Below are 57,671 nucleotides of genomic sequence, written 5' to 3' on the forward strand. Positions count from 1 at the left end.
CGACGGCCGCCGCGGCAAGCAGGCGCGGATGGCGGGCCGGGTCGCGTGCACCTTCTTCGCGGTGCTGGCACTGGTCGTCACCGGTGGCGGCTGGAGCTACCTGCGTGCCACCAACAACAGCTTCACCCAGGTCTCGGCACTCGACGGCGCCACCGAGGACGTGCTCGACGGCGACATGCAGCTCGGTGACGAGAACTATCTGATCGTCGGCACCGACACCAGGGCGGGCGTCAACGCCGACCTGGGCGCGGGCACCACCGACGACGCCGAGGGCGCGCGCGCCGACACGGTCATGCTGGTGCACATCCCGAAGAACCGTTCGCGTGTCGTCGTTGTCTCCTTCCCCCGTGACCTCGACGTCACCCGGCCGCAGTGCGCGGGCTGGGACAACGAGAAGGCCGCCTACACCGATCAGAAGTTCCCCTTGGCGATGGGCGACAAGCTCAATGCCGTCTACGCGCTCGGCGGCCCCCGCTGCCTGGTCGACGTGGTGCGCAAGATGTCGGGTCTGAGTATCGGCCACTTCATCGGCATCGACTTCGCCGGATTCCAGGCGATGGTCGACCAGGTCGACGGCGTCGAGGTCTGCTCCACCAAGCCGATCATCGACGGCGTACTCGGCACGGTCCTCGAGACTTCGGGCAAGCAGCGCGTCAACGGTGAGACCGCACTCAACTACGTGCGCGCACGCCATGTCGTCGGCGAGGAGCGCAGCGACTACGACCGGATCCACCGGCAACAGCAGTTCCTGGCCGCCCTGCTCCGCGGGGCGTTGTCGAGCAAGGTGCTGCTCGACCCGGGCAAGCTGCAAGGCTTCGTCGAAGCGTTCCGGCAGCACACGTTCGTCGACGGCGTCGGCACCCAGGACCTGATGCTGCTCGGCCGATCGCTGCAGAAGGTCAATGCCGGTGCGGTGACGTTCATTACCGCGCCGACCGCAGGGACCACCTCGTACGGCAACGAGATTCCGCGCGAGTCCGATATCAAGGCGATCTTCCGCGCGATCATCGACGACCAGCCGCTGCCCGGGGAAGAGACCGCCCCGCCGGTCACGAGCTCGGCCGAACCGCCGCCGACGCAGGCGCCCAAGGTGCAGGCCGTCAGCCCGGGGTCGGTGTCGGTTCGGGTATCCAACGGAACCGGCCGCACCGGCGTCGCACAGCAGGCCGCCAACAAGCTCAGCACGATGGGTTTCGGGATCTACAGCGTCGGGAACTACCCCGACGGCAGCGAGTCGACGGTGGTGCACTACTCGATGGGCAACGAGGCGGCGGCCGCGACTGTGGCCAGTTCGATCCCCGGCGCGGTCATCGAACGCGACGACACCCTGGACGGGATCGTCGAGGTCATCCTGGGCTCGAGCTTCGCCGGACAGGTCCGTACCCCCACCGCGGTCGGTACCGAAATCCCCAACGTGGAGACCGGCAAAGCGATCGCGGCCGCACCGGTGGCCCTCCCGTCCGACCTCGAGCACATGAACGCGGCCGACACCAGCTGCGACTGACCCGCCACGCAGTCATCCGCCACCACCCCAGCGTCGGGTGCCGGGCGTCTGATCAGGTCGCTGCGGGCAAGATCCATTCCCCCATCGAGCGCTGCCCACTTCGTCGTGACATTTTGTGGTGTATGTCACACCAAGGAACCGGGTGGCTTTCCCTCGCGTCCAAGTGTGTAGATCAACCGAACACCATTGGCGCGGAAGGGAATTGAGTCTCCGACTCAATCGGGCCGTGCTGTCGACTGTGGGGAGAAAACTATGAAGAAGACGATTTCGGCCGCCCTCGTTATCGGGGCAGCCGCTGTGGGGATCACGACCCTGTTCCCAGGAGTCGCGGCCGCAGTCGAAATGGACGGACTCTACGCGTCCTCGGACGAATGCTGGGCCGCGATCCGGGCCAAGACCCAAAACGGCACCTACGACGCCCCGCCGTTCACGTACTACTGCGCGCAAACGCCGAGTGGATACTGGATCATCACCCGCTAGTTCGGACGGCGACGGGTTCCCGGGCGGCCTCAGCGGAGGCTGTCGGCCGGCCGGGTGACCTACCCGCGGTCCGAAAGAGAACCGCAGCGCCGCATGGGGGCCGATCCGCTGCCGACGAGACCTTTACGTAGCAAACCCCGCTGAGCTGGCACGACACTGCCACACGGCATTAACCCGCCGTTGGGTGACAGCGCCGAGGGTACCCACTAGGGTCTGCAATCATGCGTGTCATCTACAACGAGCAAATGGCCGATCTCGCCAATCTTCTGGGCGAGATGGCCGGTCTCGCTGGCCAGGCGATGGAACAGGCCACCCAGTCGCTGCTGCAGGCCGACCTCGCCCTGGCCGAGCAGGTCATCGGTGAGCAGGACCGGATCTCGGTGATGATCACCGAGGCCGAGGAGAAGGCCTTCGCCCTGCTCGCGCTGCAGGCCCCCGTCGCGGGCGACCTGCGCCAGGTGGTGAGCGCCATCCAGATCGTCGCCGACGTCAACCGGATGGGCGCGCTGGCACTGCACGTGGCCAAGGTGACCCGGCGTCGCCATCCCAACCACGCCCTGCCCGAGTCGGTCAACGGCTACTTCGCCGAGATGGGCCGGATCGCGGTCAACATGGGCGCGGGCGCCAAGGAGGTGCTCGAGACCCGCGATCCCGAGCGCGCCGCCCAGCTCAACCAGGATGACGAGGCGATGGACGATCTCCACCGCCACCTGTTCACCCTGCTGATGGACCGGGAGTGGAAGTACGGCGTCGCCTCGGCCGTCGACGTCACCCTGCTCGGCCGCTACTACGAGCGCTTCGCCGACCACGCCGTCGAGATCGGCCGCCGCGTCATCTTCCTGGTGACCGGCGTCCTGCCCGGCGACGAGGATCTCGAAAGCTAGGACACGGCAACGAGAAAGCCCCCGCACTCCGATCGGAGGCGGGGGCTTTCTCGTGGTGGTGTCTAGCCGAAGCGGCCGGAGATGTAGTCCTCCGTGGCGCGCTGGGTGGGGTTGGAGAAGATCTTCTCGGTGTCGTCGATCTCGATCAGCTTGCCGGGCTTGCCCTGGGCCTCGAGGTTGAAGAAGCCGGTCTGGTCACTCACCCGCGCGGCCTGCTGCATGTTGTGGGTGACGATGACGATGGTGAATTCCTTCTTCAGCTCGGTGATCAGGTCCTCGATCGCCAGGGTGGAGATCGGGTCCAGTGCCGAACAGGGCTCGTCCATCAGCAGCACGTCGGGCGAGACCGCGATCGCGCGGGCGATGCACAGACGCTGCTGCTGACCACCGGAGAGGCCGCCGCCCGGCTTGTCGAGCCGGTCCTTGACCTCGTTCCAGAGGTTGGCGCCGCGCAGCGAGCGCTCGGCGACCTCGTCGAGTTCCTTCTTGTTGCGCACGCCCTGCAGCTTCAGACCCGCCACCACGTTGTCGCGAATGGACATGGTGGGGAACGGGTTCGGGCGCTGGAACACCATGCCGATGGTGCGGCGCACGCCGACCGGGTCGATGTTGGCGCCGTAGATGTCCTCGCCGTCGAGCAGCACCGCGCCCTCGACGCGGGCGTTCGGGGTCACCTCGTGCATCCGGTTCAGCGAACGCAGCACGGTCGACTTGCCACAACCGGAGGGACCGATGAAGGCGGTTACGCTGCGGGGCAGCACGGTCAGCTCCACGCTCGACACAGCGTGGAAGGCGCCGTAGTAGATGTTGAGATCTTTGACGTCGATCCGCTTGGCCATCTGAGTTATCCGTTCGCTTCTATCGGTTCCGGGTGAGCAGCTTGTTGACGCCTGCGGCGGCCAGGTACAGCGCCGCGATCATCAGGATGAGCGTGAGCGCCGCACCCCAGACACGTTCGCGACCGGCGGCCTCCGGGTTGGCCAGCTCTTGGTAGATCAGCAGCGGCAACGAGGCCATGTTGCCGTCGAAGATGTTCTGGTTGATCGACTTGCTGTAGCCGACCAGCACGAGCACCGGCGCGGTCTCACCCATGACGCGAGCCAGGGCCAGCAGGATGCCGGAGATCATGCCGGGCGCCGCGGTGGGGATGACGATCCGCAGGATGGTCTTCCACTTCGGCACACCGAGCGCGTAGGACGCCTCACGCAGCTCGTCGGGCACCAGCTTGAGCATTTCCTCGGTGCTGCGCACGACGACCGGCAGCATCAGCAGCACCAGCGCCAGCGAGACGGCGAAGGAGCTCTGCGGCATGCCGAAGGTGGCGATCCAGAGCGCGAAGATGAACAGCGCGGCGACGATCGAGGGCACACCGGCGAGAATGTCGACCATGAAGGTGGTGACCTTGGCGAGTCGGCCGCGACCGTATTCGACCAGGTAGACCGCGGCCATGATGCCCAGCGGCACCGCGATGATCGAGGCCACCGCGGACTGCACGATGGTGCCGTAGATCGCGTGGTAGACACCGCCGCCGGTCTGATCCGGCAGGATGCCCTTCTGCGAGTTCATCCACCAATCGGCGGACAGGATCGCGGTGATGCCCTTGGTGACCACCAGGCCGAGCACCCACACCAGCGGGATCAGCGCGATCACGAAGCACAGCGTGACCAGGCCGGTCGCGATGTTGTTCTTGATCCGCCTGCCGGTGCTGACGTGGCGGAACGTGGGCGCTTTGACCGGCTTGTCGAGGGTCGTTGTGCTGGTCATCAGCCGTTCACCTTTCCGCCGGAAGCGAGGCGGGCCAGCGCGTTGACGACGAAGGTCAGCGCGAAGAGGACGAAGCCGGCGGCGATGTAGGCGCCGGTCGGCAGCGGCGAGCTGAACTCCGAGGCCGCGGAGGCGATCTTGGAGGCGAAGGTGTAGCCGCCGTCGAACAGCGACCACTCACCGGCCTGGCTCGCGGTGCGCAGCACGACCAGGACCGCGATGGTCTCGCCGAGCGCGCGGCCGAGGCCGAGCATGGAACCGGCGATCACGCCGCTGCGGCCGTAGGGCAGCACGGTCATCCGCACGACTTCCCACTTGGTGGCGCCGAGCGCCTGCGCGGCCTCGATGTGAGCGCGCGGGGTCAGCGCGAACACCTCGCGGGCGACGGAGGTGATGATCGGCAGGATCATCACCGCGAGCACGACACCGGCGGTGAAGATGGTGCCACCGCCGCCGATCGAGACGTTGCCGTCGGAGAACAGGAAGAACCAGCCCAGCTTGTCGTTGAGGAACTGCTGGACCGGCGCGATCTGCGGCGCCAGCACCAGGAAGCCCCAGAGACCGAACACGATGGACGGCACCGCGGCGAGCAGGTCGATCAGCATCGTGAACGGCCTGCCGAGTCGCGACGGCGCGTAGTGCGTCAGGAACAGCGCGATACCGACGCCGATCGGCACCGCGACGATGAGCGCGAAGACCGAGCTCAGCACCGTCACCATGAACAGATCGCGGATGCCGAAGCGCAGGTGGTTGGCATCGTTGGTGGCGAACTCGGTGCTGGTGAAGAAGTTGACTTCGTCGGCCCTGACCGAGGGCACCGCGCGGATCAGCAGGAACAGGGCGATCAGCGCGATGGCCGCGACGATGGTCGCACCAGCTGCGGTGGCCAGCCACCGGAAGATCGTCTCGGCGTTCAGACGGCCTACGCGACCCGACTCAGGGGCCTTGTCGATTTTCGGTTCGGTCGGCATATTCGCAGTATCTCCGGCCGCCCGTGGGCCCGTCGAATTCGACGAGCCCACGGCGGTCACCTCAGGGTGCATGGTCATGGCCAGGAAGCGATCAGGAGATGGCGTTGATCGCGGTGGTCAGCTTGGTCTTGAAGGCGTCCGGCAGCGGCACGTAGCCCGCGTCGGCCAGACCGGCCTGACCGTTGGTGACGACCGAGGTCAGGAACGCCTTGACGGCCTTGCTGGTGTCGGCGTCGGCGTACTTCGAGCACACGATCTCGTAGGTCGCCATCATGATCGGGTAGGAGCCCGCGGCGGTCGGCTTGTAGAACGAGCTGGTGTCGAGCACCAGGTCGTTGCCCTCGCCCTTGATCTTCACGCCGTCGATCGACTTACCGGCCGACTCGGCCGACAGCTTGACCGGGTCCTTGGAGGCCGAGGTGATGATCTGCGCGATCGACAGGCTCTGCGCCTTGGCGAAGGACCACTCGTTGTAGGTGATCGAGTTCTTGGTGTTCTTGATCGCGGCCGAGGTGCCCTCGTTGCCCTTGGCGCCTTCGCCGACACCGCCGTTGAAGGTCTTGCCGCCACCCTTGCCCCACGCGCCGTCGGAGGCCGCGTCGAGGTAGAGCTGGAAGTTGTCGGTGGTGCCCGACTCGTCGGAGCGGAAGATCACGGCGATCTTCTCCGAGGGCAGCTTGGCGTTGGGGTTGAGCGCCTTGATCTCGGGGGCATCCCAGGTGGCGACGGAGCCGTTGAACACCTTGGCGGCGGTCGGGCCGTCGAGGACCAGGTCGGTCACGCCGTCGATGTTGTAGGTGATGGCGATCGGGCCGAAGACGGTCGGCAGGTTCCACGCCGGGGCGCCGCACCGCTCCTGCGCCTTGGCCGGCTCTTCCTTCTTCGAGCTCAGCGGCGAGTCGGAGCCACCGAAATCGGTCTGGCTGCCGAGGAACTCGTTCACGCCCGCGCCGGAGCCGCTGGAGGTGTAGTTCAGGGTGTAGCCGTCGCAGTTGGCCTCGTAGGCCGCGACGAAACGCTCCATGGCGTTCTTCTGCGAGGAAGCGCCCGACGCCTTGAGCGCCTTCTTGCCACCGCAGGCAACGCTGGTGTTGGCATCGGTACCGGCACCGTTGGTGTTCTCATCGCTGCCACAGGCGGCCAGGGTCATGGCGCCCACGGCGAAGACGCCGACCAGGGCACTGGTGCGCTTGAAGTTCACTTTTCCTCCGACATTGCTGACGACTCGCTCGGTCCCTCACCGGCCCGGGCGAGTTGGGCGGTGCGGATCGCGGGAAACGCGCGCACCAGGCGACGACTGTGCCGCCCAGAAGTAACCTAAGGTCGCCCGGTTGACAGTTGGCCCGACGTGGGTTAACGCAAAATGAACAGCCCGGCGCGATTAGGGCGAGGAATGTGACGTTTGCCCCAGTTTTACTCGCGCGTACCCGGTCAGCCGCGCACTATTCAGCGGCGCCGAAGAATTCACCGCGACTGTGAGGTGCCTCGCAGTCGGTCAGACGACCGAGTAGGCGACGTCGATATGCGCCGGCGCGAACCCGAGGCGGGTGTAGGTGTGCACGGCGGCGGTGTTGTCGGCCTCGGTGTAGAGCAGCACCTCGGCCAGCCCTTCCGCGCGCAGGTGCCGCAGCCCGGCCAGAGTCAGCAGTCGGCCCAGGCCACGCCCCTGTGCGGCCGGATCGATGCCGACGACATAGACCTCGCCCGCCGGGGCGGCGTCGGGATGCACCTTGGTCCAGTGGAAGCCGAGCAGGCGGTCCGGGTCGGCGGCGTCGAAGGCCAGGAACAGCCCGGCCGGGTCGAACCAGGATTCGGCGCGGCGGGCGGCGATGTCGCGCTCGGTCCAGCCGCCCTGTTCGGGGTGCCAGGCGAAGGCGGCGTTGTTGACGCGCAGCAGTTCGGCGTCGTCGGCGGGGCCGGTGTAGGTGCGCAGGACCAGCCCGTCCGGCACCACCAGTTCCGGTAGCTCCGGCGTTGCCAGCGAGCGACGCATCTGCCACAGCTCCCGGGCGGTGGCCAGTCCGAGACCGGCGGCGAGCGCCTTGGCGGCGGGCAGGTCGCCGTGCGCCCATACCCGCGCGCCGGGGCCTCCCTCGGCCAGCGCGGCACGCACGAGTTCGGTGCCGACGCCGGCGCCGCGAGCGACCGGGTCGACCGCGACCTCGGCCATCGCGGGGTGTTCGTCATGTGCCGCAACGAGATTGGCGTAGCCGACGATCTCGCCCGCGCGTTCGGCCAGCAGATGCCTGGTCGCCGGATCGGCCTCGGCGAGAGAAAGCACCGCCTGTTCCGACACCGGTGCGACGCCATCGGCGGCCTTCGCCCTGGCCAGCAGATCGCGCACCAGCGGCGCGCTCCCCGGCTCGACCCGTTCGGTCCAGGTCAGGGTTGCTGTGTGCGGCATCGACGTCCTCCTCGCTGTGCGCGACGGGCCGATGCCGCGCCGCGCCGTCCTGGCGCTGCTCGGCGCGACTACTGCGCGGTGCCGTTGAGCGGGGCCAGTGAGTCGTCGCCGTCGATGTCCTCGTCCGGGAAACTCACCACCTCGCCCTTGGCCGCGGGGGTCCTGGCCGGGCGCACCGCCTTGTAGCCGACATTGCGCACGGTGCCGATCAGCGATTCGTACTCGCTGCCCAACTTGGCGCGCAGGCGCCGCACGTGCACGTCGACGGTGCGGGTGCCGCCGAAGAAGTCGTAGCCCCACACCTCCTGCAGCAGCTGGGCCCGGGTGAAGACCCGGCCCGCGTGCTGGGCGAGGTACTTGAGCAGTTCGAATTCCTTGTAGGTGAGGTCGAGCGGGCGACCACGCAGCCGCGCGGTGTAGGTGCCCTCGTCGATCACCAGCTCACCCAGGGTGATCTTGCCCGTGTTCTCGGGGCTGGCCACCCCACCGTTGCGGCCGACCAGCAGCCGCAGCCGCGCGTCCAGCTCGGCGGGACCGGTGCCGGGCAGCAGGATGTCGTCCAGGCCCCAGTCCGCGTTGACGGCCACCAGACCGCCCTCGGTCAGCACCGCGACGACCGGCACCGAGGATCCGGTGCTGCCGAGCAGCCTGCACAGTCCACGGGCCGCGGCGAGGTCGGTTCTGGCGTCGACCAGCGCGACATCCGCGCTGCCCGCCTCCAGCAGGGACGACACCTCGGTCGGCGCGGGCCGCACGTTGTGCGCCAGCAGCGACAACGACGGCAACACCGCATCGGGGTTGGGGTCGGAGGTCAGTAGGAGCAGCTCCACCGGGCTCTCCTCCTATCTCGTGGCTCCGCGGACGACAGCAGCCGCGTAGCTACGTCGCCGAAACACAGGTAAGTCGTCTGCAACATTAGCGCGTGCGCGGCCATGACCTCGCAACATGGTGGCCGCGAGGTAACGCGTCGGCGCGCGCTTCGCCCGAACCGTAGCGCCGGATAGGCTGGCTCGCATGCGCAAGCTGATCATCGGGCTGCTGTGCCTGGCCGGGGTGGCGGTGGTGATCGATTTCGGCGCCGCCGCCTACACCGAGTACCACGTGTCGCGGCAACTGCGGGCCGGAGCCGATCTGTCGGCCGACCCCGAAGTGACCATCAAGGGATTCCCCTTCATCGCCCAGGCGGTGTCGGGGCGCTACGACGACGTCCTCGTCCGCGCCCGCAGCATGCGCCCCGATATTCCGGGCGAGATCGCTCTGGAGGCCAATCTCTACGGACTGCACGCCTCGGCGAGCGAGCTGCTCGACGGCACGGCGCGCGCGGTACAGGTCGACCGGGTCGAGGCCCAGATGGCGATCGAGCCGACCGAGCTCGGCCGCCTGTTCGGCATCCCCGATCTGCAGGTCCTCGGCCCGCCCGCCGACAAGGCCGACGGTACCGGCGGTTCGGGCGGTTCCGGCCTGACCACCGCGGGCGCCCATGTGCTCAAGGGCACACTTCCGGTGGCGGCCAACGGCCGCGTGCTCGCGCCGGGCGTCACCCCGGGCAACAACACGACTCGGGTCGAAGTACAGGTCGAAGCCGATCTGATGCTGGACGGGGACAAGATCCGCATCCAGGCCACCCGCTTCTACAAGGACCGCTCCGCCACCGCGGATACGCCGGTCTCGACCACCAAGACCGACATCCTCGACGTCGACAAGCCCGCGGTGCTCGAGCGCTTCAGCCGTACCATCGATACCAAGGAATTGCCGTTCGGCATCGCCCCCACCGAAGTGGAGGCCAAGGGTGGTCAGATCATCGTCTACGGTGTCGGCCGCTCCCTGACCATCGACCTGGACCGATTGCTACAACCATGATCGAACTAGCCATCCTCGCCGCCGTCGTGCTGGCCGCTGTCGCGGTCGGCCTGCTGCTGCGGCGCAACCAGGGCCGGGTCCGCCCGGCCACCCTCGACCCGGAGACCGCCCAGCGCGCTCGCCTGCTGGACGCGGCGGGCGTCACCGGGGCGACCCCCGCGGTGCTGCACTTCTCGGCCGACTGGTGTGGCCCCTGCGATGCGGTTCGCCGCGTGGTCGCCGGCGTGACCGCCGACCTGTCCGATTCTCCGAACGCCCCGCGCGACATCGAGATCGACATCGACGCCGACCCCGCGCTGGCAAGGGAACTCAACGTCCTGTCGCTGCCGACGACCTTCGTCTTCGACGCCGAGGGCAAGGAGCGTTTTCGCATCTCAGGCGTGCCGAAGGCGGGCGATCTGCGCACCGCGCTGGAACCGCTGACAGTGTGATCTGGCCCCCTGTTCCGGGGGGCCGGGACATTTCCCGACGAGACCGGGTAAACTACTCCCCGTGCAATCCGACCACGAGCTGATGCTCACCCGACGCCGCACAGTTGATCTGTGTCGGCTCGGTGGTTGTTGCTGCCTGTGCCGCTGAACGGTCGGCTTCTCTCCCGAGATTCCTGACGCCGACCTCTGTCCGCCGCGCGAGTGATCGACACGATCCCCCGGCGAACTGCAGTTCCCACTGACTCAACTCAGCGCAGGAGTTCGCACGATGACCACTTCCCTTGAATCCCCACCTCGCGTCGATGTTCGCGGGCCGCGCTTCGTGGCCTGGATCACCACCGGCGTGCTGGTGCTGGTGCTCGTCACCGCCGCCTTCTCGACCACCGCCGCCGCGATCCTGATCGGCCTGCAGGCCGTGGTGTTCGCGATCGGCGCCTCCGGCGGCCCCGCCAAGCACCCCTACGGCCGGATCTACGCCGCGCTGATCGCGCCGCGCAACGGTCCGACCACCGAGACCGAGCCCGTGCCGCCGCTGCGTTTCGCGCAGCTGCTCGGCTTCGCGTTCGCCGGTCTCTCCCTGCTGGGCTTCGTGCTCGGCTCCCCGATCGTCGGCGCGGTATTCGCCGGCTTCGCTCTGTTCGCGGCGTTCCTGAACGCGGCGTTCGGGGTTTGCCTGGGCTGCCAGATCTACCCGCTGGTGGCCCGCTTCCGCCGGTCCACTGCATCGTCCGGCGAAACTGGCTGGCCCTCCGTGGTTACGCAGGCTGCCTCCTCCGGGCCTGACGCCAGTTCCGCCGGCCCGGCATCGAACTGAACCCCTGCAAGTCATCTCTGAAAGGAACAACATGGCTCGCTCCGATGTCCTGGTCTCCGTTGACTGGGCCGAAGAGAACCTCAACGCCCCCGGCGTCGTCTTCGTCGAGGTCGACGAGGACACCTCCGCCTACGAGGGTGGCCACATCGAGGGCGCCGTCCGGCTGGACTGGAAGACCGACCTGCAGGATCAGGTTCGTCGCGACTTCGTGAACCAGGAGCAGTTCTCCGACCTGCTCTCCGCGCGCGGCATCGCCAACGACGACACCGTCGTCCTGTACGGCGGCAACAACAACTGGTTCGCGGCGTACGCCTACTGGTACTTCAAGCTGTACGGCCACAACGACGTCAAGCTGCTCGACGGCGGCCGCAAGAAGTGGGAGCTCGACGGTCGCCCGCTCTCGCGTGACGCGGTCTCGCGCCCGGCCACCCAGTACAAGGCCGCCGCCCCCGACACCTCGATCCGCGCGTTCCGCGACGAGGTCATCGCCGCCATCGGCACCAAGAACCTGGTCGACGTGCGTTCGCCCGACGAGTTCTCCGGCAAGATCCTGGCTCCCGCGCACCTGCCGCAGGAGCAGAGCCAGCGTCCCGGCCACATCCCCGGCGCGATCAACGTGCCGTGGAGCAAGGCGGCCAACGAGGACGGCACCTTCCGTTCCGACGCCGAGCTCGCCGAGCTGTACAAGGACGCGGGCCTGGACGGCGAGAAGGAGACCATCGCCTACTGCCGCATCGGTGAGCGCTCCTCGCACACCTGGTTCGTGCTGCAGGAGCTGCTCGGCCACCAGAACGTCAAGAACTACGACGGCAGCTGGACCGAATACGGTTCGCTCGTCGGTGCACCTATCGAGTTGGGAGCGTAAATCTATGTGTGCAGCACCTACCCAGGGTCAGGCCATCCCGGCCGGCGTCGACGTGGAGAAGGAGACGGTCATCACCGGCCGTGTCCTGAGCGCCGACGGTCAGCCGGTGGGCGGCGCGTTCGTGCGTCTGCTCGACGGCAACGGTGACTTCACCGCCGAGGTGGTGGCCTCCGGCACCGGTGACTTCCGCTTCTTCGCCGCGCCGGGTTCGTGGACCCTGCGCGCGCTGTCCTCGTCGGGCAACGGCTCGGCCGAGGTCCGCCCCGAGGGCGCGGGCATCCACTCGGTGGACGTCGAGGTCGCGAAGTAAGAACCTCACAACGGCCCTGGTAGTTCCTGTGCGGGAACTACCAGGGCCGTTTTCGTGTCCGCTCACCGGACTCGCTAGACTCCGATTCGTGGTCCTCTTCTTCGAGATTCTCCTCATCGCCGTGTCGATCCTCATCGGCTGGTTCGGCCTGTACGTCTTCTACCGGCTCTTCACCGAGTCATGAGCGTCAGCGGCCGGAGGCGGCAGCGCAGCGTAACCACGCAGGCCGCCGCTCAGGACTCCATGGGAGCAGCGTCATGAGCGGGCTCGCGAGCGAAGGTTCCGATCCGGCCGAGCGAGCGAGCACAGAGCAAGGCGCTCCGGCCGAGCGTCGCAGCGGTGACGAGGCAGTCAACGTCGCCGCCGAACGGGCGAAAGAGACCGGCGTCCGGAACATTTCGGTCCTGCCGGGTCTTCCCCTGCCCGAGGACACCGCGAATCTGCGCGAGGGTCCCGATCTGAACCACGCCATGCTGGCGTTGCTGCCGCTGGTCGGCGTGTGGCGCGGCGAGGGCGAGGGCAACCACTCCGCCGACGGCGACTACCGCTTCGGCCAGCAGATCGTCGTCTCGCACGACGGCGGCGACTACCTGGTCTGGGAGTCGCAGACCTGGAAGCTCGACGGCGAGGGCAACTTCGAACGCCCCGATCTGCGTGAGAGCGGCTTCTGGCGCGTCGGCACCGAAGGTGACGACGAGATGCTCGAACTCCTGCTCACCCACAGCAACGGCATCGTCGAGCTGTTCTACGGCACCGCCCGCACCCAGTCCTCCTGGGAGCTGGCCACCGATGTGGTGATCCGCAGCCAGTCCGGCGCGGTCGTCGGCGGCGCCAAGCGCCTCTACGGCATCGTCGACGGCGGCGACCTGGCCTATGTGGAGGAACGAGTCGACGCCGACGGCGCCCTCGAGCCCCGGCTCTCGGCCCGCTTGCAGCGCTACATCGGCTGACAGATCTCAAATGGAGCGACCCCCGAGCCATTCCGCCGCGTTCGAGAACACGGCGGTCCCGGTTGGATAGGCCGGGGGCTCGGGGGCCGGGTGACTGCCTGGGATTCGCTCAGCGCACCGCTGGGGAATCTCCCGCAGTGGAGCTGCTAGCGGGCAGCCACCTCACGCATCCGATGAACATACATTCTTCAGACCACCTCCTCTCTTGTGTACCGATGAATCTATCGGTGCGGCGCGAGGTCGGCAATTGATTTTCTCGCGGCTCTGAGCTGGGCGGATGCCGGTCAGCGCGCGGGGTGGACGACGTGGCAGGCGCCGGTCGCGTCGACGGTGACGACCGTGTCGGCCCGGTGGTAAGCCGGGAGCTGGTGGGTGACGACGACGACCGTCCGATCCGGGGCGACCAGTCCGCTGTCCGCGTCGAGCAGGTCCAGCAGCAGCTGTTCCCCCTCGGCGGCGGCCAGGTGTTCGGTGGGCTCGTCGAGCAGCAGGGTGCGTGCCGGGGCGACCAGCGCGCGGGCGAGCAGCAGGTGGCGGCGCTGGCCGCCCGAGACCGTGGCCGCCCCGGCCGTGAGCCCGGTGTGTACCCCCTCTGGCAGCGATGCCAGCCAGGGACCGAGTCCGACGGCGCGCAACGCGGCCTCGGCGTCGGTCTCCGTCAGATCACCCTTGGCGACACGCAGGTTCTCCAGGATCGAGGTGCCGAACAGGTGGGCGTCCTCGGCGAAGAAGGTGACGCCCTCGCGCGGGGTGTCGAACAGGCCGGCCCACGCCATGAGCAAGGTCGTCTTGCCCGCCCCGCTCGGCCCGACGACGACGATCCGACGGCCCTCCGGCAGCGGAATCCACGACGAGGACAATTCCTCGACGGCTCCTCGCTGCGAGTCCGCTTCGGTGCGGGCCACGGCGCTGTGCCCGGCCGTGCCGGTCGCCTCGGCCGCGTGGGACGTCGTCGCGGTGCGGGCGGGTGAGAGCGGTGCGTCGGTGATCGTGGCCCTCTCGGCGGCACGGAGGCGGCGGAGGGCGGCGCGGGAGGTGGTCAGGGTGGTCGCGGCGGTGGGGAGGGCGCCGACGGCTTCGAAGGCCGAGAGAGGGACGAGGACCAGGATGGTGAGGGCCATCGGGGTCATGCCGCCGGGGAGTCCGCCGGTGGGCCCGTAGGCCGCGATGCCGACCAGCAGGGCGCCGAGCGCGCTGACGCCGATCGACAGCGGAGTGGCCGCGGCCGCCCACGCGCTGTGCGCCGCCGCGGTGTCCTCCGCCCGCACCGCGCGCTCGATCGCCGTGTCCGCCTGCGCGAGTGCGGCATCGAGCTTGCCCGCCACCCGCAGTTCGGCGGCGTGGTCGAGCACGGTGACCGCCTCCGCCGTGAACGCCGCGCGATCGGCCCGCACCGCCTGCTCGGCCTCCCGCGCCGCCACCCCCGCGAGCCACGGTGCGAGCATCCCCGAAACAGCAAGGGCGACAGCCAGAATCCCCGCCGCGGGCACGGAGATGAACGCGATCAGCACCACCGCCGCGATCGACAACACCACCGCGACGGCGACCGGGACCAGCACCCGCACCACGACCGCACCGAGATCATCGATATCGGCACCGATCCGCACGAGCAGATCACCCCGTCGCATCTCCCGCAGATCCCCGCCCCCACCCGAAATCGCACCCCGATCGCCGCTCCCGCCCGCAGACTCCCCCAAGTCGCCACTCCGGTCCGAGGGTTCTGTCAGATCGCCTGCGCGCTCCCATTGATCACGGCCTGTGCCCGCTGTCGCCCGCAGGTCGGTCCGTCGGCCCGACCCCGTCATCTCCGGACGATCGGCCGATGCCCCACCCCACCACCAGAGATCCGCGTGGGCGAGTGTGCGATACACCGTGGTCCGCGCCGAGGTCATCGCCCGCAGCGCCACATCATGGCTGGCCAGCCGCTCCAGGTAGCGGCACAGCCCGCGCGAGATCCCCAGTGCCCGAACCGCGACCACCGCCACGCTCAGATACAGCACCGGCGGCATCTGCCAGGCCCGCGCGATCAACCAGGCCGCCAGCGCGGCCAGCGCGAGCCCGCTGCCCAGCGCCGCCACACCCCAGGCGATCGCCACCACGACCCGCCACGGCGACAGCGCCAGCAACTGCCACATCTCCCGCAGATCCCGCACCAGCGACCCGCGCCCGGAACCCCCACGCACCGCACCGATTCCACTCATGACACCGACACCCCCGCCACCCCACGAACCACCGCACCGCCCCGGCCTCGGCCCTCCGAGCCCGCTTCACCGCCCGATCCCCCTTCGGCACCGACCGCGCCGCACCCGCAGGTTGCGGCGCTACCGCTCCAGGTGGCCTCACCGCATTCACCGGTGGTGTCCGCCGGACTGTCCGGCAACACACGCTCTGTGTCCGCTGCCACCCGTCCACCATCCGCGACTTCGCCGCGCGACTCCGCGCCGACATCGGTCGGCCGGGCGCCGTGGTCGCGGTCGGTGCACTCGCTGTCGATGCCGTTGTCCGGCAAGGTATCGGGCGACGTGCTGGTGCCGGGCACAGCCGGCGGACCGGGGTCGTCGGAGGCGCCTGCGCCGGGCGCGCTGCTTCCCTCCACCTCCACGACGACGTCGGCGGCGGCCAGCACGGTCGGGCGATGACCGATGACGACGACGGTCGCGCCCGCGGCGGCGAGGGCGCGCAGGGTGGCCAGCACCCGCTGTTCGCTGTGGGAGTCGAGGTGTGCGGTGGGTTCGTCGAGCAGGAGGATGGGGCGGCGGGCGGCCAGCACGCGGGTGAGGGCGAGGCGTTGGCGCTGGCCGAGGGACAGGCCGAGGCCGCCCTGGCCGACCCTGGTGTCCCAGCGGTCGGGGAGTTCGTCGAGCACCGCGTCGAATCCCGTCGCGGCGCTGATCTCGTCGAGGTCGGTGGCGGAGTGCGCGCCGAGCAGTGCGATGTTCTCGCGCAGGGTGCCCGGGACCAGCACCGGACGCTGGGGCAGCCAGGCGATGCGGGCCCACCAGCTGTCCGGGTCGAGGGTGCGGACGTCGGCGCCGTCGACGAGGATCGCGCCCGCCTCGGGCGAGATCAGGCCCAGAATCGCTTGCAGCGTGGTCGATTTGCCGCACCCGTTCGGTCCGGTGAGCACCGTGACCAGGCCCGGGGCCAGTTCAGCGGTCAGGCGATCCGGCGCGTTCCCGGATCGCGCGGCGATGGTCAACCCGCGCACCGCGATTCGCGAACCCCTGCCGTCGGCACGCCCAGCATCGCCCCCGGGCTCGATCGCTTCGGCGCCCTCGACGCCTATCCCGGGTTCACCCGCGACGGCGTCTTCGGCCCCACCGATCGCGCGGGCGCCGGGAACCGCCCCGCCGGACCGGGAGCCCATCGAATCCGTCTGCCCAGGAGCCGAATTCGCCAGCACCGCGAAGGCCTTGTCCGCCGCCGCCATCCCGTCCTGCGCCGCGTGGAACTTCTCCCCCACCTGCCGCAGCGGCCAGTACACCTCCGGCGCGAGGATCAGCGCGACGAGCCCGGCGTACAACGTCATCTCGCCGTAGACCAGCCGCAGACCGATGGCGACGGCGATCAGGGCGACGCTCAGGGTCGCCAGCGATTCCAGCACCATCGAGGACAGGAAGGCGATCCGCAGCGCCCGCATGGTCCGCCGGCGCAGCGAATCCCCCAGTGCCCGGACCTGATGCACCATGCTCGGCCCGTCGGGTCCCTCGCGGCCGAGGGCGCGCAGTGTCGGCATCCCGGCGAACAGGTCGAGGAGCTGGTCGGACAGGCGCGTGGTCGCGGCGAGGGTCGCCTCGGCACGGCCCTGGGTGAGCAGGCCGATGAGAATCATGAACAGCGGGATCAGCGGCACCGTGATGATGGCGATGAGCGCCGAGGTCGGATCGTGGAAGGCGATGACCACCACCACGATCGGCGGCACCAGGCAGGCCAGCAGCAGGGCGGGCAGATAACCGGTGAACCAGCCGCGCAACCCGCTGAGCCCGTTCCCGACGACCACCGCGATCTCGGTCCGGCGGGCGTCGAGTTCGCGGGGCGGCAGCTCGGCTCCGGCCCGCAGCACCGCCGACTCGAGCTCGGCGACCACCGTGGCGCCTGCCCGATGCGCCAGCCGCGCCTGCCACCAGCTCGCCGCCGTGCGCACCGCGATCGCGACCACGAGGCCGATCAATTCGCCCGTCCACGCGGCGAACTCACGCTTGCCGGGATCGGTGATCACCCCCGCGAGCACCCGGCCGAGCAGCACCGCCATCGCCACGATCGTGGCCGTGATGACCAGCGCGAGCAGCACCGACACCACCAGGTGCGGCCGCACCGAGCGGGCGTAGCGCCACAGCCGAGGGTCGACGGGCGGACGACGGCCTGCGCTCTCGCGCGCTGCGGCCGACCCGGCCGCGTCCGCCCGTGCCATCGCTCAGTCCTTGCTGCTCAGCGGCAGCCCGGTCGGCGCCGGAATCTGCTCGACGGTCAGCCGCTTGCGGAACACCCAGTACGTCCAGCCCTGGTAGACCAGCACCACCGGGGTGGCCAGCACGGCGGCCCAGCTCATCACCTTCAGCGTGTAGGCGCTGGAGGAGGCGTTGTAGATGTTCAGGTCGTACAGCGGGCTGATGGTCGAGGGCAGCACGTTCGGGTACATCGAGCCGACGATGAGCACGGTCGCCGAGGCCACGGTGAGCGTGGTGCCCACGAAGGCCCAGCCGTCGCGCCCGGCCACGTTCGCCGCGCCGGCGAGCACCAGGCCGAGCACGGCCGCGCCCAGCGCCGCCCAGGTCCAGCCGGCACCGTAGGCGAGCTGGGTCCACAGCCCGAACGCGCCGACGATCACCGCGGTCGGCACCAGCAGCAGCCGGACGATGCGCTGCGCGTCGTCGCGGACCTCGCCGCCGGTCTTGAGGACCAGGAACACCGCGCCGTGCAGCGCGAACAGGATGCCGGTCGCCAGGCCGCCGAGCAGGGCGTACGGGCTGAGCAGGTCCCAGACCGAACCGACGATCTGGCGCTTGTCGTTCAGCGGCACGCCGCGCACCAGGTTCGCGAACACCCAGCCCCAGGCCAGCGCCGGGATCCAGGAGCCGATCCCGATGCCGATGTCGCACCAGGTCCGCCACTTCGGATCGTTGATCTTGGCGCGGTACTCGATCGCGCAGATCCGCAGGATCAGCGCGACCAGCAGCAGCAACAGCGCCAGGTAGAACCCGGAGAACATGCTCGCGTACCACTCGGGGAACGCCGCGAACATCGCGCCGCCCGCGGTGATCAGCCACACCTCGTTGGCGTCCCACACGGGACCGATGGTGTTGAGCACCACGCGCCTGCGGGCATCGGAGCCCTTGCCGATGATCGGCATCAGCATGCCGACGCCGAAGTCGAAGCCCTCCAGCACGAAGTAGCCGGTGAAGAGCACGCCGATCAGGACGAACCAGAATTGCTGCAGATCCATCACCGGCTCCTAGTAAGCGAAGGAAAGTTGCTCGACGGCAGGCTCTTCCGGTTTGCGATGCCTGCCGGTGTCCGGGCCGTCGGGCCCGTCGCCCGGGGTCGGCGGCGTCGGCTCGTCCGGCCCGGCGATCGTGTACCGGCGGATCAGGTAGAACCACACCACCGCCAGCACGCCGTAGAGCAGGGTGAACACGATCAGCGAGAAGATCACCGTCGCCGGGGCGTGGTCGGAGACGGCCTGCTGCACCGTCATCCGGATGTTCGGGTCGCCGGTCGGGTTGGGCACCACCGCCCACGGCTGACGGCCCATCTCGGTGAACACCCAGCCCGCGCTGTTGGCCAGGAAGGGCGTGGGAATCGCGATCAGGCTCAGCCAGGAGAACCAGCGTTGGTCGGGCACCCGGCCGCCGCGGGTCACCCAGAAGCCGACGAGCAGCAGCAGCACCGAACCGGCGGCCAGGCCGATCATGGCGCGGAAGGACCAGTAGGTGACGAACAGGTTCGGCCGGTAGTCGCCGGGACCGTACTTGACGGTGTAGGTCTGCTGGAGGTCGACGACGCCGTCGAGGGTGACGTCGGTGAACTGGCCCTCGGCCAGGTACGGCAGCACGTAGGGCACCTCGAGCACGTGGGTGACGCTGTCGCAGTTGTTGTGGGTGCCGACGGTCAGGATGGAGAAGTCGGGGTCGGTCTGGGTGTGGCACAGCGATTCCGCCGAGGCCATCTTCATCGGCTGCTGTTGGAACATCAGCTTGCCCTGGATGTCGCCGGTGAAGATCACCGCGACACCGGCCAGCGCGACGACCACCAGCGAGGCCCGCCCCACCGGCCGCCACATGGTGCGCGCGTCCTCGAGTTTCGCCGGGTCGCCGCTGCGCGCGTTGCGCACCATCCACCAGCCGGCGATCCCGGCGACGAAGGTGCCCGCGGTGAGGAACGCGCCCGCGACGACGTGCGGGAACGCGGCCAGCGTCGTGTTGTTGGTGAGCAGCGCCCAGATGCTTTCCAGCTCAGCGCGTTTGGTCTCGGGGTTGTAGCGCGCGCCGACCGGGTGCTGCATGAACGAGTTCGCGGCGACGATGAAGTAGGCCGAGGCGTTCACACCGAAGGCGACGATCCAGATGGTCGCCAGGTGCACCAGTTTCGGGAGCCGGGTCCAGCCGAAGATCCACAGGCCGATGAACGTCGACTCCATGAAGAAGGCAATGAGCGCTTCCAGCGCCAGTGGCGCGCCGAAGATGTCGCCGATGAAGCGGGAGTACTCGCTCCAGTTCATGCCGAACTGGAATTCCTGGACGATGCCGGTCGCGACACCGATGGCGAAGTTGATCAGGAACAGTTTGCCGAAGAACTTCGTGAGCCGGTACCAGTGTTCCTTGCCGGTGATCACCCAGGCGGTCTGCATCATGGCGATCAGCGGCGCGAGGCCGATGGTCAGCGGAACGAAGATGAAGTGATAGACGGTGGTGATACCGAATTGCCACCGGGAGACGTCCACAATGTCCATCCGACCCTCCAGCTTCTACTACGACAAGTCGTAGTAGATCGTACGCCTGGATCTACCGCTGGTGAGCGTGACAACCGCCACGACACGCCGGAAAATTGCTGCACGATTGGATATACGCGGTCCGACCGGGCGATCCCGGCGCCGCAGGGGCACGCCCACCCGTGCCCCTCACACGACTCACCAGTCGCCGATGGTCCCCGGCCGTTCGATCCCCAGATCCACCATATCGATGATTTCCTGCGCATTGTCCGGTGCCGACATGCGTACGCCGTCGAGCTGGTTCACCCGCGCGGCCAGCGTGATGCTCGACAGCAGCCAGATGCTGTCGCAGTCGAACAGGTCGGCGGTGAACAGCGACTGGTACTTGCACTCCCAGCCCTGCTTCTCCGCGACCGCGAACAGCGAACGCTGCGTGACCCCGGGCAGCACTCCGCTCTTGGCTGGCGGGGTGATGAGCTGCTTGTCACGGGCGATCACCACAGTCGAGCGCGGGCCCTCGAGCACGCGGTGCTCGGTGCTGTGGAAGATCACGTCCTCGGCGCCCATCCGGCGGGCGAAGCGCAGCGCGGCCATATTGGTCGCGTAGGACAGCGTCTTCGCGCCGAGCAGCTGCCACGGCGCCGCCTGGGCGAGGTCGACCGAGATGCCACGGGCCAGCGACATCACCTTGACGCCTTCGGCGCGGGCGGTCGCGACGCGGGCCGGTACCGGGGAGACGAGCACGTACGCGGTGGGCTTGGGGTCGGTCGAGGTCAGACCGGTCGGCGCGTCGTATTCCGAGTCGCGGCCGCGGGTGTAGATGAGCCGCAGCATGCCCTCTTCCTCGGAGCCCCATTCCTTGACCGCGACCTCCACCGCGGAGCGCCATTTCGACAGCCCCGGCTCCGGCAGATCCAGCGCCTGCGCCGACCGCCGCAGCCTGGCCAAGTGGAATTCCAGCGCGGTCGCCGTGCCGCCGCGCACCAAAATAGTTTCGAAGACGCCATCGCCGCGCAGTGCGCCGATGTCGTCGGCATAAAGCGACGGCGCGTCCGCATCAGCGACCGCGCCGTCGAGTGTCACAAGAACCCGTTCTCCCATGTGACGAGCGTAGGCGTTATCGGTCCGTTATGCCTACGGCTGCGCACATTGGGGCATGCTCGGACGCCCGGCTGCGGCGTGTGTCGGTAGACGCGCCTACAGTGGTCGATGTGTCGGTGGTTGTCGCCCCCAGTCCTGTTCTCCACACTCCGGGTGCCGTCGCGGGCGCTCCGGGTTCCCCGGACGCCGCCGTCGCCTGGCATTACGGCGATCCGTTCGGCGAACAGAAGGCCGCCGCGCAGCGGGTCGCGGTGGTCGATCGCTCGCATCGCAGCGTCGCCAGGATCACCGGCGCCGAGCGCCTGAGCTGGCTGCACACCATCACCAGCCAGCACATCGCCGCGCTGCCCGACGGGCACAGCGCCGAGAATCTGGACCTCGACCTCAACGGCCGGGTGCTGCACCACTTCGTACTCACCGATCTCGACGGCACCGTCTGGCTCGACACCGAGGCCGAGCGCGGCGCCGACCTGCTGTCGTTCCTCCAGAAGATGGTCTTCTGGGCCGACGCCAAGCCCGAGGCCGCGCCCGACTACGCCGTGCTGAGCCTGCTCGGTCCCCGCGTCGCGACGCTGCTCGACGCGCTCGGTGTCGAGGCGCTGCCCGAGGTGTACGCCGCCGTCGCCCTGCCGGGCGGCGGTTTCCTGCGCCGCATGCCGTGGCCGAGCGCCGATTCCTTCGATCTCGTCGTCCCCCGCGCCGAGCTCACCACCTGGTGGACCAAGCTCACCCAGGCCGGGGCCGAGCCCGCGGGGATGTGGGCGTTCGAGGCCCTGCGGGTGGCCGAGCTGCGGCCCCGGATCGGCGTCGACACCGACGAGCGCACCATCCCGCACGAGGCCCGCTGGATCGGCGACGTCGACGAGCACGGCGCGGTGCACCTGAACAAGGGCTGCTACCGCGGCCAGGAGACGGTCGCCCGGGTGCACAATCTGGGCAAGCCGCCGCGCAACCTGGTGCTGTTGCACCTGGACGGTTCCGCCGACGAACGCCCCGCCGTCGGCGACGACGTCACCGCGGGTGGCCGCACGGTCGGCAGGCTCGGCACGGTCGTCGACCACTACGAACTCGGCCCGATCGCGCTGGCGCTGATCAAACGGTCGGTCCCCGCGGGCACCGAACTGGTGGTCGGCTCCATGGCCGCCGCCATCGACCCCGACTCGATCCCCGCCGACGATGTCGTGCAGGCGGGCCGGGCCGCTGTCGACCGGCTGCGCGGGCGATGAGCCGCGAGCTCATGCGTGTCGGTGACACCGGCCGGGTCGAGGCCGTGTGCGTCGTGCACGCCGAACTCGAGGTGCGTACCCGCGTCGGCCGCACCGCGATCGACAAGCGCCCGGTCGACGGGCGAGTCGCGGTCGGCGTGCTGGGCTTGGCCGGCGACCACGTCTGCGACACCGTCAACCACGGCGGCGTGCACCAGGCCGTCTACGCCTACGCCGACGAGGACGCCCGCCGCTGGGCGAGCGAACTCGACCGCGAGCTTCCCGCGGGCTGGTTCGGCGAGAACCTGCGGCTGAGCGGGCTCCCGATCAGCGACGCGGTGCTCGGCGCGCACCTGGCCATCGGCGACACCCTGCTCGAGGTCAGCGCCCCGCGCGTCCCGTGCTCGACCTTCCAGCAGTGGGCGGGTGAGCGGCAGTGGGTCAAGCGCTTCACGCTCCAGTCCGATACCGGCGCCTACTTCCGGGTCCTCACCGAGGGCACGATCGGCGCGGGTGACGAGGTCCGCGTGGTCGCGGTGCCCGGCCACGGCATCACCGTGCGCGATCTGTTCACCGGCGCCGACCCCGCCCTGCTGGAGCGCCTGCGCACCGAGGAGCCGACCATCTCCGACGATGTCCGCATGCAGATCGACCGGCACACCCGGACCCGGGCCGGCGTCACCGTGGAGGTCAGCCCATGAGCGTGGAACTGGTCGAGGTGGTCCGTTCGGGCTTCCGGGAGTGCGTGCACCGCGGATCGGTGGTCGTGCTCGACGCCGACGGCACGCCGACGCTCGAACTCGGCGAGGTGCACGGCCCGATCTTCCCCCGCTCGACCAACAAGCCGATGCAGGCGTTGACCCTGCTGCGCAACGGTTTCGACCCCGTCGACGACGCCGAGCTGGCCGTGGCCACCGCCTCCCATTTCGGCGAGCCCGACCACATCGTCCTGGTCCGCAGGCTGCTCGACCGCTACGGCTTCACCCCGTCCGACCTCGCCTGCCCGCCCGACCTGCCCTTCGAGGAACGGGCCCGCGCCGCCGCGCTCACCGGCTCGGGTCCGAGCCCGCTGTACATGAACTGCTCGGGCAAACACGCGGCGATGCTGGCCACCTGCGTGATCAACGACTGGCCGCGCACCGGGTATCTCGAGGTCGAGCACCCGTTGCAGCAGGCCGTGCTCGCCACCGTCGCCGACGTCACCGGCGAACCGGAGACCGACCTGGGCATCGACGGCTGCGGCCTGCCGATCGTGCCCGTCTCGCTGATCAATCTCGCGCGCGCGTTCGCCGGCTTCACCACGGCCGAGCCCGGTACCGCGCCGCGCCGGATCGCCGATGCCGTTCGGGCGAATCCGCGAGTGATTTCGGGCACGAAGGGCCCGGACCTGCTGGCCATGGCGGCCACCCCCGGCCTGTTCTGCAAGATCGGCGCCGACGGTGTGCACGCCGGCGCGCTGCCCGACGGCAGGGCCTTCGCGTACAAGATCGACGACGGTCACGACCGGGCCCGGATGCCGCTGACGCTGGCGATTCTGCGCAGACTCGGGGTCGACTGGACCGACCAGCACACCGAGCTCGCGGCCACCGCGGTGCTCGGCGGCGACGCCAGAGTCGGCGTCATCCGCGCGATCCCGGGCGTGCTCTGAGACCAGGCGGTCTGGGCGAAGAAGGGGCAAACGGCGGCGGTTCGGCAGTTCTTCACCCACTCCTGGGAGCGCGACCGTCTAACACACGCTAAAGTGTCTGTCAGGAAGAGTATTAATTCGAACGGGGCCGCCAACAAACCCCAGGCCGCCCCGCAGTGACGCGAGGGGGTCAGCCATGGGCCGTGGCCGGGCTAAGGCAAAGCAGACCAAAGTCGCACGTGAGCTCAAGTACAGCTCCGCGCCGACCGACTTCGCGAGCCTTCAGCGCGAGCTGTCGGATAGCACTCCGCTCCACTCCCAACCAAGGAGTGGCGGCGTACTTTCCGATGAGCACGACGCAGACGATTCGCCGTCCCGTTGGAACAACGAGGACGACGACTACGACAGCTGGCGTCGCTGATCGAACGCCGGTGAAAAGGGGGAGGCCACGCGGCCTCCCCCTTCAACCGTTGTTCCGGCAGCGACCCAGGCTCGCAGCAGTACGGCGAACATCCGAATAGACGACGAGCGTCCTGTGCACACACAGGACGCTCGTCGTGTTCGCCGCCTCGGGACCCCGACCGCCCCGAGCCGACGGGCACCTACCCCACTCGTGAGGGATAGCCGTTCCTACGGCGAACAAAACACGCCGTTGCAAAGACGTGAGCCGGGTCGCGGCGGCGACCCGGCTCAGGTGGTGGACGGAGTGCGTCAGAACCTGGGGTGATCGCCCAGCAGCACGGCGCGCGGGGCGTCGGCGTCGGCGGCCTTCTTGACCTGGCCCAGGGTCCAGCAGTCGATGTGGCGGGCGGTGAGCACCGCCAGCGCGCGATCGGCGTCCTCGGGCGCGACGATGGCGACCATGCCGACGCCCATGTTGAACGTCTTCTCCATCTCGACCCGCTCGACCCGGCCGCGCTGAGCGATCATCTTGAACACCGGCGCCGGGTTCCAGGTGCCGCGGTCCAGTTCGGCGACCAGGCCGGCGGGCAGCACGCGCGCCAGGTTGGCGGCCAGGCCACCACCGGTGACGTGCGAGAAGGTGCGCACATCGGTCTCGGCGATCAGCGCCAGGCAGTCCTTGGCGTAGATGCGGGTCGGCTCGAGCAGTTCCTCACCGAGGGTGCGGCCGAACTCCTCGACATAGCCGGTCAGCGACATCCGGTCGATGTCGAGCAGGACCTTGCGGGCCAGGCTGTAGCCGTTGGAGTGCAGGCCCGAGGAGCCCATCGCGATGACGACGTCGCCGGGGCGCACGCGGTCGGGGCCGAGCACCGAGTCGGCCTCGACGACGCCGACGCCGGTGGCGGACAGGTCGTAGTCGTCGGGGTCCATCAGGCCCGGGTGCTCCGCGGTCTCGCCGCCGAGCAGCGCGCAGCCTGCCTTGATGCAGCCCTCGGCGATGCCGGAGACCAGCTCGGCGACCTTCTCCGGGACGACCTTGCCGATGGCGATGTAGTCCTGCAGGAACAGCGGCTCGGCGCCACAGACCACCAGGTCGTCGACGACCATGGCGACCAGGTCGAGGCCGACGGTGTCGTGCTTGTCCAGCGCCTGGGCGACGGCGATCTTCGTGCCGACACCGTCGGTCGACGCGGCCAGCAGCGGCTCGCGGTATCCGCCCTTGAGGGCGAACAGGCCGGCGAAGCCGCCTAGCCCACCCTGCACCTCGGGTCGGCTGGCCTTCTTCGCCAATGGTCCGAACAATTCGACGGCGCGGTCACCGGCTTCGATGTCCACGCCTGCCGCGGCGTAGGAAGCGCCGGCACCGCTGGGGGTCTGTTCAGTCATTGTGGGGGAAAGCTCCAAACCGAATCGGCGGACAGATGCCTAGTAACTCTAAGTGATCCGCCGGTTCAGCTGTCGTTCGGCTCCTGCCCCCGACTCGCCCGCTGCGCTCCCTCATGTGCTCATTGTTCCAGCTCCGTGGCGAAAGTGGCGGCGATCTCAGCTCGGCGACCGCGCTGTTGGACGGGGTCGGGAACCGGAACCGCGGCGACGAGACGGCGGGTGTACTCGTGGCGCGGATGGCGCAGGATCTGTTCGTTGTCGCCTTCCTCGACGCAGGATCCCTCGCGCAGCACCATGATCCGATCGGCGAGCTGGTCGACGACGGCGAGATCGTGGCTGATGAACAGGCAGGCCCAGCCGCACTCGCGTTGCAGCTGCGCGAACAGCTCGAGCACCGCGGCCTGCACCGAGACGTCGAGCGCGCTGGTCGGCTCGTCGGCCACCAGCAGGTCCGGATCGAGCACCAGCGCCCTGGCCAGGCTGGCCCGCTGCCGCTGCCCACCGGACAGCTCGTGTGGGTAGCGCTTCTCGGTGCCCGCGGGCAGCTGGACGTCGTCGAGCAACGTCCTGACCCTGGCCGCGATGGCGGCCCGGTCGCCGGTGCGGTGCACCACCATCGGCTCGGCCACGCACTCGCCGATCGTCAGGCGCGGGTTGAGCGAGCCGGCCGGGTCCTGGAACACGAACCCGAAGCGCCGTCGGATCGGGCGCAGCTTGCGCTGGGACAGCTCGGCGATGTCCTGCCCGCGGATCAGCACCCGCCCCGAGGTCGGCCGTTGCAGCGCCGCCACGCACCGGCCGATCGTCGACTTGCCCGATCCCGACTCCCCGACCAGCCCGAGGGTCTCCCCCGGCCGGATCCGCAGGCTCACCCCGTCGACGGCCCGGAACGCGGGGCGTCCGAACGGCCCAGGGAACTGGACGACCAGATCGCGCACCTCGAGCACCGGCTCGGCCTCGGGGTCGATCGCCGGCCGCTCGATGGTCGCCGCGCCCAGATGCGGGACGGCATCGAGCAGCGCCCTGGTGTACTCGGCGCGCGGGCTGGCGAACAGCTCGTGCACCGGCGCCTGTTCGACGACCTCGCCCGCCCGCATCACCACCACCCGGTCGGCCAGGTCGGCGACCACACCCATGTTGTGGGTGATCAGCACGATCGCGCTGCCCAGCCGGTCGCGCAGGTCGCGCAGCAGTTCCAGGATCTCGGCCTGCACGGTGACGTCGAGCGCGGTGGTCGGCTCGTCGGCGATGATCACCTTGGGCTCGCAGGCGATGGCGATCGCGATCATCACCCGCTGCTTCTGCCCGCCGGAGAGCTGATGCGGGTAGTAGTCGACCCGGTGCTCCGGATCGGGGAGCCCGACCGTGCGCAACAGCTCGATCGCCTTGGCACGGGCGTCCTTGCGGCTCGTCCCGCTGTGCGCGCGCAGGGCTTCGCAGATCTGGAAGCCCGCGGTGAACAGGGGATCCAGCGCGCGGGCGGGTTCCTGGAAGACCATCGAGACCTCGCCGCCGCGCAGCGCGGTCAGCTGCTTCTCGGTCATCGAGGTCACCGCGCGGTCGCCCAGGGTGACCAGCCCGCGCACCTGGGCGGTGTGCGGCAGCAGCCCGATCGCGGTGCGCGAACTGACCGACTTCCCCGAGCCGGACTCGCCGACGATGGCGAGCACCTCGCCGGGGAACACCTCGTAGGACACCTCGCGCACGGCCGCGACCGGCCCGCTGTCGGTGGCGAAGGTCACCGACAGTCCCGACACCGACAGCGCGGGTGTTCGGGTTGCGGTCTCAGTCATCGGCCGTCTCCTTCTCGTCCACCGTGGTGACCGCGCGCCGGGTCCGCAGCAGCGGGTTCAGTGTCTCGTCGATGCTCTCCCCGACCAACGTCATCCCGAGCACGACGAGCACGATCGCGGTGCCGGGGAAGATCGAGGTCCACCAGATCCCGTTGGACACGTCGTTGAGCGCCTTGTTCAGGTCGTAGCCCCACTCGGCGGCCTGGGTCGGCTCGATGCCGAAGCCGAGGAAGCCGAGCGCGGCCAGCGTCAGGATGGCGTCGGCGGCGTTGATGGTGATGATCACCGGCAGCGAGCCGGTGACGTTGGACAGGATGTGCCGGAACATGATTCGCGCCGTCGAGGCGCCGGTGACCCGCGCCGCGTCCACGTACGGCTCGGTCTTCACCGCCACCGTCGCGTTGCGCACGACCCGGAAGTACTGCGGCACATAGACGACCGTGATCGCGATCGCCGCCGACAGCATGCCGCCGAGACTGCTCGACGTGCCGCCCGCGACGACGATCGACACCACGATCGCCAGCAGCAGCGTCGGGAACGCGTAGATGGCGTCCATGACCAGCACCAGCACCCGGTCCACCCAGCGCCCGACGTACCCCGACAGCAGCCCCAGCGGCACGCCGACCAGCAGCGAGAGCACCACCGCGATCACGATCACCAGCAGCGCGGTGCGCGCGCCGAACAGCACCCGGGAGAACACGTCCTCGCTGCGCACCGAGGTACCGAACCAGTGCTCGGCCGATGGCCCCTGCTGTGGCACGAAAGCCACACCGTCGGCGCTGTTCTGGGCCAGCCCATACGGCGCGAGCAGCGGCGCGAACACCGCGACGAAGACGAAGCCGGTGACCAGCACCAGCCCCGTGATCAGCGTGATCCGTTGCAGCCCAGCGGTCATCGACAGCAGCCCGGCGCCCGGTATCCGGCGCCGCTTCACCGTTGCGGTGCTCATCAGAACCTCACCCTCGGGTCGATCAGCGCGACGACGGCGTCGACGACGAAACTCATCACCGCGACCAGCAACGCGATGAACGCGACAATGCCCTGCACCGCGATGAAGTCCCGCGCCCGCAGATACTCGGCGAGCTGATAGCCCAGGCCCTTCCACTCGAAGGTGGTCTCGGTGAGCACCGCGCCGCCGAGCATCATCGCGATGCACATCCCCATCACCGTGATGATCGGGATCAGCGCGTTGCGCATCGCGTGCCTGCCGGTGACCACCCGTGCGGACAGTCCGCGCGCTCGCGCCGCCTCGACGAAATCGCTGCGCAGCGTCTGGATCAGGTTCACCCGCACCAGCCGCAGGAAGATGCCGCCGGTGAGCAGGCCGAGCGCGACGGCGGGCAGCACCGCGTGCTCGAGTACGTCGAGCACGTAGGACGGTTCGCCGTACAGGATCGAGTCGATGATCAGGATGTTCGTCTTCGGCGAGACGTGCTGGAGCGCGAGTTCCACGTCGGTGCTCGCCCGCCCGCCGACCGGGAACCAGCCCAGCCACACCGAGAAGATCAGCTTGAGCAGCATGCCGACGAAGAACACCGGGGCCGCGTAGGCCAGCACCGCGGCGAACCGCAGCACCGCGTCCGACGTCGAATCCCGATGCGTCGCCGCGTATCTGCCCAGCGGCACACCGATCGCGAAGGCGACCAGCAAGCCCCAGAACACCAGCTCGAACGTAGCGGCGCCGTAGGTGATCACCACATCGCCGATCGCCTGATTGTCCTGGGTCCGCCCGAAATCGCCGTGCAGGAAGCCGGTGATGTACTCCCAGTACTGGGTCAGGATCGGTCGATTGAGCCCCGCGGCCTCCTTGCGCTGCTCGATCTGATCCTGGGTCAGCCTGCCGCCCATGGCCGCGCTGATCGGGTCACCGATCACCCGCATCAGGAAGAACACCACCGTCACCAGCAACCACGCGGTCGGCAGGATCAGCAGCAGCCGGATCAGCAGGTACCGCAGCAGAGCCACCTGGCGGGAACCCCCGCCGCGCGTCCACCCGAAACGCCGCACCCGGATCAGCGATCCGGATGCGGCGGGAACGTCACTCACTTGCTCAGTACCGTGAACCGGAACTTGAAGGAGCCGTCGAGGGTCTGATCGACGCCGGAGACGCCGGGCTTGGACACCGCGACCTGCTTACCCGAGAGCAACGGGAGCGTGGGCAGGAAGTTCTGCGCCAGATCGGTCTGGATCTTGCGCAACAGCTCGACCCGCTTGGCCGGATCGGCTTCGGTGGTCTCGGCGGTCAGCTGGGCGTTGATGCCGGGATTCTCGAAGTGCGACTGCAGGAAGTTGTTCGGGCCGAAGAACGGCGAGAGGTAGTTGTCGGCGTCCGGGAAGTCCGGGAACCAGCCGAACTGGTACATCGGGTAGCCGTCGGAGGCCCGTTCCTTCTGGTAGGTCACCCATTCGGTGGACTGCAGGTTCACCTTGAACAGGCCGGAGGCCTCGAGCTGGGACTTCACCGCGGCGTACTCCTCGGAGGAGCTGGAACCGTAGTGGTCCGGGTTGTACTGCAGGTTGAGCGTCACCGGCGTGGCCACGCCCGCGTCGGCGAGGAACTTCGCCGCCAGCGTCTTGTCCGGCTTGGCGCCGTAGAGCTGCTTGAGCGGCTCGGCCGCACCCGTCATCCCCTGCGGGACATAGCCGTACGCGGGCTGATAGGTGTTCTTGTACACCGCCGAGGCCAGCGCCTCGCGGTCCACCGAGGACGCCAGCGCCTTGCGCACGGCCAGCTTCTGCTCGGGGGTGTTGCCCGGCATGGTGTTCATGTTGAACACGATGTAGCGCAGCTCGCCGCCGGGACCGTCGGTCACCTTCACCTTGGAGTCGGCACGCAGGGAGTCGATGTCGGTGGGCGTGAACGAGCGGTAGCCGACGTCGATGGCGCCGTTCTGCAGGTCCAGTTTGAGGTTGTCGGAGGTGGCGTAGTACTTGGTCGAGACCGTGGAGTTCTTCGGCGTGCCGAGGATGCCCTGGTAGTCCGGGTTGGCCTGGTATTCGACCAGCTTGTTCTTGTCGTAGCTGGTGATCGTGTACGGGCCGGAATAGCCCTTGCCCTGGACGACTTCGTCGTCGGTGGCGACCTTGTCGGCGGGGAACACCCGCTCGTCGACGATCGGTCCGGCCTGGGTCGGCAGGATCGTCGGGAAGGTCTGATCGTTGGCGACCTTCAGCGTGAAGGCGACGGTGAGATCGTCGACCACCTCGGTCTTGTCGAGGTTGCCGAGCAGCGAGGCGGGACCGTGCGGATCGTTGATCTTCAGCATCCGGTCGAAGGAGAACTTGACGCTCTTGGCGGTCAACGGATTTCCGCTGGCGAATTTCAGCCCGGATTTGATCTTGCACGTGTACACGGTGGGCGTGCTGAACTCACACTTCTCCGCCGCGTCGGGCTTGGGCGTGGTGTCGCCGGGCGCGAAATTCAGCAGATACGAATAGATCTGGTTCTCCACCAGCAGCGAGCCGTTGTCGTAGGCCGCCGCCGGGTCGAGCGAGAAGATCTTGTCCGTCGTGCCGACGACCAGCCCCGCCCCGGACCCCGCCTCATCGGTGCGCCCCGAACCGCAGCCCGCCAGCGCGGCCGCGACCACCGCCGCGACACCTACTGCGGCAACTTGTTTCGCGCGATTCCTGCGGGCGCTCATTGCACTGTTCAACATCAGGTCCCATTCTCGAACGCCGCGTCGTCGCCGCGCCTGGATCACAGGAGCGGCGACCACGCGGTGAGCCAGCGATATATCGGGGGACCGTACAGGCGAACCATTACCGCCCAGTTTCAAATCGGGCGAAAAATTGCGGGGATGTTATGAACTAATCTTACGTAATTATCGTTGACCGGAATTATTCACGTACACAACGCAAAAGGGGCCGATCAGGTTTATCCTGACCGGCCCCTGCTGGACTGCGACGCGGCGCTACGGCCTGCTCAGCGCGTCGACATTGACGTTCTCGCCCAGCAGCTTCGCCTCCGGCTGACCCGAGAGCATGCCCTCGAGGACGTTCTTGCCGATGGCCGCTTCCTGCGGCAGCGGGATCGGGTAGTCGCCGGTGAAGCAGGCGGTGCACAGCCGAGTGGCCGGCTGCTCGGTGGCGGCGATCATGCCCTCGGTGGAGATGTAGCCGAGGCTGTCGGCGCCGATCGAGCGGCGCACGTTCTCGACCATGTCGACGTAGCTGTCGTCGGCGCCCGTGCCGTTGGCGATCAGCTCCGCGCGCGAGGCGAAGTCGATGCCGTAGAAGCAGGGCCACTTCACCGGCGGCGAGGCGATGCGGACGTGGATCTCCAGCGCGCCCGCCTCCCGCAGCATGCGAATCAGCGCGCGCTGGGTGTTGCCGCGCACGATCGAGTCGTCGACGACGATGAGCCGCTTGCCGCGGATCACCTCGCGCAGCGGGTTGAGCTTGAGCCGGATGCCGAGCTGGCGGATGGTCTGGCTCGGCTGGATGAAGGTGCGGCCCACATAGGCGTTCTTCATCAGGCCCTGGCCGTAGGGAATGCCGGAGCCCTGCGCGTAGCCGACCGCGGCGGGCGTGCCCGACTCGGGCACCGGGATCACCAGATCGGCCTCGATCGGATGCTCCTTGGCCAGCTTGCGGCCGATCTCCACGCGGGTGGAGTGCACCGAGCGGCCGGCGATGGTGGTGTCGGGGCGAGCCAGGTACACGTACTCGAAGACGCAACCCTTGGGCTCGGGGTTGGCGAAGCGCATCGAGCGCACGCCGTCGGAGTCGATGGCCAGCAGCTCGCCCGGCTCGATCTCGCGGACGAACGCGGCGCCGACGATGTCGAGCGCGGCGGTCTCGGAGGCGACCACCCAGCCGCGGTCGAGCCTGCCCAGCACCAGCGGGCGCACGCCGTGCGGGTCACGCGCGGCGTAGAGGGTGTGCTCGTCCATGAAGGTCAGGCAGAACGCGCCGCGCAGTTGCGGCAGCAGCTCCATCGCGGCCTGCTCGATGCTCGAGTCGGCGGCGGCGTGCGCCAGCAGCGCGGTGACGATATCGGAATCGGAGGTCGCGCCGGTCATCTGCGGGCGACCGTCGATCACGCCCGCTCCGATCAGGCCCAATTCGCGTGCGCGACCGGCCAGTTCGGCGGTGTTGACCAGGTTGCCGTTGTGGCCGAGCGCCAGGCCGGAGCCGACGGCGGTGGTGCGGAAGATCGGCTGCGCGTTCTCCCAGGTGACGCCACCGGTGGTGGAGTAGCGACAGTGACCGACGGCGATATGCCCCGGCATCGCGCCTAGCGTCTGCTCGTCGAAGACCTGGGAGACCAGGCCGAGATCCTTGAAGACCAGGATCTGGGAGCCGTCGGAGACGGCGATACCGGCCGCCTCCTGCCCGCGATGCTGCAGGGCGTAGAGGCCGTAGTAGGTGAGCTTGGCGACGTCCTCATCGGGAGCCCAGACGCCGAAGACGCCACACTCCTCGCGGGGCTCGTTCTCGGGCTCGTGGGGGTCATTCACCGTTTGCTCCCTGTTCGGGCGGGCTGGGGGCACCCGTCATTCTACGGGTGTTCAGGGTCTCGACGTACACCGCGGCGCAAACCTGGCGCAATCGACCGTGTGCGATCACCCAGATTCCGGGGGCACAGCTGCTACCGTGCCGATCGTGACCACCGATGACAGTGCGCACGAATCAGCCGATTCCCCGGCGTTACCCACCGTCAACGCCGATTCGGCGCCGAAGGATTCCGATACCTCACCCGGTGGTGGAGCGAGATCGGCCACAGTCGGGATCTCGCGGCGGCAGTGGGTCAGGATTCTCGTGGCGCCGACCACTGTCCTCGCTGTCGTGTTGTCTCTGCTCGGCGTCATGTACCTGGCCTATATCGCCGATCCGGAGGGGAATCTGCACGATTTCCCGATCGTGCTGGTCAACCAGGACGTCGGCGACACCATCGACACCGGCGGCCGGACCGAGCACGTGAACTTCGGTAAGCAGGTCGCCGATGCCCTGGTCGCGGGGGTACCCGCCGACCAGGTCGATCTGCGCGTGGTCGGGATCAGCGAGTCCGAGCGGTTGATGCGCACCGCCCAGATCTACGGTGCCGTCATCATTCCCAGCGACTTCAGCAAACGGCTGGGAATTCTCGGCGTCGGCAGTGTGGTCGGCGGCGAGATCGAGCGCCCGATCATCACTGTGCAGACCAACTCCGGGATGGGCCCGTACTCGGCAGGCATCGTCACCCGCATCGGGGCGCGGGCGATGGCCGAGGTGAACAAGCAGGTCGGGCAGCAATTGAGCACGCGGGTCCGCGACACCCTCGCCGCGACGCCCGCGGGCGCGCCGACACCGGAGATCTCCGGCGCCGCCCAGCTGACGCTGGCCCAGCCCATCCAGGTGGTCGAGCAGGAATGGCGCCCGCTCGGCAAGGGCTCGGGCCTCGGCCTGACCGCGTTCTTCTACGCGCTGCTGATCCTGATGGCGGGTGTGGTCGGCGCGATGGTCATCCACACGATGGTCGACGCCCAACTCGGCTTCCAGCCCACCGAGTACGGCCCCTGGTACGTGCACTATCCGCCGACGCCGATCTCACGGTTCCACACCCTGCTGATCAAGTGGGGCGTGATGATCGTCGTGGCCGTGGTGATCTCGCTGCTCTACCTGGCCGTGGCGAAGGTCCTCGGTGTCGCCGGGAACCAGCCGACGCAGCTGCTGCTGTACTCCGTCCTCGCGCTGGTCGCGGTGGGAATGACCTGTATGGCGTCGCTGGCTGCCTTCGGCACCGCCGGCCTGCTGATCAACCTGGCCGTGTTCGTCATTCTCGGTCTGCCCTCGTCGAGCGGCACCGTCCCGATCCAGGCGGTCCCGACCTACATCGCCTGGCTGGCCGAATTCGAGCCGATGCACCAGGTGTACCTGGGCATGCGCTCGATCCTGTACTTCGAATCCGACTACACCGCCGGACTCGGGCGGGGAATCTGGATGGCGCTGCTCGGGCTCGGCCTCGCCGTGGTCGGCGGCATCGTGATCACCAGGTACTACGACGTCAAGGGACTGCACCGGGAGAACCTGATCGACACGACGAAGACGGACTGACCGCGCGCCGGTGTCACCGGGGATCGACCGGCACGATCGGCAGCCACGCCGCGATCTCGCCTGCGCGCGTCCCCGACACCGACAGCACGCCGGCGGCCACCGCGTCGTCGAACGCCAGCAATCCGGTGGCAAGCAACAACCAGGTGCGCGGGTCTGCCTCCACCACGTTCGGCGGCGTCCCCCTGGTGTGCCGTGGGCCCTCGATGCACTGCACGGCGACGAACGGCGGCACCCGAACTTCCACCGAGTGGCCGGGAGCGTCCGCCGCCAGCGCCCGCGCGGTCCCCCGCACCGCCGCGGCCAGCACGCTTCGCTCCGGCCCCGGCGCGTCGGCCGAACGCAACCAGTCGGCCACGGCGGTCACCGCGGCGCGCACCTCCGCCGGATCTACTGTCTTCCGTCCCGCCATTCGCGCAACGCTACCGATCGCGACCGGTCGCCGACGAGGCGGCGGGAGCCGAGCATCGGTGCGGACGGCGCCGCGGATCGATCAGCCGCGTCCGGCGCGCAGGGCGTCGATGCGCAGGTCGAGGTACTCGACCATCATCCGGCGCGCGTCGACGCCACCGAGCAGGGCGAGGCGTTTGGTGTGGGCGAGCAGGAGCAGGCCGGACAGGTGGGCCAGGACATCGGCGGTGATGACGCGGGCGCGTTCTTCGGTGGCGCCGAGTTCCACGGCCGCGGAGACGATCGGGCCGAGGCCGGACAGCATGGCCGCGTTGAGGCCGGCGTCCAGTTCGGCGCCGAGACCGTGCGGGCGGATGCCCCCGCGGAAGAGATAGAAGCCCAGGTCCAGGTCGCGGGGGTTGCCGTCGTAGAAGTCGAAGAACGCCAGGCCCGCGGCGCGGAACCGGGCGGCGGGGTCGTCGAGGGTGGTCACCGCCGCCACCTCGGCCGAGAGCCGGGCCAGCGATTCGCCGAGCAGCGCGGCGTAGATGTGTTCCTTGCTCGGGAAGTAGGCGTAGAGCGCGCCGGGGGTGTAGCCGGCCGCGGTGGCGATGGCCCGGATATTGGCCGCGTCGACGCCGTCGGCCTCGAAGATCGTCCTGGCCGCGCGCAGGATGATCGCGCGTTTCGCCTCGGCGATCTCGTCACGCCGCTCCGCCCGGCTCGATTCGGCCACTGGTCCCCACTTCCCTTCGATCGGGGCTTCACGCTACATTCTGAACAACGTTCAGCACAGTGAACCATGTTCAGGAGGTGTCATGCCGAGCTCCACCGAGCCGACCGAACCGACGACGCTGCGGTTGCGCAGCTCCGACGAGCTGACCCTGGTCGCCGACAGCTTCGGCACTCCGGGCGGCCCGCTGGTCGTGATGCTGCACGGCGGCGGCCAGAACCGGCACTCGTGGAAGCGCACCGGCCGCGCCCTGGCCGCGGCGGGCATGCACGTCGTCGCGGTGGACGCCCGTGGCCACGGCGACAGCGACTGGTCGCCCACCCGCGACTACACCCGCGACGCCATGGTCGGCGATCTGCTCACCGTGCTCGATCAGCTCGGCGCCACTCCCGACAACGGCGCGGTCGTCGTCGGCGCCAGCATGGGCGGCATCACCGGCCTGCTCGCGACCGCCGACCCCGCCGGCGCCGCGATCCGGGCGCTGGTGCTCGTCGACATCGTGCCCCGCTCGGAATCCAAAGGCGTGGAACGCGTCATGGACTTCCTCGGCAGACACCGCGACGGCTTCGACACCCTCGATCAGGTCGCCGACGCGGTCGCCGCCTACCTCCCGCACCGGCCGCGCCCCGACAACGCCGACGGCCTGCTGCGCAACCTGCGTCAGCGCGAGGGCCGCTGGTACTGGCACTGGGACCCCGACCTGCTCAGCGGCCTCGAGGACAACCCGCAGGCCCGCATCGCCGACATGGAAGCCGCCGCCGAGGCACTCACCATCCCGGTCCTGCTGGTCCGCGGCGGCAAGTCCGACGTGGTCAGCGACGAGGGCGCCGCCGCCTTCCTCGCCCTGGCCCCCCACGCCCGCCTGGCCGAGATCACCGCCGCCGCCCACACCGCCGCCGGCGACGACAACGACGCCTTCACCGACGCCGTAGCCGGTTTCGTCGCCACCACCTGACCATGCCCGATTCGGCTGGCGAATTGGACCAGAAACGCATCACGGTGACGGTGGCATCCGGCCACAACCCGTAGTCACCCGGGATGGTCCGCACTGTCGACAAGGCGATCACCCAGTGCCAGGCGCAATGCACAGAGGGCGGTCACACGCCGCGCCCCGAGCGGAGTTCGATCCGCTGCGCCACGAGCGGCAGCATCGCTCCCCCGGCGTTGATCGCCAGGTGCAGCAGGGCGGGGGCGGTCGCGCTGCCGGTGTGCCTGCGCAGCGCGCTGAAGACCAGTCCGGCGAGGGTGGTGAGCGCGACGGTGCCCGGCACCGATTCGCCGGTGGCCCGCGCCGGACGGATATGGCACAGACCGAAATCGAGCGCGCCGACCGCCGCGGCGACGCGCGGGTCCGCGACGTCGTCGAGCAGTGGATCGAGGGTGCCGCGGAACATCGCTTCCTCGGCGAGCACCGTGCCGACGGGGATGTGCAGGGCGACCCATTCGAGCGTGGATGTCTCGGGCACCCGCTCGGCGACCTCGAGCGGCAGCTTGCGCAGCGCCGGAACGGCCAGCGCCACACCGTAACCGGCGAACACCAGCGCGGCACCGCCCATCCCCCAGCGAAAACCCTTGGCCGACGACCAGTTCGGCCGCCCCCCGAACACCAGCGCGTAGCTCGCCGCGAACCCGAGGTTGGCCGCGGTGCGGCCACGCAGCCGAAGGCGCGACGCGGGGAGCAGCCGATTACTCCACAGCAGCGGCAGACCCAGGGCCGCACCCACTCGCATCCGCTCCCGCAGACCGGGTGCGCGTCCCCCGCTGCGCCGCGCGGAGCGCCTCACCACCGAAGCTCGCAGCACTCGAACGCGACACCGCGACCAGCGCTCGCCGACGCCCACCGGGCAGACCACCCGCCGCAGGACGCGCGATACGCAAGCACCCGCGCGCCCCTGCTCACTTGACGGCCCGCTCGAACTCGTCCGCCGAATCCAGTGCGGCCCGGATACTTTCGACGACGTCCCCGCTCACCCCGGGCGGCGCCGCCACCGCCAACCACCCGTCCAGCACCAGGCTCCCGTAGCGATGGCCGTGGCCGTCCGAAACCCCTTGGGCGTTGGTGAGATCCGCGGTGACCTGCCAGAACGTCACGAACGGCGCCCACCGCATCTGGGTGGACACATCCGGTCCGCGCGGTTCGCTGAGCCAGTCCGGCTGGGTCAGGATCAGATCGGCCGACCACCACACGATCGGGTCGGACGGATGTTGCAGGTAGGCGATGCGGGGTTCGCGCCAGGTCGCCGCGGGGCCGAGATCGCCTGCGTCGTCGGCGAATCGGACGACGAGCCCATCGGCGTACACCGGGGCCACCTCGGGTGAACCGGGGTCACGCCGGTCGACGAACTGGCTCCACAGCCGATTCGAGTTCGGCGGCCCGACCCACAGCGCCCCGTCGACCTTCTCGCGCAGGTCACCGAGCCCGTCGAACGCCTCCTCCGAACCCTGCGACCCCAGACTCTCCCCATAGACGAACAGCTTCGGCCGCTGCCCCTCCGGCTGGGCCAGCCAGCGCTGATACACCGCGTCGAACAGCTCCCGGCTCGCCGCGGCGGCCTTCTCCCGGTCCGACAGGAACGACAACACGCTGGGCAGATAGGAGTACTGCGTGGCCACGATCGCGGTGTCGCCGCCGTAGAGGTATTCGATCGCGCCCGCCGCCGTCGCGTTCACCCAACCGGTCCCGGTCGTGGTGACCACCACCATGGCCTCGCGGTCGAACGCGTTGGTCCGCTCGAGTTCGGCGACGGCCAGCTGCGCGGCGGTCTGCTCGCCGGTCACCGATTCCAGCCCGACATAGGCCCGAATCGGTTCGCGCGCGGTCTTTCCCGTCACCTCGGTGATGTCGTCGGCGCTCGGTCCGTTGGCGGCGAACCAGCGGCCCTCGTACCCGAGGGTCTGCCACGGCGCGAGCGAGGTGGCGCTGCCCGAGCGCTCCGGTTTCACGGGCTGCAGCGCGTAGTCGGAGGTGTGGTCGTTGCGCACGCTGAACGCGGAGTTGGCCACCGCGAAGAATGCCCGCGAGGCGACACCGTTGAACACCGTCACCGCGAACACCACCAGCACCAGCGCGCCGGCGGCGGGCGCGAGTTCGCGCGGCACCCGCACCCAGCGGTTGAGCTGGCGGGCCAGCACGAGCACCAGGGTCCGGATCGTGCGGTAGGCGGCGACGACGGCGATCCCGACGGCCACGCTGAGCAGCCCGGTGCGCAGGTAGGCGGGCGTCGTCGTCCCGGCCATCCCCATCAGCGAAGTGATCTCGCGCTGCCAGCGCGCCGACTGCACCAGCATCACCGCCGCGACCAGCGCGCACACGACCAGCACGGTCGCCTTGATGGCGTACCGCAGCCGATCCGACGGGCTCGGGATCGGGATCCGCGCCCGCACCCAGCGCCGGAAGATCCATTCGAGCACACAGCCGAGCCCGTACCCGATCGCGGCGTTGATCCCGCTGATCAAGCCCTGGAACAGCCAGTCGCGCGGGACCAGCGACGGCGTCACCGACAGGGCGAAGAACAGCGTCGCCAGGACCAGACCGGGGTAATTGAGGTCGACGATGTCCTCGACGCGGCGCAGCAGCTCGGCGCCGCGCGCACGCAACGTCACGAGGGTGGAGCCGGTCGCGGACACCCACCCAGTATGGCTGCCCGGTTCGGCGCCGCGGGGCGTTGTGGATGGCGGGTCGGTCACTTCCGGCGGTGTTCGGCAACTACCCATCACACTCGAGTAGTTTCACGCGCCCGCGACAATCCCCCGGTCAGCACACTGATTCCCATGAGCACACCCAATGCCAAGCCGAAGAACACCTCGGCGTACATGGTCCAGGCCGCGATCGCGTTCGGCGTCAGCCTGATCGGCACCGGCGCCGGGATCGCCTACCTGCCGCTGGACGCCTGGCAGCGCGGATTCCTCGCGATGTCCGGGCTGTTCCTCGTCACCAGCTGCTTCACCCTCGCCAAGGTCGTGCGCGACCAGCAGGAGGCGCAGTCCCTGATCGGCCGGATCGACGAGGCGCGGCTGGAACAGCTGATCGCCGAGCACAATCCGTTCCGAACAGTGTCGTAGCCGGGACCGGGCAGCCCCGATCGAGGGGTTCGGCGCTGCCCGGCCCGGCTACTTCAGCTGATGCTCGGTGGCGGCCGACTCGACCAGAAACGCCTTGATCCGCGCCGCCAGTTCCGGTGTGTAGTCCGGTGGTTCGGCCACCGCGGCCCACGCGTCGGGCACGACATTGCCGTAGTTGTGGCCGTGCCCGTTGGATACCGTCTGCGCGCGTGGCAGATCCGCCGCGACCTGCCAGAACGTGACGATCGGATACCACGACATCGCCGGGGACACATCGGGTCCGCGCTTCTCGCGCAGCCAGTCGGGTTCGGAGAACAGCAGATCCGGCGACCACCACACCACCGGGTCGGACGCGTGCTGCAGGTAGACGATGCGCGGGTCGGTCCAGTTGTCCGAGGGCCTCGCCAGCTGATCGGCGCTGGCGGCGAAGCGCACCGAGAGCCCGTCCGCGAAAATCGGGGTGATCTCCTCGGTGCCCGGATCGCGCCTGCGCACGAACTCCGCCCACAGCCGGTTCGAATTGGGCGGGCCGACCCAGAGCACGCCGTCGGTGCGGTTGCGGATGTCGGCCAGGCCGGAGAACGCGCCCTCGGAGCCCTGCGAACCGAGGCTCTCGCCGTAGACCAGCAGCTTGGGCCTGGCGTCCTCGGGCAGCGCCGCCCAGCGTTCGTACACCTTGTCGAACAGCAGGCGGCCCATGGTCATCGACTTGTCACGGTCGGACAGGAACGACAGGGCGCTGGGCAGGTAGGAGTACTGCGTCGCGACCAACGCGCTGTCCCCGTTGTACATCAGCTCGATCGACTCGGCGCTGGTCGAGTCGACCCAGCCCGTGCCGGTGGTGCTGATCACCACCAGCACTTCCCGTTCGAAGGCCTTGGTGCGGTCGAGTTCGGCGACGGCCAGGTCGGTCTGGGCCTCGAAGCCGTCGGCCGATTCCAGCCCGGCGTACACCCGGATCGGTTCGCGCGCGGGCTTTCCGGTGACCTGGCCGATGGCCAGCGCGGTCGGGGCGTTGGCCACGAACCATCGGCCCTCCGAGCCGAGGGTGTCCCACTTGGCCAAAGACTCGGGACTGCCGGAACGTTCGGGCAGCGTCGGCTGGATCGCGTGCGCGGAGGTGTGGCTGTTGCGGGCGCTGAACGCCGAATTCGCCACGGTGAAAAAGGCTTTCGCCAGCACGCCGTTGAACAGCAGCACGGCGGCGATCATCACGATGATCACGCCGAGCGGTCGCGCGAACGACGCCGGAATCCGGACCCACTGGTTCAGGCCGCGCGCGACGGCACGCACCAGCCGGACCACCCCGCGCGAGATCCAGATCAGCAGGCCGACCACCACCGCACCCACCAGCACGGTGCGCGGGTAGCCCGAATCGGAGATCGGTTCCATCCCCATCAGATCGGTGATCTGGTGCTGCCAGTGCGCGGACTGGACGCTCAGCGCGATCGAGACGATCAGGCAGCCCAGCACGATCACGGACTTCACCGCGATCGACGTCCAGCTCGGCCGCTTCGCCCAGACGTCGGCGAGCCGGTCCGGCAGGGTGATCCTGGGGAGAACCCATTTCCGCCAGGCCCAGGCCAGCGCGCAGCCGATGCCGTAGCCGATGGTGGCGTTGATGCCGCTGACCAGGCCCTGGAAGAACCAGTCACGCGGCAGCAGCGACGGCGTCAGCGACCAGCAGAAGAACACCGTGGCCACGACGAGCCCCGTGTAGTTCGGGTGGAAGAACCGTTCGACCAGGTGGATTCCGCGCAGGACCGGGTTGCCCGGCGCCGCAGGGGTGTCCGGCGCGGCGGGAGTGTCCGGCGCGGCGGGGTTGGCGTGCGCCGCCTCGGTGGGAGTCGAGCTCGTATCCTCTGTCGTCAAGCTCGACTCCCATCCGATCAGGCGGTGTGCGCTCCGAACAGCTTAGGCAGGGTGCCCTCGAACGCCTCACGCAATTCGGCGAGTGTCACCGAGAACTGACCCTGCACCTCGATCGAATCCGAGCCCTGGTCGACCACGCCGATGCGCACCCACGGCAGCTGCCGCGCCTCGCACATCTTGGTGAAGCGGGTCTCCTCCGAGCGCGGCACCGCGACGAGCACGCGCCCGGCCGACTCCGAGAACAGCTGCACGAACGGGTCCGAGCCCTCGGGCAGCACGATGCGGCAGCCGGTCTCGCCCGCCAGCGCGGCCTCGACGACGGTCTGCGCCAGACCACCCTCGGACAGGTCGTGCGCCGCGGAGATCATGCCGTCGCGCGAACCCGAGGTGAGCACCTCCGAGAGCAGCTGCTCACGGGCGAAGTCGACCTTCGGCGGCACGCCACCGAGGTGATCGTGCACGACCTGCGACCAGATCGAACCGTCCAGCTCGTCGTTGGTCTCGCCGAGCAGGATCAGCGACTCGCCCGGCTCCAGGCCCAGGCCGGTCGGGATGCGGCGGTGCACATCGTCGATCACGCCGAGCACGCCGACCACCGGGGTGGGCAGGATGGCATCCTTGCCGGTCTGGTTGTAGAAGCTGACGTTGCCGCCGGTCACCGGAATGCCCAGGGCCGCACAGCCGTCCGCGAGACCGCGCACGGCCTGCTGGAACTGCCACATCACGCCCGGGTCCTCCGGCGAACCGAAGTTCAGGCAGTTGGTGACAGCCTTCGGGGTGGCGCCGGTGGTGGCGACATTGCGGAAGGCCTCGGCCAGCGCCAGCTGCGCGCCGGTGTACGGGTCGAGCTTGGTGTAGCGGCCCGAGGCGTCGGTGGCCAGCGCGATACCGCGGCCGGACTCCTCGTCGATGCGCACCACGCCGGCGTCGGCGTGCTCGGCCAGCACGGTGTTGCCGCGCACGTAGCGGTCGTACTGCTCGGTGATCCACTTGCGGCTGCACAGCTGCGGGCTGGCGATCATCGTCAGCAGGGTCTCGCGCAGCTCGTCGGCCGTCTTGGGCCGGGGCAGCGTGGCGGTGGTGTCGGCGATCAGCGCGTCCTGGGTGTCGGGACGCTGCACCGGGCGCTCGTACACCGGACCCTCGTGGGCGACGGTGCGCGGCGGCACGTCGACGACGGTCTCGCCGTGCCAGGTGATGACGAGGTGATCGCCGTCGGTGACCTCACCGATGACGGTGGCCAGCACGTCCCACTTCTTGCAGACGGCCATGAAGGCGTCCACGTTCTCGGGAGTCACGACCGCGCACATGCGCTCCTGCGACTCGCTCGACAGGATCTCGGCGGGGGTCATGTGCTTGGCGCGCAGCGGGACCTTGGTCAGGTCGATGTGCATGCCGCCGTCGCCGGCCGCCGCCAGTTCGGAGGTGGCGCAGGACAGCCCGGCGCCGCCGAGGTCCTGGATACCGACGACGAGTCCGGCCTTGTACAGGTCGAGACAGCACTCGATGAGCACCTTCTCGGTGAACGGGTCACCGACCTGCACGGCGGGCAGCTTCTTGCGGCCGGTGCCGGTCTCCTCGCCGGAGAAGGTGTCCGAGGCCAGCACGGACACGCCACCGATGCCGTCGAGGCCGGTGCGCGCGCCGAACAGGATGATCTTGTTGCCCGCGCCGGAGGCGAAGGCCAGGTGCAGGTCTTCCACGCGCATCGCGCCCGCGCACAGCGCGTTCACCAGCGGGTTGCCCTGGTAGGAGGCATCGAAGACGGTCTCGCCGCCGACGTTCGGCAGGCCGAGGGAGTTGCCGTAGCCGCCGACGCCGCGCACGACGCCGTCGACCACGCGACGGGTGTCGGCCGCGTCCGCCGCGCCGAAGCGCAGCTGGTCCATCACCGCGATCGGGCGCGCGCCCATCGCCATGATGTCGCGCACGATGCCGCCGACGCCGGTGGCCGCGCCCTGGTACGGCTCGACGTAGGACGGGTGGTTGTGGCTCTCGACCTTGAAGGTGACGGCCCAGCCGTCGCCGATGTCGACCACACCGGCGTTCTCGCCGATGCCGGCCAGCATCGAGGCCTTCATCTCGGGCGTGGTCGTCTCACCGAAGTAGCGCAGGTGCACCTTGGAGGACTTGTAGGAGCAGTGCTCGCTCCACATCACGGAGTACATCGCCAGCTCGGCGTCGGTGGGCCGACGGCCCAGGATCTCCTTGATGCGGGCGTACTCGTCGTCTTTGAGACCGAGTTCCTTGTACGGCTGCGGAGCATCCGGGGTGGCTGCGGCGGTGGCGACGGTGTCGACCTGCAGTGTCACGGGAGACCAGGGTCCTTTCGGCCGGGGGAACTTGACTACAGAGTCTAATTGGCTATGCCGAGGCCGCCCGCTCGGGCCCGTGTTGCGAACAAGTGACAGACCTCGCACCCGGCCTGGTCACACCTACGCTTCGCCAGGCTACGCACCCGTTAGTCTGACGCCGTGAACGAGAGTCCGGGGGTTGCCGAGCAGGTCGAGTCGACTGCTCCCGCGCATGACGCGGTGCCGAGTTCCACTCCGGCCGGACCGGCGGCACCCCCACCCGGGCTCTCCACCCGTGACCGACAGCTGCGCTGGCTGGCCGCCGCGATCGGATTGTTCGTCGTCTCGGCCGCGGTGGCGCTGCTCGCGCACTGGTGGCACGGCTACATCGACCTGCGGGTCTACCGCAACGGCGCCCGGGTCTGGCTCGACGGCGGCGACCTGTACGGGCCGATGCCGCCGGTCTACGGCCTCGGTCTGCCCTTCACCTATCCCCCGCTGGCCGCCGCGTTCTTCGTGCCGCTGGCGCTGATGCCGATCCCGGTCGCCGAGGTCGTCGTGCTGGTGACCTCGCTGCTGAGTCTGGGGATCGCGCTGTGGCTGGTGCTGGTCCGGCTGCGTCCCGAGCTCGACCGGATCGCGGTGCTGACCGTGGTGATCGCCGGGCTCGGCCTGGCCCAGTTCCTCGAGCCGGTCCGCCAGACCTTCAACTTCGGCCAGATCAACCTGATCCTGATGGCCGCGATCACCCTCGACATCCTGGTGCGCAAACCGTTCTGGCCGCGCGGCATGCTGATCGGCATCGCGGTCTCGATCAAGCTGATCCCCGCGGCCTACCTGCTCTACTTCCTGCTCAAACGGGACTGGAAGGCGGCTATCACCCTGGTCGCGTCGGCCGTGGGCGCGGTCGGGATCGGGTTCCTGCTGTTCCCGGCCGATTCGGTGGAGTACTGGTTCCACACCGTCACCGACACGGGCCGCATCGGGACGCCGTACTTCGCGGGCAATCAGTCGATCAAGGGCACGCTGTTCCGCCTCGGGCTCGACGAGTCGATCGCCACCGGGCTGTGGATCGCGCTGTCGGCCGTGACGGTCGCGCTGGCCGCGGTGTGGATGTACCGGCTCATCGGCGCCGGCAAGGACGTCTCGGCGCTGCTGGTCAATGCCGCCGCCGTGCTGCTGGTCTCGCCGGTCTCGTGGTCGCACCACTGGGTGTGGGTCGCGCCCGCGCTCGTCGTCGCCGTCGACCAGGTCACCCGCCGGCGCTCGCGCGGGTTCACGGCCGTGGTCGCGCTGTTCACCGTGATGTTCATCATCGGACCGCAGTGGGTGTTGCCGCATTCCGGCGGCAAGGAACTCGACTGGGCGTGGTGGCAGCAGATCATCGGCAGCGCCTACGTGTGGGCGACGTTCGCGGTGATCGTCTACGCCGTGATCACCTACCACCCCGCCAGGAAAGCCCCCGCCGCACCGGAACTCGCCACCGCCTGACGGGGAAATTCGCGCGGCGACCCGGTCACATCGGACCGGCGGGCCGCCACGCGGGGACCCGTCGCGGCTCGACCTCGGCCACCACCACGGTTCGCCCGGAGTCGCGCCGCTGCTCCCCTGGCCGCTGCCGACGGTGCAGCGCACCGGCGTCCGCTCAGTCCACGGCGGCCGGGGTGAGGAACGCGGCGAGCGCGGAAGCGTAGGCGGACACGTCGGTGGCGCCCATGAGTTCACGGCACGAGTGCATGGCCAGCTGCGGAGCGCCGACGTCGACGGTGGAGATGCCGGTGCGGGCCGCGGTCATCGGTCCGATGGTCGACCCGCAGGGCAGATCCGCGCGATGCACATAGCGCTGCAATGGAACCTCCGCCTGGGCGCAGGCCAGCGCGAACGCCCCGGCCCCGGCCGCGTCGGTGGCATAGCGCAGGTTCTGGTTGACCTTGAGCACCGGCCCGCCGCCGACCTCGATCCGGTGCGCGGGTTCGTGGCGCTCTGGGTAGTTCGGGTGGGTCGCGTGGGCCATGTCACCGGAGGCGACCACCGAACCGGCCAGCGCCGCGAGGTAATCCGCCCGACCGCCACCACGGGCGAGCACGATGCGCTCGAGCACCGCGGGCAGCAGATCCGACTGCGCGCCCCGGTCGGACTGGCTGCCGACCTCCTCGTGGTCGAACATCACCAGCACCGGCGTCGCGGCGCCCGGTTCGTCGACGGCGGCGAGGAACGCCTGCAGCCCGGCGTAGCAGGTGCCCTGGTTGTCCAGGCGCGGCGCGCTCACCAGGTCGTTGTCCCGGCCGACCAGGGTGCTCGGCGCGAGGTCGTGGGTCATCAGTTCCCAGCCGAGTACGTCGGCGCCGTCGACGCCGGCGCGTTCGGCCACGAAATCCAGGAAGGAGGCGGGGGCGTCGCCGATGCCCCAGATCGCGTTGACGTGGCGCTGCGGGTCCAGCGTCACCCCGCGCCGATCCTCGGACAGGTGGATCGCCAGCTGCGGCACCCGCAGGATGGGGTCGTCGATGCGGACCAGCACGTCGCTCATCCGGGCGCCGTCGCGCACGCTCAGCCGGCCGGAGAGGCCGAGTTCGCGGTCCAGCCAGGAGTTCAGCCACGCGCCGCCGTAGGGCTCGAGCCCGACCAGCTGCCAGCCCGCGGTCGCCAGATCCGGATGCTGCTTCACCCGCAGGTTCGGGCTGTCGGTGTGCGCGCCGACCACCCGGAACGGGTCGGCCGGCGCGGCGTCCTCGTCGGCCCACGCGATCAGCGAACCACCGCGCACCACATAGTGTTTCCCGCCCGCGCTCTCCCACGACCGCGCCTCGGCCAGTGGGGTGAACCCGTTCGCCGCCAGCTCGGCGGCGACCGTCGCGCACACATGGAACGGCGAGGGCGAAGCATCGATGAACGCGCACAAGCCACTCGCCGTGGCCGCAGTCAGGGATACAGGCACAGCCGCGATCCTAGCCCGCGAGGTCGCCGCCCTGCCTTCCGTAACCTGGACGGGTGGACAGAGTCGACGTCGGCGGACGGTCCGAGCGGGACTGGGAATTCGCAGGTCCGGCCGATGCGATGACAGCGGGTGCCGGGATCATCGGCTACCGCGACGCGGGCGGGGCCGGCGTGGATCTGCGAGTCGCGGGGGCGGCCTCGGTCACCGTGCTGATCGAGTTCGGGGGTGGCGGGTTGCGCGTCGACGACGCGTTCGGCAGCCGCACCCTCGGTGGCTTCGTGGCCGGGCTTCCCCTCGCGGCCATGCGGGTGCGTGGGGAGCGGGCCGCGTGCGTCGAGGTCCGGATGTCGCCGGTCCGGGCGTATTCGCTGCTGGGCGTGTCCCCCACGGAACTGGGCCGGGGCGCGGTCGCCGTCGAGGACCTGTGGGGTTCACGGGCCCGGCGGCTGCGCGAGTGGCTCGCGTCCGCCCCGACCTGGGACGACCGTTTCGCGGTCACCAGAACGTTTCTCGCGCAGTGCGACCGGCCGACGCGGACCCCCGACCCGGAGGTGCTCGCGAGCTGGAGCCGCATCCTCACCACCGGCGGCCAGGTGCGCATCGGCGAGCTCGCCGCCTCCCTCGGCTGGAGCCACAAGCGGCTGTGGTCGCGGTTCGAATCCCAGATCGGGTTGACCCCCAAGCGAGCGGCGATGCTGGTCCGGTTCCGGTCCGCGGTCGACGGTCTGTTGGCCGGCAGGCCCGCGGCCGACGTCGCGGCGGCCTGCGGGTACACCGATCAGGCCCATCTGTGCCGGGACGTGTCGACCTTCGCCGACCAGACGCCGGGGTCGCTGGTGCCGCGCTATCTGCCCACCGTCGCCCAGCACCGCTACCGGGCCTGGGGAAGATTCGTCCAAGACCCGGCGGGGGCGCTCGGCCGATAGTTGTGCCGTGACCACCACTTTCGATCCCGACAAGCTCCAGATCGCCCTGGAGACCATCCACCACGCGGGCCTGCCCGGCGTCTTCGCCGAGGTACGCGCCGACGATCGGATCTGGCGTGGCGCGGCGGGTGTCGCCGACGTCGACACCGGCCGCCCCGTCACTCCCGACCTGCGCCACCGCGTCGGCAGCATCACCAAGACGTTCACCGCCGCCGCGGTGCTACGCCTGGTCGACGAGGGCGCCATCACGCTCGACACCCCGATCGGCCACTATCTGCCGCGACTGGTTCCCGGCGACCGAGGTACGGCGATCACGGTCCGGATGTTGATCAACCACACCAGCGGTCTCCCCGACTTCCTGCCCATGGCCTACCCCTCGCTCGCGGCCTTTCCCGCCGTGGCGAAGACGACCCCGGCCAGCTTGGACGACCACCGGTTCACCCGATTCGCGCCGACCGAGCTGATCGCGATGGGCGTCGGCGCACCCGCCACCGGCGCGCCGGGCGGCACACCGGGGGTGTACTCGAACACCAACTACCTGCTTCTGCGCCAGCTGATCGCGGCGGTGACCGACACCTCGGCGCCCGACTACATCACCCGCGCCATCATCGAGCCCGCCGGTCTGCCCGACACCGAGCTCCCGGCAGGCCCGACCATCGACGGACCGCATTCGCGGCACTACGAGGCATGGTTCGGCATGATCGACCCGCCGCGCGACTACAGCGTCTTCGACATGTCGTGGACCGATTGCGCGGCGTCGCTGATCTCGACCGTCGCCGATCTGAACCGCTTCTTCGGGCTGCTGCTGGCCGGCGAGATCATCAGCCGCGCGTCGCTGGCGCAGATGCGGCGAACCGTTCCGGTCATCGCCTTCGACGGCAAGACCGGCGACTACGGTCTCGGCCTGCAGAAGACCACGGTGCCCGGCCTCGGCACCTGCTGGGGCCACGAGGGTTCGGTGTGGGGCGGCGGCGCGACCTCGATGACCAGCGCGGACGGCACCCGGCAGCTGTCCTTCGCGGTGAACCTGCAGCGTTGGAACCGCCTCGACGCCACGGGAAGACCGCAACCGCATCCGATCGACGACGCGCTGGGCGCCTTCACCCAGCTGGCGCTGGGCGGGTGACTACAGCTCGGCGATGACGCCGAGCGCGGCCGACAGCTCGCTGTAGCGCCGCGCGCCGAGGCGGGCCCGCAGCTCTTCCTCGGCGAGCTGTTCCTCGGCGCGGATCTTGGTGACCAGCTTCGCCCCCAGGCTGCTGAGCCCGATCAGGATCCGGCGGCGGTCGTCGGTGGCGGCGACCCGGAAGATCAGCCCGCGCTCGGCGAGATGATCGGCGTGCCGGGTGGCCGAGGACGGCGCGAGCCGCGCGGCCGCCGCCAATTCCGACATGGTCATGCCGTCGTCGGTCGACAACTGCGACAGAATCGCCCAGTGATCGGCCGTGAGATTGTCGGCCGACAACGCCGATTCCAGCTGGCGCACCCAGTTACGTTCTGCCGAGCGCAGCGCGCCGTGCAGCGTGGAACACCCACTTATGATGGACACCGATTGCATTCCCACCTGCCGACACATTCATTCGAACAAACCTGTTCGCACTAGGCGTTAGAGTACAGAATGCCCACGTTCGACGAGAGTCGGGACGAAACGATCGAGATTCTCTCGATCGTGCCCACTCAGGGCCCCGGTGGCATCATCGCACCTTCGTGCACCGCCGCCATTTCCCTGGCCGTCGACGAAATCAATAGCGGGACAGGAATTCTGGGTCGCGAAATTCGGCTGACAACGCTCGACGGCGGCCGGCCGCCGTACGAGGTGGCCGCCGAAGTCGACGCGTTCCTGGCGACCGGAATGGTCGGCGCGATCACCGGCTGGCACACCTCGGCGGTGCGTCGCGCCGTCGCCGACGCCGTCGACGGCCGTGTCCCCTACCTCTACGCGACCGACCACGAGGGCCTGCCCGACGAGCGCCCCGGCGTCTTGCTGGTGGGCGAGCATCCCGATCACCAGACCGTGCCCGCCGTCGCCTGGATGGCTCGTGAGCTGGGCGTTCGCCGCTGGGCGGTGATCGGCAACGACTACATCTGGCCCCGGCAGACGGTCAACGCGCTGCGCCGGGCGCTGCCGACACCGGCCGATCTCGTGCTCGAGCAGTACGTGCCGCTGGGCACCACCGATTTCCACCCGTTCCTGGACAGCCCGGCGCTGCTGCGCGCCGACGCGGTGCTGATCCTGATGGTCGGCGCCGACACCGCGCGCTTCAATCGCCAGTTCACCGCCACCGGTCTGCCCGCGATCATGCCGCGGCTGAGCCCCGCCGTCGACGAGAACGTGCTGCTGAGCGCGGGTCCGGCGGCCAATGCCAACATGTTCGTCGCGTCGAGCTTCTTCGTCGACGAGCACACCGCCGACGGCCGCGACCGCCGCACCCGCTACCGCGAGCACCACGGCGCCTTCGCCCCCGCGCTGACCACGTTCAGCAACTCCGCCTACGAGGCCGTCCACCTGCTGCGCACGCTGGCCGACACCGTCGGCACCCTGGACGTGCCGACCATCGCGGCCAGACTCGACGACGGCATCGTCCTGGACGGCCCGTCCACCCGCAACGGCTTCCTCGGCAACCAGGCGATCGGTCCTGCGCACCTGGCTCGCGCCGACGGCGTCGACTTCGACATCATCGACCAGCTGCCCTGACGACCACCACGCCCCGACCCCGAGGAGGGTCAGGCCGCGCAGCGGCCGTCGCGGCCGTCCCGCCGATCAGGTGCCGTTGCGCAAGCGACGAAGGAGCGAGCAACGGCACCTGATCGGCGGGACCCAAGGGGCCGCGACCTCGAGCGCGCCAGCGCTCCAAAACTCAAGCGTTGATGAGGCTGTCGATCACCGAGAAGAACATGCCGAGACCGTCGTCGCTCGGACCGGTCAGCGCCTCGGTGGCGTGCTCGGGGTGCGGCATCAGGCCGACGACCCGGCCGTTGGCCGAGGAGATGCCCGCGATGCCGCGCTGGGAGCCGTTCGGGTTGTCGCCCGCGTAGCGGAACACCACGCGACCTTCGCCCTCGAGCTCGTCGAGCACCTGCGCGGAGGCCTGGTAGCGGCCCTCGCCCGACTTCAGCGGGATGAGGATCTGCGCGCCCGGCTCGTAGCGGGAGGTCCAGGCGGTGTTGGTCGCCTCGACCTGCAGCCACTCGTCGCGGCAGATGAAGTGCAGGCCCTCGTTGCGGGTCAGCGCGCCGGGCAGCAGCCCGGCCTCGCACAGCACCTGGAAGCCGTTGCAGATGCCCAGCACCGGCAGGCCCTGACCGGCCGCGCGCACGACCTCGCCCATCACCGGCGCGAACCGGGCGATGGCGCCGCAGCGCAGGTAGTCGCCGTAGGAGAAGCCGCCGGGCACGATGACCGCGTCGACGCCCTTGATGTCGGCGTCGGCGTGCCACAGGCTCACGGCCTCGGCGCCGGCCAGCCGCACCGCGCGAGCGGCGTCGACGTCGTCGAGCGTGCCGGGGAAGGTGATAACGCCGATGCGTGCGCTCATGCCCGCGCCTCGCTGACGCTCGGCTCCGGCATGACCGCGTGGGCGGCTGTGCTGTGCTCCCTCATGAGACCCGAACCACCTTCCAGTCCTCGATCACCGTGTTGGCCAGCAGCGCCTCGGCGATCTGCTCGAGCTCGGCGTCGGAGACACTGTCGTCCACCTCGAGCTCGAATCGCTTGCCCTGCCGCACATCCGAGATTCCGGCGAATCCCAGACGCGGGAGCGCGCCGACCACGGCCTGTCCCTGGGGATCCAGGATCTCGGCCTTCGGCATGACCTCGACCACGACTCGTGCCACGCGTTGCTCCTCATGTGGTGTGGGGGGTTACCTCGGAAATCCTAGTTGACCCGGCCGTCGTGCCCGCGTTCCGGGGTCGCGGCGGCTGTCTTCGACGACGCCGACCGCCGAGGCCCTGCGTGGCCACGCTCCGCTCCCGCCTCCGGGCCCACCGGCATCGGCGGCGATAGCATCGGCTTATGCGCATCGCCCACTTCGGTCATTCCTGCATCCTCGTGGAACTGCACGGTGTGCAAGTGCTGTTCGATCCCGGCACGTTCGCGCACGGCTTCGAGGGCATCACCGGACTGGACGCGATCGCGGTGACCCACCAGCACCCGGACCACATCGACCCGGCCCGGATCGAGGCGCTGATCGAGGCCAACCCGACCGCCCGCCTGCTGTCGGACCCGCAGACCGCCCAGCAGCGCGGTGAGGGCTGGGAGCCGGTCTCGGCGGGCCAGGTGCTCGACATCGGCGACCTGCAGATCACCGGCGGTGGCGGTCGCCACGCGGTGATCCACCCGGACATCCCGGTGATCGACAACACCGTCTTCCAGCTCGGCACCGCGGCCGACCCGGCCCAGCTGGTCCACCCGGGCGACTCGCTCTGGGTGCCGCCGGTCCCGGTCGGCGTGCTGGCGATCCCGGCGGTCGCGCCGTGGATGCGGATCTGGGACACCGTCGACTACCTGCGCGCGGTCAATCCCCGCACCGCCGTCCCGGTCCACTTCGGGATCGTCGAGCCGACGGCGCAGGGCATCTACTTCGCCAGGCTGACCGAGATGGCCCCGGCCGGCACCGAATTCCGGGTGATCCAGCCGGAGGACCAGGCGCAGTTCTGATCAGCGATAGGTGCTGAGGAACAGCGCCTCGGCCAGCGCCATGTGCTCGATCTCGGTCGGGTCCACGCTCTCGTTGGGGGCGTGGATCAGGCACTTCGGCTCCTCCACGCCGATCAGCATGATCTCGGCGTCGGGGTAGGTGTCGGCGAAGACATTGCACAGCGGGATCGACCCGCCCTGCCCCTCGGTGGTCACGTGTCTGCCGTAGGAGGTCGCCATGGCCTGTTCCAGCGCCGACCGAGCGGGGCCCCGCTCGGAGGCGACGAACGGTTCGCCGAGCGCCTCGACCTCGATGTCGAGCCGGGCGTTCCACGGCAGATGCGCGCGCAGGTGCTTCTCCAGCAGGTCGAGCGCCTGCTTGGGCTCGGTGCCCGGCGGAATGCGCAGGTTGAGCCTGGCCCTGGTGCTCGGCTGGATGGCCGCCGAGGACCCGACGACGGCGGGCACGTCCATCCCGAGCACGGTCAGCGCGGGCCGCGCCCACACCATGTCCGAGACGGTGCCGCTGCCGAGCAGGTCGACGCCGTCGAGCACGCCCGCATCGGCCCGGAAGTCCTCGGCCGGGTACTGCACGCCGGTCCACTTCTGGTCGTCGGTGAGCCCGTCGATGGTGGTGTTGCCGTGTTCGTCCCGCAGCGACGACAGCAGCCGGATCATCGCGGCCAGCGCGTCCGGCGCCGGGCCGCCGAACATGCCCGAGTGCATCGGCCCGGCCAGCGTCGTCACCGTGACCACGACGTTCACGTTCCCGCGCAAGGTCTGGGTGAAGGTGGGCACGCCGACCGCGAAATTGCCGCAGTCGGCCACCAGAATCACGTCGGCGGCGAGCAGGTCGGGATTGGCGACGACGAACTTCTCCAGCCCGCCGGTGCCCTGCTCCTCCGAGCCCTCCGACACCACCTTGATGCCGATCGGGAAGTCCGGCCCGATCGCGCGCAGGGCCGTCAGGTGGGTGACGATGTTGCCCTTGCAGTCGGCGGCGCCGCGGCCGTACCAGCGGCCGTCCTTGTCGGTCAGCGTCCACACCGGGGTGTGCCAGGCGTCGTCGTCCAGCGGCGGCTGCACGTCGTAGTGGCAGTAGAGCAGCACCGTCGGCGTGCCCGGCGGACCCGGCTTGTGCCCGATGACGGCCTTGCTGCCGTCGGGCGTCTCGTGCAGACCCACCTCGGTCAGCCCCGCCGCGGCGAACGCGTCGGCCACCCACTGCGCGGTCTGCTCGCACCCCGCCGGCGGGAACTGGCGCGGGTCGGCGACCGACTTCAGCGAAACCAGCTGGGTGAGGTCCGCTTTCGCCTGGCCCATCAACCCGGAGATGGTGGTGCGCAGGGCGGCCACTTCGGGGGTATCGGTCATCGCTTCGGCCTCACTTCGTGGTGTCGTCCAGCTTCAGGGTGTCCAGATGAGAAAGGTAGTCCGGCAGCCGATCCGGGCAATAGACGGCGATGGTCAGGGCCACCGCCTGGGTGGTGTCGCGCGGGCCGATCACCGGACGCTGCCCCGGCCCGGCCGCGCCGTTGGTGATCGAGGCCTGGTACTTCGCCTTGATCAGCGGCGAACTCGGGTCCTGGCAGACCGAGCCGCCGTCGTCGCCGAGCGCGTCCGCGATCACGTTCGGCTCGGGTGCGGGCAGCCCCGCGGCGAGCAGATTGTTGTGCAGCTGTTCGGCTTTGGCGGTGGCCTGAGTGTTCTCGCGGATCTCGCTGAAGGTGAGCAAGCCGATCAGGGCGAACACCACGAGCAGCACGCCCGTGGTGATGTAGATCCAGCGCCGCTTGCGGTAGGGGGCGTCTCCGGTCGTCATGCCTTCTCCCCTTCCGGGACAGCGAGTTTCCAGCTGTCCCTGCGGTTTCGGTAGAACAGGTACGGGATCAGCAGCCCGACGATGCCCATGCCGCCGCCGACGATGAGCAGATACACCCACGGGCTGCCCGCGCCGAATTGCGAGGGTGGCACGAAGCCGATCGCGAATGCCGCGATCGAGGACGCGGCGCCGAGACCACAGAGCGCGAACAGGGCGGGCGCCCGGTAGCCGCGCGGATGATCGGGATCGTTGCGGCGCAGCCTGGCGGCCGCCGCGAACATCAGCACGTACATGATCAGATACACCTGCGTCGTGATCACCGACAGAATCCAGTACGCGCTGGAGACATTCGGGATGAAGGCGTAGAGAAGCGCGATGAACGTCGTGAACACACCCTGCGCCACCAGCATGTTCTGCTGCACGCCGTGCTTGTTCATCGTCGTCAGCCACGGCGGCAGGTAGCCCTCGCTGCGCCCGATCAGCAACAGGCCCTTGGACGGTCCGGCCAGCCAGGTGAGCATGCCGCCGACCGCGGCCGCCACCAGCGCGATGCCGACGATCGGGGTGAGGAACCCGACGCCGAAGTGACTGAAGAACCCGTCGAAGGCCTGCATCACGCCCGCGGTGAGGCTCAGGCTCGCGGAGGGGACCACCCAGCTGATCGCCAGCGCGGGCAGGATGAAGATGACCAGCACCAGGCCCATCGCCAGGAACATCGCCTTCGGGAATTCCTTGGCCGGATTCTTCAGCGACGACACGTGCACCGCGTTCATCTCCATGCCCGCGTAGGACAGGAAGTTGTTCACGATCAGCACCAGACTCGCCAGCCCGGTCCAGGCCGGGAGCAGGTGACTCGAATCCATCGGCGCCGCAGACGGATTGCCCTGCGCGAGGAACACCAGGCCCAGCACGACCAGAATGGTGCCGGGGATCAAGGTGCCGATCACCAGGCCCATGCTCGACAGCCCGGCCACCGTCTTGGTGCCCTGCGAGGACACGTACACACCGGCCCAATAGACGGTGATGATCACGATGGCCACATAGAGCCCGTTGGACGCCAGCGACGGATCGATGATGTACGCGAAAGTGCTTGCCACATAAGCGAGCAGACTCGGGTAATAGAAGATCGTCATGGCGAACTGGCACCAGACGGCGAGAAAGCCGAGCGGCTTGTTCAGCCCGTCCCCGACCCATTTGTAGACGCCGCCGTCCCAGCCCGAAGCGAGTTCCGCGGCCACCAGCGAAGTCGGCAGCAGGAACAGAATCGCGGGAATGATGTAGAGGAATACACAGGCGAGTCCGTAGATCGCCATCGTGGGTGCCGAGCGGAGGCTGGCCACCGAACTCGTGGTCATCAGCGCCAATGTCACCCAGGACAAGTATTTCGTCGTCGTCGCGGCTTTCGTCGCGGTGCCCGTCATCAGCGCTGCCTCCTGCTGTGTATGCACAACTAGCGGAAACCCTTGATCAACTGCTCAAGCATAGTAACTGCCGAGCATCCTCCCGGTAGGCTCGAAACGAGCACATATGCAACGGAATCGTTGCAGATACCCGGCAGAGCTAACACCTGGCAGTGGATCCGCCGACTGGAGGAACAGTGGCCGAGAATCACGATCCCCATGACCTTTTCAGCCTTCCCGGTTTCACCCGTCCCGCCCCGCACGGCGGTTTTCCCGCCTACGAACTCTTTCCCGATGTCGCCTACGAGATCGTGCACGACGAATTGCTCCTCGACGGCGTCGCCAGGATGAACCTGGCGACCTTCTGCACCACCTGGATCGACGACCAGGCGCGCACGCTGATGGCCGAGTCGACGGACAAGAACATCGTCGACAAGGACGAGTACCCCCAGACCGCCGAGCTGGAGAAACGCTGTGTGCGCATGCTCGCCGACCTGTGGCACGCGCCCGATCCCACGACCACGCTCGGCACCTCCACCACCGGCTCCAGCGAGGCGGCGATCCTCGGCGGGCTGGCGGCGAAGTTCCGCTGGCGGGCGCGCGGCGGCACGGGCGTGCCCAACCTGGTGACCGGGCCGGTGCAGGTGTGCTGGGAGAAGTTCGCGCGCTACTTCGACGTCGAATTGCGCCAAGTCCCCTTGCGCGGCGACCGCTACACCTTGCACCCCGACGACCTGCCGACGTACTGCGACGACAACACCATCGCCGTGGTGCCGACCTTCGGTCAGACCTTCACCGGTCTGTTCGAGGACGTCGCCGCGATCAGCGCCGCGCTGGACCGGTTGCACGCCTGCGGCGGCCCGGACATCCCGATCCACGTCGACGCGGCCAGCGGCGGCTTCCTCGGCCCGTTCACCGCGCCGGATCTGGTGTGGGACTTCCGGTTACCCCGGGTGAAGTCGATCAACGCCTCCGGGCACAAGACCGGGCTGGCCCCGCTCGGGGTCGGCTGGGCGATCTGGCGCGAGGCCGCCGATCTGCCCAGGGAGCTGATCTTCGACGTCGACTACCTCGGCGGCAACATGCCGACGTTCAACCTCAACTTCTCCCGGCCCGGCGGCCAGGTGATCACCCAGTACTACAACTTCATCCGGCTCGGCCGGGCCGGCTACACCCGCGTGCAGTCGACGATCTACCTGGTCGCCCGGCATTTCGCGAAGCGCATCGGCGCCATGGGCCCGTTCGAGCTGATCCACGCGGCCGAACCGGCGCGGGGCATCACCGCGGTGGCGTGGCGACTGGCCGACGGCGTCGACTACAACCTCTACGACCTGTCGGACCGGCTGCGCGCCCGCGGCTGGCTCATCGCCGCCTATCCGCTGCCCGCCGACCGGCAGGACGAGACGATCATGCGCGCGGTGTTCCGGCACGGCTTCACCGTCGACATGGTCGAACTGCTGCTCGCCGACATCGAACGGGGTCTGCACCAGCTCGCGACCAACCCGCGGCGCACGCCCCTGACTCGCTCGGAGGCGGGCGGATTCACCCACGACGGCGCGCCCGAGGTGCCGTGATCAGGGGCCGTCGCCGCGCGCGTGATCGCCGATGTGCGCGCGGCGACGGCCGGTCAGGCAGCCCTGGCCGCGGTGAACGGCTCCCAGCGGTACACGTCGCTGCGGGCGCCGTGATACCGCGCCAGGTCGACGGCGTCGAGCATCGCCTGACGCGGACCCGAGCGCTGCAACTGCGCGGCCGAGATCGCCAGCCGCAGCACGCCGCCACGCCGGNCTCCCAGCGGTACACGTCGCTGCGGGCGCCGTGATACCGCGCCAGGTCGACGGCGTCGAGCATCGCCTGACGCGGACCCGAGCGCTGCAACT

At 69.2% G+C, this 57,671-nt stretch carries 52 protein-coding genes and 2 pseudogenes (1 of these 54 running past the window's edge); 22 read left to right on the top strand and 32 right to left on the bottom strand.

Annotation, left to right across the window (positions count from 1 at the left end):
- The 3 genes from V8688_RS10205 to phoU form a co-directional block, all read left to right on the top strand.
- On the top strand, positions 1-1,504 hold a 1,504-nt coding region (locus tag V8688_RS10205; RefSeq protein WP_342800687.1), incomplete at its 5' end, for an LCP family protein.
- A gap of 252 nt (positions 1,505-1,756) precedes the next feature.
- On the top strand, positions 1,757-1,984 hold the full coding sequence (locus V8688_RS10210) for a hypothetical protein (RefSeq protein ID WP_316573439.1): 228 nt from the start codon (positions 1,757-1,759) through the stop codon (positions 1,982-1,984).
- Positions 1,985-2,205: 221 nt separating this feature from the next.
- The gene (phoU, locus tag V8688_RS10215; RefSeq protein WP_218715900.1) at positions 2,206-2,868 is read left to right on the top strand and encodes a phosphate signaling complex protein PhoU; all 663 of its coding nucleotides are present in this window, start codon (positions 2,206-2,208) and stop codon (positions 2,866-2,868) included.
- Between the two features lie 62 nt (positions 2,869-2,930).
- Here the strand turns inward: phoU and pstB are convergent, their stop codons facing one another.
- From pstB to V8688_RS10245, 6 genes are all read right to left on the bottom strand, one after another.
- Entirely contained in the window at positions 2,931-3,707 is a 777-nt protein-coding gene (gene pstB, locus V8688_RS10220; RefSeq protein WP_218715899.1) for a phosphate ABC transporter ATP-binding protein PstB, read from the bottom strand.
- A 19-nt stretch (positions 3,708-3,726) separates the two neighbouring features.
- Positions 3,727-4,632: a phosphate ABC transporter permease PstA gene (gene pstA / locus V8688_RS10225; RefSeq protein ID WP_218715898.1), complete on the bottom strand. Its 906-nt coding sequence runs from the start codon at positions 4,630-4,632 to the stop codon at positions 3,727-3,729.
- Positions 4,632-5,603, bottom strand: coding sequence for a phosphate ABC transporter permease subunit PstC (gene pstC, locus V8688_RS10230; protein ID WP_255586525.1), 972 nt, complete (start codon positions 5,601-5,603; stop codon positions 4,632-4,634). Before pstC ends, pstA begins: the two co-directional genes overlap by 1 nt.
- A gap of 91 nt (positions 5,604-5,694) precedes the next feature.
- Positions 5,695-6,804, bottom strand: a complete 1,110-nt coding sequence (gene pstS, locus V8688_RS10235) for a phosphate ABC transporter substrate-binding protein PstS (RefSeq protein ID WP_342800688.1) — start codon at positions 6,802-6,804, stop codon at positions 5,695-5,697.
- A 294-nt stretch (positions 6,805-7,098) separates the two neighbouring features.
- A complete protein-coding gene (gene mshD, locus V8688_RS10240; protein WP_342800689.1) occupies positions 7,099-8,007 on the bottom strand; it encodes a mycothiol synthase in 909 nt (302 codons plus the stop codon).
- Between the two features lie 68 nt (positions 8,008-8,075).
- A complete protein-coding gene (locus tag V8688_RS10245; RefSeq protein WP_218718768.1) occupies positions 8,076-8,837 on the bottom strand; it encodes a response regulator transcription factor in 762 nt (253 codons plus the stop codon).
- 184 nt (positions 8,838-9,021) lie between these two features.
- Between V8688_RS10245 and V8688_RS10250 the strand changes: the two genes are divergently transcribed.
- From V8688_RS10250 to V8688_RS10275, 6 genes are all read left to right on the top strand, one after another.
- Complete coding sequence (locus V8688_RS10250; protein WP_218718767.1) at positions 9,022-9,867, top strand: LmeA family phospholipid-binding protein; 846 nt, start codon at positions 9,022-9,024, stop codon at positions 9,865-9,867.
- Positions 9,864-10,298, top strand: a complete 435-nt coding sequence (locus tag V8688_RS10255; protein ID WP_218718766.1) for a thioredoxin family protein — start codon at positions 9,864-9,866, stop codon at positions 10,296-10,298. Before V8688_RS10250 ends, V8688_RS10255 begins: the two co-directional genes overlap by 4 nt.
- A 268-nt stretch (positions 10,299-10,566) precedes the next feature.
- A complete protein-coding gene (locus tag V8688_RS10260) occupies positions 10,567-11,112 on the top strand; it encodes a DUF4395 domain-containing protein (RefSeq protein WP_255587837.1) in 546 nt (181 codons plus the stop codon).
- A 31-nt stretch (positions 11,113-11,143) separates the two neighbouring features.
- Complete coding sequence (locus V8688_RS10265; RefSeq protein ID WP_019044855.1) at positions 11,144-11,977, top strand: sulfurtransferase; 834 nt, start codon at positions 11,144-11,146, stop codon at positions 11,975-11,977.
- Between the two features lie 4 nt (positions 11,978-11,981).
- Positions 11,982-12,287 (top strand): DUF1416 domain-containing protein, encoded by a 306-nt coding sequence (locus V8688_RS10270; protein ID WP_022565856.1) that lies wholly within the window; start codon positions 11,982-11,984, stop codon positions 12,285-12,287.
- A 257-nt stretch (positions 12,288-12,544) separates the two neighbouring features.
- Positions 12,545-13,237 (top strand): FABP family protein, encoded by a 693-nt coding sequence (locus V8688_RS10275; RefSeq protein ID WP_218718765.1) that lies wholly within the window; start codon positions 12,545-12,547, stop codon positions 13,235-13,237.
- 284 nt (positions 13,238-13,521) lie between these two features.
- Here the strand turns inward: V8688_RS10275 and cydC are convergent, their stop codons facing one another.
- From cydC to V8688_RS10300, 5 genes are all read right to left on the bottom strand, one after another.
- Entirely contained in the window at positions 13,522-15,372 is a 1,851-nt protein-coding gene (cydC, locus tag V8688_RS10280; RefSeq protein WP_342800703.1) for a thiol reductant ABC exporter subunit CydC, read from the bottom strand.
- Positions 15,373-15,434: 62 nt separating this feature from the next.
- Entirely contained in the window at positions 15,435-17,648 is a 2,214-nt protein-coding gene (cydD, locus tag V8688_RS10285) for a thiol reductant ABC exporter subunit CydD (RefSeq protein ID WP_342800690.1), read from the bottom strand.
- Positions 17,649-17,651: 3 nt separating this feature from the next.
- Complete coding sequence (cydB, locus tag V8688_RS10290) at positions 17,652-18,680, bottom strand: cytochrome d ubiquinol oxidase subunit II (RefSeq protein ID WP_218718762.1); 1,029 nt, start codon at positions 18,678-18,680, stop codon at positions 17,652-17,654.
- A gap of 9 nt (positions 18,681-18,689) precedes the next feature.
- On the bottom strand, positions 18,690-20,186 hold the full coding sequence (locus V8688_RS10295; RefSeq protein WP_218718761.1) for a cytochrome ubiquinol oxidase subunit I: 1,497 nt from the start codon (positions 20,184-20,186) through the stop codon (positions 18,690-18,692).
- 177 nt (positions 20,187-20,363) lie between these two features.
- Positions 20,364-21,266, bottom strand: a complete 903-nt coding sequence (locus V8688_RS10300; RefSeq protein WP_218718760.1) for an aminodeoxychorismate lyase — start codon at positions 21,264-21,266, stop codon at positions 20,364-20,366.
- Between the two features lie 101 nt (positions 21,267-21,367).
- Here V8688_RS10300 and V8688_RS10305 point away from each other — a divergent pair, with 101 nt between their 5' ends.
- The 4 genes from V8688_RS10305 to V8688_RS10320 all read left to right on the top strand — a co-directional run bounded on the left by V8688_RS10305 (position 21,368) and on the right by V8688_RS10320 (position 24,519).
- A complete protein-coding gene (locus V8688_RS10305; protein ID WP_342800691.1) occupies positions 21,368-22,492 on the top strand; it encodes a folate-binding protein YgfZ in 1,125 nt (374 codons plus the stop codon).
- 11 nt (positions 22,493-22,503) lie between these two features.
- The gene (locus V8688_RS10310; RefSeq protein ID WP_342800692.1) at positions 22,504-23,172 is read left to right on the top strand and encodes an MOSC domain-containing protein; all 669 of its coding nucleotides are present in this window, start codon (positions 22,504-22,506) and stop codon (positions 23,170-23,172) included.
- A complete protein-coding gene (locus V8688_RS10315) occupies positions 23,169-24,119 on the top strand; it encodes an asparaginase (protein WP_342800693.1) in 951 nt (316 codons plus the stop codon). The genes V8688_RS10310 and V8688_RS10315 overlap by 4 nt, the downstream gene beginning before the upstream one ends.
- A 175-nt stretch (positions 24,120-24,294) precedes the next feature.
- Positions 24,295-24,519, top strand: coding sequence for a DUF3073 domain-containing protein (locus tag V8688_RS10320; RefSeq protein WP_218718756.1), 225 nt, complete (start codon positions 24,295-24,297; stop codon positions 24,517-24,519).
- Positions 24,520-24,809: 290 nt separating this feature from the next.
- Here V8688_RS10320 and purM read toward each other — a convergent pair whose 3' ends face one another.
- The 6 genes from purM to purF form a co-directional block, all read right to left on the bottom strand.
- Positions 24,810-25,889, bottom strand: a complete 1,080-nt coding sequence (gene purM, locus V8688_RS10325; protein WP_019044841.1) for a phosphoribosylformylglycinamidine cyclo-ligase — start codon at positions 25,887-25,889, stop codon at positions 24,810-24,812.
- A 119-nt stretch (positions 25,890-26,008) separates the two neighbouring features.
- Positions 26,009-27,682 carry an ABC transporter ATP-binding protein gene (locus V8688_RS10330; protein WP_316573433.1) on the bottom strand — a complete coding sequence of 558 codons (1,674 nt, stop codon included), beginning with the start codon at positions 27,680-27,682 and terminating at the stop codon, positions 26,009-26,011.
- Entirely contained in the window at positions 27,675-28,631 is a 957-nt protein-coding gene (locus tag V8688_RS10335) for an ABC transporter permease (protein ID WP_218718754.1), read from the bottom strand. Before V8688_RS10335 ends, V8688_RS10330 begins: the two co-directional genes overlap by 8 nt.
- A complete protein-coding gene (locus V8688_RS10340; RefSeq protein WP_255587857.1) occupies positions 28,631-29,641 on the bottom strand; it encodes an ABC transporter permease in 1,011 nt (336 codons plus the stop codon). Before V8688_RS10340 ends, V8688_RS10335 begins: the two co-directional genes overlap by 1 nt.
- An 83-nt stretch (positions 29,642-29,724) precedes the next feature.
- Entirely contained in the window at positions 29,725-31,341 is a 1,617-nt protein-coding gene (locus V8688_RS10345; protein WP_255587836.1) for an ABC transporter substrate-binding protein, read from the bottom strand.
- 255 nt (positions 31,342-31,596) lie between these two features.
- Positions 31,597-33,144: an amidophosphoribosyltransferase gene (purF, locus tag V8688_RS10350; protein WP_308248498.1), complete on the bottom strand. Its 1,548-nt coding sequence runs from the start codon at positions 33,142-33,144 to the stop codon at positions 31,597-31,599.
- A 301-nt stretch (positions 33,145-33,445) separates the two neighbouring features.
- Between purF and V8688_RS10355 the strand changes: the two genes are divergently transcribed.
- Positions 33,446-34,720 (top strand): DUF3533 domain-containing protein, encoded by a 1,275-nt coding sequence (locus V8688_RS10355; RefSeq protein WP_342800694.1) that lies wholly within the window; start codon positions 33,446-33,448, stop codon positions 34,718-34,720.
- 13 nt (positions 34,721-34,733) lie between these two features.
- Here V8688_RS10355 and V8688_RS10360 read toward each other — a convergent pair whose 3' ends face one another.
- Positions 34,734-35,129: a sterol carrier family protein gene (locus V8688_RS10360; RefSeq protein WP_218718751.1), complete on the bottom strand. Its 396-nt coding sequence runs from the start codon at positions 35,127-35,129 to the stop codon at positions 34,734-34,736.
- A gap of 81 nt (positions 35,130-35,210) precedes the next feature.
- A complete protein-coding gene (locus tag V8688_RS10365) occupies positions 35,211-35,843 on the bottom strand; it encodes a TetR/AcrR family transcriptional regulator (protein ID WP_218718750.1) in 633 nt (210 codons plus the stop codon).
- An 82-nt stretch (positions 35,844-35,925) separates the two neighbouring features.
- On the opposite strand from V8688_RS10365, the gene V8688_RS10370 reads away from it, so the two are divergent.
- Positions 35,926-36,795: an alpha/beta hydrolase gene (locus tag V8688_RS10370; protein WP_316573431.1), complete on the top strand. Its 870-nt coding sequence runs from the start codon at positions 35,926-35,928 to the stop codon at positions 36,793-36,795.
- Between the two features lie 142 nt (positions 36,796-36,937).
- On the opposite strand, the gene V8688_RS10375 is transcribed toward V8688_RS10370, so the two are convergent.
- Positions 36,938-37,570, bottom strand: a complete 633-nt coding sequence (locus V8688_RS10375) for a CPBP family intramembrane glutamic endopeptidase (protein WP_218718748.1) — start codon at positions 37,568-37,570, stop codon at positions 36,938-36,940.
- A gap of 166 nt (positions 37,571-37,736) precedes the next feature.
- On the bottom strand, positions 37,737-39,467 hold the full coding sequence (locus V8688_RS10380) for an alpha/beta hydrolase (RefSeq protein ID WP_342800695.1): 1,731 nt from the start codon (positions 39,465-39,467) through the stop codon (positions 37,737-37,739).
- Positions 39,468-39,611: 144 nt separating this feature from the next.
- Here V8688_RS10380 and V8688_RS10385 point away from each other — a divergent pair, with 144 nt between their 5' ends.
- Positions 39,612-39,902: a YiaA/YiaB family inner membrane protein gene (locus V8688_RS10385; RefSeq protein ID WP_218718747.1), complete on the top strand. Its 291-nt coding sequence runs from the start codon at positions 39,612-39,614 to the stop codon at positions 39,900-39,902.
- Between the two features lie 48 nt (positions 39,903-39,950).
- On the opposite strand, the gene V8688_RS10390 is transcribed toward V8688_RS10385, so the two are convergent.
- Together V8688_RS10390 and purL are read right to left on the bottom strand one after the other, a co-directional pair.
- Positions 39,951-41,774 carry an alpha/beta-hydrolase family protein gene (locus V8688_RS10390; RefSeq protein WP_342800696.1) on the bottom strand — a complete coding sequence of 608 codons (1,824 nt, stop codon included), beginning with the start codon at positions 41,772-41,774 and terminating at the stop codon, positions 39,951-39,953.
- A gap of 17 nt (positions 41,775-41,791) precedes the next feature.
- The gene (gene purL / locus V8688_RS10395) at positions 41,792-44,086 is read right to left on the bottom strand and encodes a phosphoribosylformylglycinamidine synthase subunit PurL (RefSeq protein ID WP_342800697.1); all 2,295 of its coding nucleotides are present in this window, start codon (positions 44,084-44,086) and stop codon (positions 41,792-41,794) included.
- Between the two features lie 162 nt (positions 44,087-44,248).
- On the opposite strand from purL, the gene V8688_RS10400 reads away from it, so the two are divergent.
- Entirely contained in the window at positions 44,249-45,559 is a 1,311-nt protein-coding gene (locus V8688_RS10400) for a glycosyltransferase 87 family protein (protein ID WP_308248495.1), read from the top strand.
- A 154-nt stretch (positions 45,560-45,713) separates the two neighbouring features.
- Here the strand turns inward: V8688_RS10400 and V8688_RS10405 are convergent, their stop codons facing one another.
- Positions 45,714-47,006 carry a M18 family aminopeptidase gene (locus tag V8688_RS10405; RefSeq protein ID WP_218718745.1) on the bottom strand — a complete coding sequence of 431 codons (1,293 nt, stop codon included), beginning with the start codon at positions 47,004-47,006 and terminating at the stop codon, positions 45,714-45,716.
- A gap of 53 nt (positions 47,007-47,059) precedes the next feature.
- On the opposite strand from V8688_RS10405, the gene V8688_RS10410 reads away from it, so the two are divergent.
- Positions 47,060-47,932: a helix-turn-helix domain-containing protein gene (locus tag V8688_RS10410; RefSeq protein ID WP_342800698.1), complete on the top strand. Its 873-nt coding sequence runs from the start codon at positions 47,060-47,062 to the stop codon at positions 47,930-47,932.
- A 7-nt stretch (positions 47,933-47,939) separates the two neighbouring features.
- Entirely contained in the window at positions 47,940-49,058 is a 1,119-nt protein-coding gene (locus tag V8688_RS10415; RefSeq protein ID WP_342800699.1) for a serine hydrolase domain-containing protein, read from the top strand.
- On the opposite strand, the gene V8688_RS10420 is transcribed toward V8688_RS10415, so the two are convergent.
- Positions 49,059-49,490, bottom strand: coding sequence for a MarR family transcriptional regulator (locus tag V8688_RS10420; protein WP_218718744.1), 432 nt, complete (start codon positions 49,488-49,490; stop codon positions 49,059-49,061). It abuts the gene before it with no gap.
- 60 nt (positions 49,491-49,550) lie between these two features.
- On the opposite strand from V8688_RS10420, the gene V8688_RS10425 reads away from it, so the two are divergent.
- On the top strand, positions 49,551-50,627 hold the full coding sequence (locus V8688_RS10425) for a substrate-binding domain-containing protein (protein ID WP_342800700.1): 1,077 nt from the start codon (positions 49,551-49,553) through the stop codon (positions 50,625-50,627).
- 163 nt (positions 50,628-50,790) lie between these two features.
- On the opposite strand, the gene purQ is transcribed toward V8688_RS10425, so the two are convergent.
- Entirely contained in the window at positions 50,791-51,468 is a 678-nt protein-coding gene (gene purQ / locus V8688_RS10430) for a phosphoribosylformylglycinamidine synthase subunit PurQ (protein WP_218718742.1), read from the bottom strand.
- 61 nt (positions 51,469-51,529) lie between these two features.
- Positions 51,530-51,766 (bottom strand): phosphoribosylformylglycinamidine synthase subunit PurS, encoded by a 237-nt coding sequence (purS, locus tag V8688_RS10435; RefSeq protein WP_218718741.1) that lies wholly within the window; start codon positions 51,764-51,766, stop codon positions 51,530-51,532.
- A gap of 179 nt (positions 51,767-51,945) precedes the next feature.
- On the opposite strand from purS, the gene V8688_RS10440 reads away from it, so the two are divergent.
- Complete coding sequence (locus V8688_RS10440) at positions 51,946-52,590, top strand: MBL fold metallo-hydrolase (RefSeq protein ID WP_342800701.1); 645 nt, start codon at positions 51,946-51,948, stop codon at positions 52,588-52,590.
- On the opposite strand, the gene V8688_RS10445 is transcribed toward V8688_RS10440, so the two are convergent.
- Genes V8688_RS10445 through V8688_RS10455 form a run of 3 tightly spaced genes read right to left on the bottom strand, consistent with a single transcriptional unit; the run spans position 52,591 to position 55,812 of the window.
- Positions 52,591-53,943, bottom strand: coding sequence for a dipeptidase (locus V8688_RS10445; RefSeq protein ID WP_218718739.1), 1,353 nt, complete (start codon positions 53,941-53,943; stop codon positions 52,591-52,593).
- 10 nt (positions 53,944-53,953) lie between these two features.
- Positions 53,954-54,391 carry a hypothetical protein gene (locus V8688_RS10450; protein ID WP_218718738.1) on the bottom strand — a complete coding sequence of 146 codons (438 nt, stop codon included), beginning with the start codon at positions 54,389-54,391 and terminating at the stop codon, positions 53,954-53,956.
- A complete protein-coding gene (locus V8688_RS10455; protein ID WP_218718737.1) occupies positions 54,388-55,812 on the bottom strand; it encodes an APC family permease in 1,425 nt (474 codons plus the stop codon). The genes V8688_RS10450 and V8688_RS10455 overlap by 4 nt, the downstream gene beginning before the upstream one ends.
- A gap of 176 nt (positions 55,813-55,988) precedes the next feature.
- Between V8688_RS10455 and V8688_RS10460 the strand changes: the two genes are divergently transcribed.
- Entirely contained in the window at positions 55,989-57,365 is a 1,377-nt protein-coding gene (locus V8688_RS10460; RefSeq protein WP_218718736.1) for a glutamate decarboxylase, read from the top strand.
- A gap of 53 nt (positions 57,366-57,418) precedes the next feature.
- Here the strand turns inward: V8688_RS10460 and V8688_RS10465 are convergent.
- Both V8688_RS10465 and V8688_RS10470 read right to left on the bottom strand, forming a co-directional pair.
- Positions 57,419-57,577: pseudogene (locus V8688_RS10465) on the bottom strand (DUF2334 domain-containing protein); the annotation flags it as partial.
- 26 nt (positions 57,578-57,603) lie between these two features.
- A pseudogene (locus V8688_RS10470) lies at positions 57,604-57,671 on the bottom strand (DUF2334 domain-containing protein) (its annotated part continues 583 nt past the right edge of the window); the annotation flags it as partial.

Source organism: Nocardia sp. No.11, assembly GCF_038752175.1.
In the GTDB taxonomy this organism is placed as follows: domain Bacteria; phylum Actinomycetota; class Actinomycetes; order Mycobacteriales; family Mycobacteriaceae; genus Nocardia; species Nocardia canadensis.

Bases quoted from the DNA above. Each gene is read 5' to 3' on its own strand.
- V8688_RS10210 (WP_316573439.1), top strand. From the start codon at position 1,757: ATGAAGAAGACGATTTCGGCCGCCCTCGTTATCGGGGCAGCCGCTGTG.
- phoU (WP_218715900.1), top strand. From the start codon at position 2,206: ATGCGTGTCATCTACAACGAGCAAATGGCCGATCTCGCCAATCTTCTG.
- pstB (WP_218715899.1), bottom strand. From the start codon at position 3,707: ATGGCCAAGCGGATCGACGTCAAAGATCTCAACATCTACTACGGCGCC.
- pstA (WP_218715898.1), bottom strand. From the start codon at position 4,632: ATGACCAGCACAACGACCCTCGACAAGCCGGTCAAAGCGCCCACGTTC.
- pstC (WP_255586525.1), bottom strand. From the start codon at position 5,603: ATGCCGACCGAACCGAAAATCGACAAGGCCCCTGAGTCGGGTCGCGTA.
- mshD (WP_342800689.1), bottom strand. From the start codon at position 8,007: ATGCCGCACACAGCAACCCTGACCTGGACCGAACGGGTCGAGCCGGGG.
- V8688_RS10250 (WP_218718767.1), top strand. From the start codon at position 9,022: ATGCGCAAGCTGATCATCGGGCTGCTGTGCCTGGCCGGGGTGGCGGTG.
- V8688_RS10255 (WP_218718766.1), top strand. From the start codon at position 9,864: ATGATCGAACTAGCCATCCTCGCCGCCGTCGTGCTGGCCGCTGTCGCG.
- V8688_RS10260 (WP_255587837.1), top strand. From the start codon at position 10,567: ATGACCACTTCCCTTGAATCCCCACCTCGCGTCGATGTTCGCGGGCCG.
- V8688_RS10265 (WP_019044855.1), top strand. From the start codon at position 11,144: ATGGCTCGCTCCGATGTCCTGGTCTCCGTTGACTGGGCCGAAGAGAAC.
- V8688_RS10270 (WP_022565856.1), top strand. From the start codon at position 11,982: ATGTGTGCAGCACCTACCCAGGGTCAGGCCATCCCGGCCGGCGTCGAC.
- V8688_RS10275 (WP_218718765.1), top strand. From the start codon at position 12,545: ATGAGCGGGCTCGCGAGCGAAGGTTCCGATCCGGCCGAGCGAGCGAGC.
- cydC (WP_342800703.1), bottom strand. From the start codon at position 15,372: ATGTGGCAGTTGCTGGCGCTGTCGCCGTGGCGGGTCGTGGTGGCGATC.
- cydD (WP_342800690.1), bottom strand. From the start codon at position 17,648: ATGGCACGGGCGGACGCGGCCGGGTCGGCCGCAGCGCGCGAGAGCGCA.
- cydB (WP_218718762.1), bottom strand. From the start codon at position 18,680: ATGGATCTGCAGCAATTCTGGTTCGTCCTGATCGGCGTGCTCTTCACC.
- V8688_RS10295 (WP_218718761.1), bottom strand. From the start codon at position 20,186: ATGGACATTGTGGACGTCTCCCGGTGGCAATTCGGTATCACCACCGTC.
- V8688_RS10300 (WP_218718760.1), bottom strand. From the start codon at position 21,266: ATGGGAGAACGGGTTCTTGTGACACTCGACGGCGCGGTCGCTGATGCG.
- V8688_RS10310 (WP_342800692.1), top strand. From the start codon at position 22,504: ATGCGTGTCGGTGACACCGGCCGGGTCGAGGCCGTGTGCGTCGTGCAC.
- V8688_RS10315 (WP_342800693.1), top strand. From the start codon at position 23,169: ATGAGCGTGGAACTGGTCGAGGTGGTCCGTTCGGGCTTCCGGGAGTGC.
- V8688_RS10320 (WP_218718756.1), top strand. From the start codon at position 24,295: ATGGGCCGTGGCCGGGCTAAGGCAAAGCAGACCAAAGTCGCACGTGAG.
- purM (WP_019044841.1), bottom strand. From the start codon at position 25,889: ATGACTGAACAGACCCCCAGCGGTGCCGGCGCTTCCTACGCCGCGGCA.
- V8688_RS10330 (WP_316573433.1), bottom strand. From the start codon at position 27,682: ATGACTGAGACCGCAACCCGAACACCCGCGCTGTCGGTGTCGGGACTG.
- V8688_RS10335 (WP_218718754.1), bottom strand. From the start codon at position 28,631: ATGAGCACCGCAACGGTGAAGCGGCGCCGGATACCGGGCGCCGGGCTG.
- V8688_RS10345 (WP_255587836.1), bottom strand. From the start codon at position 31,341: ATGTTGAACAGTGCAATGAGCGCCCGCAGGAATCGCGCGAAACAAGTT.
- V8688_RS10360 (WP_218718751.1), bottom strand. From the start codon at position 35,129: ATGGCGGGACGGAAGACAGTAGATCCGGCGGAGGTGCGCGCCGCGGTG.
- V8688_RS10370 (WP_316573431.1), top strand. From the start codon at position 35,926: ATGCCGAGCTCCACCGAGCCGACCGAACCGACGACGCTGCGGTTGCGC.
- V8688_RS10375 (WP_218718748.1), bottom strand. From the start codon at position 37,570: ATGCGAGTGGGTGCGGCCCTGGGTCTGCCGCTGCTGTGGAGTAATCGG.
- V8688_RS10385 (WP_218718747.1), top strand. From the start codon at position 39,612: ATGAGCACACCCAATGCCAAGCCGAAGAACACCTCGGCGTACATGGTC.
- V8688_RS10420 (WP_218718744.1), bottom strand. From the start codon at position 49,490: ATGCAATCGGTGTCCATCATAAGTGGGTGTTCCACGCTGCACGGCGCG.
- V8688_RS10425 (WP_342800700.1), top strand. From the start codon at position 49,551: ATGCCCACGTTCGACGAGAGTCGGGACGAAACGATCGAGATTCTCTCG.
- purQ (WP_218718742.1), bottom strand. From the start codon at position 51,468: ATGAGCGCACGCATCGGCGTTATCACCTTCCCCGGCACGCTCGACGAC.
- V8688_RS10440 (WP_342800701.1), top strand. From the start codon at position 51,946: ATGCGCATCGCCCACTTCGGTCATTCCTGCATCCTCGTGGAACTGCAC.
- V8688_RS10445 (WP_218718739.1), bottom strand. From the start codon at position 53,943: ATGACCGATACCCCCGAAGTGGCCGCCCTGCGCACCACCATCTCCGGG.
- V8688_RS10450 (WP_218718738.1), bottom strand. From the start codon at position 54,391: ATGACGACCGGAGACGCCCCCTACCGCAAGCGGCGCTGGATCTACATC.
- V8688_RS10455 (WP_218718737.1), bottom strand. From the start codon at position 55,812: ATGACGGGCACCGCGACGAAAGCCGCGACGACGACGAAATACTTGTCC.